The sequence below is a fragment of the Actinorhabdospora filicis genome (assembly GCF_030269765.1).
GTDB classification, from domain to species: Bacteria; Actinomycetota; Actinomycetes; order Mycobacteriales; family Micromonosporaceae; genus Actinorhabdospora; species Actinorhabdospora filicis.
Window position 1 is genome coordinate 1 of the sequence record NZ_BSTX01000003.1, and the last position, 54420, is coordinate 54420.

General features: G+C 72.1%; 55 protein-coding genes, 1 rRNA gene and 2 pseudogenes (1 of these 58 only partly in view). 39 read left to right on the plus strand and 19 right to left on the minus strand.

Annotation, left to right across the window (positions count from 1 at the left end):
• From rrf to QSK10_RS20375, 11 genes are all read left to right on the plus strand, one after another.
• Nucleotides 1–104 (plus strand): 5S ribosomal RNA (rrf, locus tag QSK10_RS20325); the annotation flags it as partial.
• Nucleotides 105–346: 242 nt separating this feature from the next.
• Nucleotides 347–2869, plus strand: a complete 2523-nt coding sequence (gene pepN / locus QSK10_RS20330) for an aminopeptidase N (protein ID WP_285664491.1) — start codon at nucleotides 347–349, stop codon at nucleotides 2867–2869.
• A 41-nt stretch (nucleotides 2870–2910) separates the two neighbouring features.
• Nucleotides 2911–3507: a nicotinate-nucleotide adenylyltransferase gene (gene nadD, locus QSK10_RS20335; RefSeq protein WP_285664492.1), complete on the plus strand. Its 597-nt coding sequence runs from the start codon at nucleotides 2911–2913 to the stop codon at nucleotides 3505–3507.
• A 67-nt stretch (nucleotides 3508–3574) separates the two neighbouring features.
• On the plus strand, nucleotides 3575–3967 hold the full coding sequence (rsfS, locus tag QSK10_RS20340) for a ribosome silencing factor (RefSeq protein ID WP_285664493.1): 393 nt from the start codon (nucleotides 3575–3577) through the stop codon (nucleotides 3965–3967).
• Nucleotides 3964–4557, plus strand: a complete 594-nt coding sequence (locus tag QSK10_RS20345) for a histidine phosphatase family protein (RefSeq protein ID WP_285664494.1) — start codon at nucleotides 3964–3966, stop codon at nucleotides 4555–4557. Before rsfS ends, QSK10_RS20345 begins: the two co-directional genes overlap by 4 nt.
• A 50-nt stretch (nucleotides 4558–4607) precedes the next feature.
• Nucleotides 4608–5024 carry a hypothetical protein gene (locus tag QSK10_RS20350; RefSeq protein ID WP_285664495.1) on the plus strand — a complete coding sequence of 139 codons (417 nt, stop codon included), beginning with the start codon at nucleotides 4608–4610 and terminating at the stop codon, nucleotides 5022–5024.
• A gap of 18 nt (nucleotides 5025–5042) precedes the next feature.
• A complete protein-coding gene (locus QSK10_RS20355) occupies nucleotides 5043–5894 on the plus strand; it encodes a DegV family protein (protein WP_285664496.1) in 852 nt (283 codons plus the stop codon).
• 98 nt (nucleotides 5895–5992) lie between these two features.
• The gene (locus QSK10_RS20360; protein ID WP_285664497.1) at nucleotides 5993–6628 is read left to right on the plus strand and encodes a ComEA family DNA-binding protein; all 636 of its coding nucleotides are present in this window, start codon (nucleotides 5993–5995) and stop codon (nucleotides 6626–6628) included.
• Nucleotides 6625–8970, plus strand: a complete 2346-nt coding sequence (locus QSK10_RS20365) for a ComEC/Rec2 family competence protein (protein WP_285664498.1) — start codon at nucleotides 6625–6627, stop codon at nucleotides 8968–8970. Before QSK10_RS20360 ends, QSK10_RS20365 begins: the two co-directional genes overlap by 4 nt.
• A gap of 483 nt (nucleotides 8971–9453) precedes the next feature.
• Nucleotides 9454–10437, plus strand: a complete 984-nt coding sequence (gene holA, locus QSK10_RS20370) for a DNA polymerase III subunit delta (protein WP_285664499.1) — start codon at nucleotides 9454–9456, stop codon at nucleotides 10435–10437.
• Nucleotides 10434–10670 carry a hypothetical protein gene (locus QSK10_RS20375; RefSeq protein WP_432705349.1) on the plus strand — a complete coding sequence of 79 codons (237 nt, stop codon included), beginning with the start codon at nucleotides 10434–10436 and terminating at the stop codon, nucleotides 10668–10670. The genes holA and QSK10_RS20375 overlap by 4 nt, the downstream gene beginning before the upstream one ends.
• A 993-nt stretch (nucleotides 10671–11663) precedes the next feature.
• Here QSK10_RS20375 and QSK10_RS20380 read toward each other — a convergent pair.
• Nucleotides 11664–12356 (minus strand): TetR/AcrR family transcriptional regulator, encoded by a 693-nt coding sequence (locus QSK10_RS20380; RefSeq protein WP_285664500.1) that lies wholly within the window; start codon nucleotides 12354–12356, stop codon nucleotides 11664–11666.
• A 132-nt stretch (nucleotides 12357–12488) separates the two neighbouring features.
• Between QSK10_RS20380 and QSK10_RS20385 the strand changes: the two genes are divergently transcribed.
• Nucleotides 12489–13427 carry an NAD-dependent epimerase/dehydratase family protein gene (locus QSK10_RS20385; RefSeq protein WP_285664501.1) on the plus strand — a complete coding sequence of 313 codons (939 nt, stop codon included), beginning with the start codon at nucleotides 12489–12491 and terminating at the stop codon, nucleotides 13425–13427.
• 109 nt (nucleotides 13428–13536) lie between these two features.
• On the opposite strand, the gene QSK10_RS20390 is transcribed toward QSK10_RS20385, so the two are convergent.
• On the minus strand, nucleotides 13537–14403 hold the full coding sequence (locus QSK10_RS20390; protein WP_285664502.1) for an alpha/beta fold hydrolase: 867 nt from the start codon (nucleotides 14401–14403) through the stop codon (nucleotides 13537–13539).
• 277 nt (nucleotides 14404–14680) lie between these two features.
• Nucleotides 14681–16543, minus strand: coding sequence for a translation elongation factor 4 (gene lepA, locus QSK10_RS20395; RefSeq protein ID WP_432705350.1), 1863 nt, complete (start codon nucleotides 16541–16543; stop codon nucleotides 14681–14683).
• Nucleotides 16544–16658: 115 nt separating this feature from the next.
• Between lepA and QSK10_RS20400 the strand changes: the two genes are divergently transcribed.
• Together QSK10_RS20400 and rpsT are read left to right on the plus strand one after the other, a co-directional pair.
• Nucleotides 16659–17630 (plus strand): phosphotransferase, encoded by a 972-nt coding sequence (locus QSK10_RS20400; RefSeq protein ID WP_285664504.1) that lies wholly within the window; start codon nucleotides 16659–16661, stop codon nucleotides 17628–17630.
• A gap of 125 nt (nucleotides 17631–17755) precedes the next feature.
• A complete protein-coding gene (gene rpsT / locus QSK10_RS20405; RefSeq protein WP_285664505.1) occupies nucleotides 17756–18025 on the plus strand; it encodes a 30S ribosomal protein S20 in 270 nt (89 codons plus the stop codon).
• Nucleotides 18026–18124: 99 nt separating this feature from the next.
• Here rpsT and QSK10_RS20410 read toward each other — a convergent pair whose 3' ends face one another.
• Complete coding sequence (locus QSK10_RS20410) at nucleotides 18125–18940, minus strand: MBL fold metallo-hydrolase (protein ID WP_285664506.1); 816 nt, start codon at nucleotides 18938–18940, stop codon at nucleotides 18125–18127.
• A gap of 37 nt (nucleotides 18941–18977) precedes the next feature.
• On the opposite strand from QSK10_RS20410, the gene QSK10_RS20415 reads away from it, so the two are divergent.
• Nucleotides 18978–19604: an MOSC domain-containing protein gene (locus QSK10_RS20415; protein WP_285664507.1), complete on the plus strand. Its 627-nt coding sequence runs from the start codon at nucleotides 18978–18980 to the stop codon at nucleotides 19602–19604.
• Here QSK10_RS20415 and QSK10_RS20420 read toward each other — a convergent pair.
• Entirely contained in the window at nucleotides 19552–20073 is a 522-nt protein-coding gene (locus tag QSK10_RS20420) for an Lrp/AsnC family transcriptional regulator (protein WP_285664508.1), read from the minus strand. The two genes, QSK10_RS20415 and QSK10_RS20420, sit on opposite strands and share 53 nt — an antisense overlap.
• Before the next feature lie 59 nt (nucleotides 20074–20132).
• Here QSK10_RS20420 and QSK10_RS20425 point away from each other — a divergent pair, with 59 nt between their 5' ends.
• Entirely contained in the window at nucleotides 20133–21284 is a 1152-nt protein-coding gene (locus QSK10_RS20425) for a trans-sulfuration enzyme family protein (protein WP_285664509.1), read from the plus strand.
• 49 nt (nucleotides 21285–21333) lie between these two features.
• Here QSK10_RS20425 and QSK10_RS20430 read toward each other — a convergent pair whose 3' ends face one another.
• Together QSK10_RS20430 and QSK10_RS20435 are read right to left on the minus strand one after the other, a co-directional pair.
• Nucleotides 21334–22176, minus strand: a complete 843-nt coding sequence (locus tag QSK10_RS20430; protein WP_285664510.1) for a VldE C-terminal domain-containing protein — start codon at nucleotides 22174–22176, stop codon at nucleotides 21334–21336.
• Between the two features lie 36 nt (nucleotides 22177–22212).
• Nucleotides 22213–23013 carry an enoyl-CoA hydratase-related protein gene (locus QSK10_RS20435; protein ID WP_285664511.1) on the minus strand — a complete coding sequence of 267 codons (801 nt, stop codon included), beginning with the start codon at nucleotides 23011–23013 and terminating at the stop codon, nucleotides 22213–22215.
• Here QSK10_RS20435 and hemW point away from each other — a divergent pair.
• The 4 genes from hemW to dnaJ all read left to right on the plus strand — a co-directional run bounded on the left by hemW (nucleotide 22978) and on the right by dnaJ (nucleotide 27749).
• Entirely contained in the window at nucleotides 22978–24252 is a 1275-nt protein-coding gene (gene hemW, locus QSK10_RS20440) for a radical SAM family heme chaperone HemW (protein WP_285664512.1), read from the plus strand. The two genes, QSK10_RS20435 and hemW, sit on opposite strands and share 36 nt — an antisense overlap.
• 32 nt (nucleotides 24253–24284) lie before the next feature.
• Nucleotides 24285–25436 (plus strand): CapA family protein, encoded by a 1152-nt coding sequence (locus tag QSK10_RS20445; protein ID WP_285664513.1) that lies wholly within the window; start codon nucleotides 24285–24287, stop codon nucleotides 25434–25436.
• An 89-nt stretch (nucleotides 25437–25525) separates the two neighbouring features.
• On the plus strand, nucleotides 25526–26548 hold the full coding sequence (gene hrcA, locus QSK10_RS20450) for a heat-inducible transcriptional repressor HrcA (RefSeq protein WP_285664515.1): 1023 nt from the start codon (nucleotides 25526–25528) through the stop codon (nucleotides 26546–26548).
• Between the two features lie 49 nt (nucleotides 26549–26597).
• Nucleotides 26598–27749: a molecular chaperone DnaJ gene (gene dnaJ / locus QSK10_RS20455; protein WP_285665388.1), complete on the plus strand. Its 1152-nt coding sequence runs from the start codon at nucleotides 26598–26600 to the stop codon at nucleotides 27747–27749.
• Nucleotides 27750–28008: 259 nt separating this feature from the next.
• On the opposite strand, the gene QSK10_RS20460 is transcribed toward dnaJ, so the two are convergent.
• From QSK10_RS20460 to QSK10_RS20470, 3 genes are read right to left on the minus strand one after another with little or no spacing between them, the layout of a single operon-like run.
• On the minus strand, nucleotides 28009–29130 hold the full coding sequence (locus QSK10_RS20460; RefSeq protein WP_285664516.1) for a hypothetical protein: 1122 nt from the start codon (nucleotides 29128–29130) through the stop codon (nucleotides 28009–28011).
• Nucleotides 29127–29468, minus strand: a complete 342-nt coding sequence (locus QSK10_RS20465) for a hypothetical protein (protein ID WP_285664517.1) — start codon at nucleotides 29466–29468, stop codon at nucleotides 29127–29129. Before QSK10_RS20465 ends, QSK10_RS20460 begins: the two co-directional genes overlap by 4 nt.
• Nucleotides 29465–29821 carry a YbaB/EbfC family nucleoid-associated protein gene (locus QSK10_RS20470; RefSeq protein ID WP_285664518.1) on the minus strand — a complete coding sequence of 119 codons (357 nt, stop codon included), beginning with the start codon at nucleotides 29819–29821 and terminating at the stop codon, nucleotides 29465–29467. Before QSK10_RS20470 ends, QSK10_RS20465 begins: the two co-directional genes overlap by 4 nt.
• A gap of 212 nt (nucleotides 29822–30033) precedes the next feature.
• Between QSK10_RS20470 and QSK10_RS20475 the strand changes: the two genes are divergently transcribed.
• On the plus strand, nucleotides 30034–30711 hold the full coding sequence (locus tag QSK10_RS20475; RefSeq protein WP_285664519.1) for a type 1 glutamine amidotransferase domain-containing protein: 678 nt from the start codon (nucleotides 30034–30036) through the stop codon (nucleotides 30709–30711).
• A 21-nt stretch (nucleotides 30712–30732) separates the two neighbouring features.
• Here QSK10_RS20475 and QSK10_RS20480 read toward each other — a convergent pair whose 3' ends face one another.
• A complete protein-coding gene (locus QSK10_RS20480; protein ID WP_285664521.1) occupies nucleotides 30733–31458 on the minus strand; it encodes a 16S rRNA (uracil(1498)-N(3))-methyltransferase in 726 nt (241 codons plus the stop codon).
• A 29-nt stretch (nucleotides 31459–31487) separates the two neighbouring features.
• Between QSK10_RS20480 and QSK10_RS20485 the strand changes: the two genes are divergently transcribed.
• Nucleotides 31488–31952, plus strand: a complete 465-nt coding sequence (locus tag QSK10_RS20485) for a group II truncated hemoglobin (protein ID WP_285664522.1) — start codon at nucleotides 31488–31490, stop codon at nucleotides 31950–31952.
• Nucleotides 31953–32274: 322 nt separating this feature from the next.
• Here QSK10_RS20485 and QSK10_RS20490 read toward each other — a convergent pair whose 3' ends face one another.
• Nucleotides 32275–33156 carry an alpha/beta fold hydrolase gene (locus tag QSK10_RS20490; RefSeq protein ID WP_285664523.1) on the minus strand — a complete coding sequence of 294 codons (882 nt, stop codon included), beginning with the start codon at nucleotides 33154–33156 and terminating at the stop codon, nucleotides 32275–32277.
• 98 nt (nucleotides 33157–33254) lie between these two features.
• Between QSK10_RS20490 and QSK10_RS20495 the strand changes: the two genes are divergently transcribed.
• The 8 genes and pseudogenes from QSK10_RS20495 (at nucleotide 33255) to era (ending at nucleotide 39267) form a co-directional block, all read left to right on the plus strand.
• Nucleotides 33255–33863: a TetR/AcrR family transcriptional regulator gene (locus QSK10_RS20495; RefSeq protein WP_285664524.1), complete on the plus strand. Its 609-nt coding sequence runs from the start codon at nucleotides 33255–33257 to the stop codon at nucleotides 33861–33863.
• Nucleotides 33864–33919: 56 nt separating this feature from the next.
• Nucleotides 33920–34264 carry an HIT domain-containing protein gene (locus tag QSK10_RS20500; protein WP_285664525.1) on the plus strand — a complete coding sequence of 115 codons (345 nt, stop codon included), beginning with the start codon at nucleotides 33920–33922 and terminating at the stop codon, nucleotides 34262–34264.
• A 177-nt stretch (nucleotides 34265–34441) separates the two neighbouring features.
• A pseudogene (locus tag QSK10_RS20505) lies at nucleotides 34442–35143 on the plus strand (PhoH family protein); the annotation flags it as partial.
• A 789-nt stretch (nucleotides 35144–35932) separates the two neighbouring features.
• Nucleotides 35933–36295, plus strand: a pseudogene (locus QSK10_RS20510) (PhoH family protein); the annotation flags it as partial.
• A 15-nt stretch (nucleotides 36296–36310) separates the two neighbouring features.
• The gene (ybeY, locus tag QSK10_RS20515; protein ID WP_285664526.1) at nucleotides 36311–36772 is read left to right on the plus strand and encodes an rRNA maturation RNase YbeY; all 462 of its coding nucleotides are present in this window, start codon (nucleotides 36311–36313) and stop codon (nucleotides 36770–36772) included.
• On the plus strand, nucleotides 36772–38052 hold the full coding sequence (locus tag QSK10_RS20520) for a hemolysin family protein (RefSeq protein WP_349497700.1): 1281 nt from the start codon (nucleotides 36772–36774) through the stop codon (nucleotides 38050–38052). The genes ybeY and QSK10_RS20520 overlap by 1 nt, the downstream gene beginning before the upstream one ends.
• Nucleotides 38045–38368: a cytidine deaminase gene (locus QSK10_RS20525; protein WP_285664527.1), complete on the plus strand. Its 324-nt coding sequence runs from the start codon at nucleotides 38045–38047 to the stop codon at nucleotides 38366–38368. Before QSK10_RS20520 ends, QSK10_RS20525 begins: the two co-directional genes overlap by 8 nt.
• Nucleotides 38365–39267 (plus strand): GTPase Era, encoded by a 903-nt coding sequence (gene era / locus QSK10_RS20530; RefSeq protein WP_285664528.1) that lies wholly within the window; start codon nucleotides 38365–38367, stop codon nucleotides 39265–39267. The genes QSK10_RS20525 and era overlap by 4 nt, the downstream gene beginning before the upstream one ends.
• 36 nt (nucleotides 39268–39303) lie before the next feature.
• On the opposite strand, the gene QSK10_RS20535 is transcribed toward era, so the two are convergent.
• A complete protein-coding gene (locus QSK10_RS20535) occupies nucleotides 39304–40500 on the minus strand; it encodes a DUF418 domain-containing protein (protein ID WP_285664529.1) in 1197 nt (398 codons plus the stop codon).
• 95 nt (nucleotides 40501–40595) lie between these two features.
• Between QSK10_RS20535 and QSK10_RS20540 the strand changes: the two genes are divergently transcribed.
• A complete protein-coding gene (locus tag QSK10_RS20540; protein ID WP_285664530.1) occupies nucleotides 40596–41333 on the plus strand; it encodes a TetR/AcrR family transcriptional regulator in 738 nt (245 codons plus the stop codon).
• Here QSK10_RS20540 and QSK10_RS20545 read toward each other — a convergent pair.
• Nucleotides 41320–41868 carry a cysteine hydrolase family protein gene (locus QSK10_RS20545; protein WP_285664531.1) on the minus strand — a complete coding sequence of 183 codons (549 nt, stop codon included), beginning with the start codon at nucleotides 41866–41868 and terminating at the stop codon, nucleotides 41320–41322. The two genes, QSK10_RS20540 and QSK10_RS20545, sit on opposite strands and share 14 nt — an antisense overlap.
• A gap of 25 nt (nucleotides 41869–41893) precedes the next feature.
• Between QSK10_RS20545 and QSK10_RS20550 the strand changes: the two genes are divergently transcribed.
• The 4 genes from QSK10_RS20550 to QSK10_RS20565 are packed head-to-tail and all read left to right on the plus strand — an operon-like array spanning nucleotide 41894 to nucleotide 45370.
• Complete coding sequence (locus QSK10_RS20550; RefSeq protein WP_285664532.1) at nucleotides 41894–43453, plus strand: cobyric acid synthase; 1560 nt, start codon at nucleotides 41894–41896, stop codon at nucleotides 43451–43453.
• On the plus strand, nucleotides 43450–44196 hold the full coding sequence (gene recO / locus QSK10_RS20555; RefSeq protein WP_285664533.1) for a DNA repair protein RecO: 747 nt from the start codon (nucleotides 43450–43452) through the stop codon (nucleotides 44194–44196). The genes QSK10_RS20550 and recO overlap by 4 nt, the downstream gene beginning before the upstream one ends.
• A complete protein-coding gene (locus QSK10_RS20560; protein WP_285664534.1) occupies nucleotides 44193–44987 on the plus strand; it encodes an isoprenyl transferase in 795 nt (264 codons plus the stop codon). Before recO ends, QSK10_RS20560 begins: the two co-directional genes overlap by 4 nt.
• Nucleotides 44984–45370 (plus strand): RidA family protein, encoded by a 387-nt coding sequence (locus QSK10_RS20565; protein ID WP_285664535.1) that lies wholly within the window; start codon nucleotides 44984–44986, stop codon nucleotides 45368–45370. The genes QSK10_RS20560 and QSK10_RS20565 overlap by 4 nt, the downstream gene beginning before the upstream one ends.
• 30 nt (nucleotides 45371–45400) lie before the next feature.
• Here the strand turns inward: QSK10_RS20565 and QSK10_RS20570 are convergent, their stop codons facing one another.
• The 3 genes from QSK10_RS20570 to QSK10_RS20580 are packed head-to-tail and all read right to left on the minus strand — an operon-like array spanning nucleotide 45401 to nucleotide 47539.
• Nucleotides 45401–45805, minus strand: coding sequence for a VOC family protein (locus tag QSK10_RS20570; protein WP_285664536.1), 405 nt, complete (start codon nucleotides 45803–45805; stop codon nucleotides 45401–45403).
• 10 nt (nucleotides 45806–45815) lie between these two features.
• On the minus strand, nucleotides 45816–46262 hold the full coding sequence (locus QSK10_RS20575; RefSeq protein WP_285664537.1) for a helix-turn-helix domain-containing protein: 447 nt from the start codon (nucleotides 46260–46262) through the stop codon (nucleotides 45816–45818).
• A 5-nt stretch (nucleotides 46263–46267) separates the two neighbouring features.
• Complete coding sequence (locus QSK10_RS20580; protein ID WP_285664538.1) at nucleotides 46268–47539, minus strand: M48 family metallopeptidase; 1272 nt, start codon at nucleotides 47537–47539, stop codon at nucleotides 46268–46270.
• Nucleotides 47540–47710: 171 nt separating this feature from the next.
• On the opposite strand from QSK10_RS20580, the gene QSK10_RS20585 reads away from it, so the two are divergent.
• The 4 genes from QSK10_RS20585 (at nucleotide 47711) to QSK10_RS20600 (ending at nucleotide 53380) form a co-directional block, all read left to right on the plus strand.
• Nucleotides 47711–48604 carry an EamA family transporter gene (locus QSK10_RS20585; RefSeq protein WP_285664539.1) on the plus strand — a complete coding sequence of 298 codons (894 nt, stop codon included), beginning with the start codon at nucleotides 47711–47713 and terminating at the stop codon, nucleotides 48602–48604.
• Entirely contained in the window at nucleotides 48601–49464 is an 864-nt protein-coding gene (locus QSK10_RS20590) for an SDR family oxidoreductase (RefSeq protein ID WP_285664540.1), read from the plus strand. The genes QSK10_RS20585 and QSK10_RS20590 overlap by 4 nt, the downstream gene beginning before the upstream one ends.
• 120 nt (nucleotides 49465–49584) lie before the next feature.
• Nucleotides 49585–50049 carry a MarR family winged helix-turn-helix transcriptional regulator gene (locus QSK10_RS20595; protein ID WP_285664541.1) on the plus strand — a complete coding sequence of 155 codons (465 nt, stop codon included), beginning with the start codon at nucleotides 49585–49587 and terminating at the stop codon, nucleotides 50047–50049.
• A gap of 868 nt (nucleotides 50050–50917) precedes the next feature.
• Nucleotides 50918–53380: an Hsp70 family protein gene (locus QSK10_RS20600; protein ID WP_285664542.1), complete on the plus strand. Its 2463-nt coding sequence runs from the start codon at nucleotides 50918–50920 to the stop codon at nucleotides 53378–53380.
• Here the strand turns inward: QSK10_RS20600 and QSK10_RS20605 are convergent.
• Together QSK10_RS20605 and QSK10_RS20610 are read right to left on the minus strand one after the other, a co-directional pair.
• Nucleotides 53377–54180, minus strand: coding sequence for an energy-coupling factor transporter transmembrane component T family protein (locus tag QSK10_RS20605; protein ID WP_285664543.1), 804 nt, complete (start codon nucleotides 54178–54180; stop codon nucleotides 53377–53379). The genes QSK10_RS20600 and QSK10_RS20605 overlap by 4 nt on opposite strands.
• A protein-coding gene (locus QSK10_RS20610; protein ID WP_285664544.1) for an ABC transporter ATP-binding protein crosses the window boundary here: on the minus strand, nucleotides 54174–54420 show its 3' end. It continues 1202 nt past the right edge of the window; only the last 247 of its 1449 coding nucleotides appear in the window; its start codon lies beyond the right edge, outside the window; the stop codon is at nucleotides 54174–54176. The genes QSK10_RS20605 and QSK10_RS20610 overlap by 7 nt, the downstream gene beginning before the upstream one ends.

Consider the following 54420-nt stretch of genomic DNA (forward strand, 5'->3'; position numbering starts at 1 on the left):
GCGAAGGGGAAACGCCCGGTCCCATTCCGAACCCGGAAGCTAAGCCCTTCAGCGCCGATGGTACTGCCCTGGGAACGGGGTGGGAGAGTAGGACACCGCCGAACACTAACGTCAAAGCCCCCCAGGCTCGGCCTGGGGGGCTTTCCCATACCCGGAAACAGAAGGCCGCGGAAGAGGACGGCGTCGCCGGCGTACACGGCATCGCAGGGCACCGCTCCCCCGTTGACCTGGCGAATGACTCGGTGACCGGCTTCCGGAGTGTGTCCCATCCTGTGTTCAACCGTGTCCGTATCGGTGCCGTCATCATGCTGGAACCTGAGGGTCACGATCCGGCAGTATGGTCGGCATGCCTAGCCTGCGACGAGATGAGGCGCGAGCGCGCGCCGAGCTGCTGACGGTCGAGTCCTACGACATCGACCTGGACCTCACCCGCGGGGAGGAGGTGTTCGGCTCGGTCGTGAAGATCCGCTTCTTCAGTTCGGAGGAGGGCGCCGCCACGTTCGTGGAGCTGGTCCCGGAGACGCTGCACCGGATCGCGCTGAACGGCGTCGACCTGCCGGTCGGCGATCTCGTCGACAACCGTTTCCCGCTGTCGGGGCTGGCCGCCTCCAACGAGCTGGTCGTCGAGGCCGACATGCGTTACTCGCACTCCGGTGAGGGCCTGCATCGGTTCACCGACCCGGAGGACAAGCTCGCCTACACGTACATGATGGGCTTCCATGACATGGCGAGTCGTGTGTACGCCTGCTTCGAGCAGCCCGACCTGAAGGCGCCGGTGCGGTTGTCGGTGACGGCTCCCGAGGACTGGACGGTCGTGGCCAACGAGTCGGGGACGCGGGTGTCGCCCGGGCGGTGGGAGTTCACCGAGACCAAGCCGCTGGCGACGTACTTCACCACGCTGGTCGCCGGTCCGTACCACTCGGTGTACCGCGAGCACGACGGCATGACCTTCGGTCTGCACTGCCGGCGGTCCATGGCGGCCTACATGGACGCCGACGCCGATGAGATGTTCGAGGTGTCCTTCGGGTGCTTCGACAAGTTCCACGAGCTGTACGGGGTCCGCTTCCCGTTCGGTACGAGCTACGACCAGGCCTTCGTGCCCGAGTTCAACGCGGGCGCGATGGAGAACCCGGGCTGTGTGACGTTCCGGGACGAGGCGTTCATCTACCGCTCGGCGGTCACCGACACCCGGCGTGAGGGCCGGGCGACGACGATCGCGCATGAGATGGCGCACATGTGGTTCGGCGACCTGGTGACGCTGCGGTGGTGGGACGACCTGTGGCTCAATGAGTCCTTCGCCAACTACATGGGCTTCCGGGGCGCGGCCGAGGCCACGCGCTTCGAGGGCGGCTGGTCCAACGTCGTGTTCAACAAGATGGGCGGCCTGGCGGCCGACCAGCGTCCCTCGACGCACCCGGTGTCGGTGGAGCTGGAGGTCAGCTCCGACGCGCTGGCCAACTTCGACGGCATCGCCTACGCCAAGGGCGGGGCGATCCTGAAGCAGCTGGCGGCCTGGCTGGGCGACGAGGTCTTCTTCGGCGGCCTGCGCGAGTACTTCTCCCGCTACGGCATGGGCAACGCGTCCCTGGCCGACCTGCTGGACTGCCTGTCCAAGGTCAGCGGGCACGACCTGGCCGAGTGGGGCCAGAAGTGGCTGCGCACGACCGGCCCGAACACGCTGCGCGCCGAGGTCGAGGTGGACGGCGAGGGCAACTACACCTCGGTCCGGGTGCGGCAGAGCGCTCCGGCCGATCACCCGACGCTGCGGTCGCATCACATCAAGATCGGCCTGTACGACCTGGACGGCGACGTCGTGGTGCGCCGCGAGCAGGTCACCGTGAGCGTCGCCGGTGAGCTCACCGACGTCCCCGAGCTGGCCGGGCGCCCGAAGGCGACGCTGCTGCTGGTCAACGACGACGACCTCACCTACGCGAAGGTGCGCCTGGACGCCGACAGCCTCGGCGCGCTGCGCACGGCCCTGCCGCGCCTCCAGGACCCGGTCGGCCGCGCGTTGCTGTGGAGCATCGCGTGGGACAGCTGCCGCGATGGTGAGCTGCCCGCCGGGGAGTTCCTGGGGCTGCTGCGCGAGTGCCTGCCCGCCGAGCCGCTGCAGAGCGTCGTCGACATGCTGATGATGATGGCGCGCGGCACGGTCATCGACCAGTACCTGACGCCGGAGGAGCGTCCCGAGGGCCTGCGCGGCTACGCCGAGCTGGGCCGCGCGCTGGTGGCCGGTGCCGAGCCGGGCTCCGGGCGTCAGCTCACCGGTTTCCGGGCGCAGGTCTCGGCGGCCTCCGCCGAGGACGCCGGCACCCTCAAGGGCTGGCTGAACGGCGAGGGCGCGCCGGAGGGCCTGACCGTCGACACCGAGCTGCGCTGGTCGATCCTGGCGCGCCTGTGCACGCTGGGCGCGGCCGGTGAGGCCGACATCGCCGCCGAGCTGGAGCGCGACCCGAGCTCCGAGGGCCTGAAGCACGCCGCGACGTGCCGGGCCGCGCGTCCCGACGCCGCGGCGAAGGAGGAGGCGTGGAACATCGTCCTGCACGACCGGGAGCTGTCCAACCACGTGCTGCGGGCCGTCGCCGAGGGCTTCTGGCGCAATGAGCAGGCCGAGCTGCTGGCGCCGTACGTGGACCGGTTCTTCGCCGAGTTCCCGGCGGCGGTGGACGCGCGCATGCCGTGGGAGAAGATGCACCTGACCGCCGCGATGTTCCCCTCGCAGGTCGTGGACGCGCGCACCGCCGAACTGGCCGACGCGATGCTGTCCGCCGAGGGTCTCGCGCAGGAGTTCCGCCGTACCGCCGCGGACCGTCTGGATGATCTGCGCCGGGCCGTTCGCGTACGTGAGGTGGCCGACACGGTTAAGTAGTTCCGCCCCGGCCCGGTACCCACCTCGCCTAGCCTGACGGCATGGTGGGTTCCGGGCCGCGTGTCGGGATCATGGGTGGGACCTTCGATCCGATTCACCACGGCCATCTGCTCGCCGCCAGTGAGGCGGCCTACGCGCTGGGCCTGGACGAGGTCGTCTTCGTCCCGGCCGGTCAGCCGTGGCAGAAGGACGGCCGTGACATCGCCGACGCCGAGGACCGCTACCTGATGACGGTCCTGGCCACCGCCGCGCACCCGGTGTTCAGCGTGAGCCGCGTCGACATCGACCGGGCGGGGGCGACCTACACCGTCGACACGCTGCGGGATCTGCGCGGGGTCTACGGGCCCGAGGCCGAGCTGCACTTCATCACCGGCGCCGACGCCCTGGGCGGCATCCACACGTGGAAGGGCGCCGAGGAGCTGCTGGAACTCGCCCGGTTCGTCGGGGTGTCGCGTCCCGGGTACGACCTGGGGGAGATCGAGCTGCCCGCCGGGAAGGTGGACCTGGTGGAGATCCCGATGATGGACATCTCCTCCACCGAGTGCCGCGAGCGCGCGGCCGAGGGGCGTCCGCTCTGGTATCTGGTGCCCGACGATGTGGCGCGTTACATCGCTCTCAGGGGCCTCTACCGTGGGTAATGCGTGCGCCGCCGCCGCGCGGGGCGTGACAGACTGGGGGTAAGGAGACCCCGACATAAGGAGCCATGTGGCCGCCACGGAAATCGCCCGGACTCTGGCCCTCGCGGCCGCGGAGGCAGCGGCGGACAAGAAGGCCCAGGACATCGTCCTCATCGACGTCAGCGACCAGCTCGTCATCACCGACGTGTTCATGCTCGCCTCGGCGCCCAATGAGCGCCAGGTGCAGGCCATCGTCGACGCCGTCGAGGAGCGGCTCCGCGAGCAGTACGACACCAAGCCGCTGCGCCGTGAGGGGCAGCGGGCCGGCCGGTGGGTGCTGCTCGACTACGCCGATGTCGTGGTGCACGTCCAGCACAGCGAGGAGCGCGAGTTCTACGCCCTCGACCGGCTGTGGAAGGACTGCCCGACGGTGCCCTTCGAGAACACTCCCGTCGACTCGCTGGACGCGGCGGAGGCATGACCCGTCTCGTCGTCGTCCGTCACGGGCGGACCGAGTGGAACGGCCTGCGCCGGTTCCAGGGCTGGACCGACATCGACCTGGACGCCACGGGCGTGACGCAGGCCGAGGACGCGGCGAAGGTCCTGGCGGGCTTCAAGCCCGACGTCCTCGTCTCCAGTGACCTCTCGCGCGCGTACAACACCGCGCTGCCCGTGGCGCAGGCCACCGGTCTGGAGATCAGCACCGACGCGCGGCTGCGCGAGCGCGGCTACGGCCCCTGGGAGGGCCTGACGATGCCGGAGATCGCGGTGCGCTGGCCGGAGGAGCACGACGGCTGGAAGGCCGGGCGTCCCGTCGTCCTCGACGGCATCGAGACGTGGGACGAGCTTCGCGCGCGCACCGGGGCCGCGGTCGCCGACGCGATCGCCAAGGCCGAGGGCGGCACGGTGATGGTGTTCACGCACGGTGGGACGGCGCGGCAGGCGGTCGCGTCGGTGCTGTCGTGGACGGCCGAGATGACCAACACCGTCGGCGGGCTCGACAACTGCCGGTGGGCCGACATGTCCGACCGTCGCGGCTGGCGCCTGAACGGGTACAACGTCGGCGCGTAGCCGGGAACGCGCCCGAGGCCGGGCGCGTCTGATCTTGCATGAGGAAGACGATGCCGCACGTACGTCTGGCGACGGTCCTGGCCACCGGTGTCCTGCTGGTGGCCGGGCTCGCCGCCTGTGGCGCGTCGGGGGACGGCGCGGGTGCCGAGCCCGGTTCGTCCGTCACGCCCGGGAAGACCGAGCAGGCGCCGGCGCCGGAGAACTCGGTGACGCTGCCGGTGCCCGGTGACAAGACCGACCCCGTCAAGGGCGTGTCGGTGACGCTTCAGGGCACCATCGAGGCGGGCGTGGAGACCGGTTGCCTGGTGCTGGTGAGCGGGGACAACGTGTACGGGCTCTTCGGTGGCGACCCAGCGGTGCTGAAGGCGGGCGCGCGCGTGGAGGTCACCGGTTATGAGGCGCCGGACGTGATCTCGTTCTGCCAGCAGGGCACTCCGTTCCAGGTGGAGTCGGCTCGCGCGCTCTGAATCCGCTACCTTTCGTCTATGCCTGTAGCGGTGGTCACGGACTCGACGGCTTATCTGCCACCCGAACCGGTTTCACGGTACGGCGTCACGGTGCTCCCGCTGCCGGTGATCCTGTCGGGCACCGAGGGGCGCGAGGGCGTCGACGTGACCCCCGCCGATGTGGCGAACGCGCTGACCAGGCGGCGTGTGCAGGTGACCACCTCGCGGCTGTCGCCGGCCGAGCTCGTCGAGTGCTACCGGCGGCTCCTGGACGGCGGGGCGTCGGGTGTGGTGTCGGTGCACATCTCCTCGAAGCTGTCGGGGACGTATGAGGCGGCGACGCTCGCGGCGGGCGAGTTCGGGGGGAAGGTCCGCGTGGTGGACTCCCTGTCGGCCGGGATGGGCCTGGGGTTCCCGGTGCTGCGGGCGGCGCGGGACGCCGCGCGGGGGCGCGGGCTCGATCACGTGGAGCGGGAGGCGTCGCGGGCGGTCGTGCGCACGACCACGTACTTCTACGTCGACACTCTGGAGTTTTTGCGGCGGGGTGGGCGCATCGGCGCGGCGAGCGCGCTGGTGGGGACCGCTTTGGCGGTGAAGCCGATCCTGCACGTGGACGAGGGCGGGCTGGTGCTGCGGGAGAAGGTGCGCACGTCGTCGCGGGCGCTGGTGCGGCTGGCGGAGCTGGCCGAGGCCGCCGGGCACGAGGATGAGGTGGACGTGGCGGTGCATCACCTGGCGGCGCCGGAGCACGCGGCGGAGCTGGGGGAGCGGCTGCGGGAGCGGTTCGGGAGGCGGTTGCGCGAGCTGTACACGTCCGAGATCGGGGCGGCGGTGGGCGCGCACGTGGGGCCGGGGCTGGTCGGGGCGGTTGTATATAGGCGCCTGGATTGATTTCCGTCTTGTTACGAACTGTCCACAACTGGTGAGTTATCCACAGGGTGTGGGTTGCCCTGTTTGACGGGTTCGTCCGGGCTGGTTTTCCTGGACGGGTGACCGAGAGACTTCTGGAGGTACCGCCTTCGCCGGATGCGGCGGAGGTGTCGGTCCTCGAATGCGATGCGCGCCGCCGGGCGCGGTGGGACGTCCCGCCGCGCACCCGGCTGGTGCTGGCCGTGCTGGGTGGGGTGGCGTTGCTCGCCGGTGGCGGGCTGGCCTGGTGGTCGTGGCCGCGGGCGGAGCCGGTGGCGCCGGTGGTGGAGGTGGCCGAGTCGGTGCCGTCGGCGGTGCCGCTGGTGGTGTCGGTGGCGGGGAAGGTCCGGCGGCCGGGGCTGGTGCGGTTGCCGCCGGGCTCGCGGGTCGCCGACGCGGTGGCGGCGGCCGGTGGGGTGGCCGATGAGGCGGACCTGGGGTTGCTGAACCTGGCGCGGAAGGTCGCCGACGGCGAGCTGATCGTGGTGGGTGGCCCGCCGGTGGCGCAGGAGGGTGGCGCGGCCGGTCCGCTGAACCTGAACGCGGCCACCGCGGAGCAGCTGGACGCGCTGCCCGGGGTCGGTCCGGTGCTGGCGCGGCGGATCGTGGACTACCGGGACGCGCACGGCGGGTTCGGTTCGGTCGAGGAGCTGCGGCAGGTCGACGGGATCGGGGCCTCGCGTTTTGCGGACCTGCGTGAGCTGGTGACGGTATGAGGGGGACGGATCTGCGCCCGGCGGCGGTGGCGGCCGGGGTGTGGCTGGCGGCCCTGTGGGCGCTGCGGCTGCCCGCGGTGGCCGGGCTGGCGCTGGCGGTGGGCCTGCTCGCCGGGGCGGGGTGTGTGGAGTTCGTGGCCCGGCGGGGGCGGGGTGAGGTCCTGGGGCTGCTGGTGGTGGCGATGCTGGGCGCGGGGTGCGGGGCGGGGGTGACGGCGTGGAAGGTCGCCGTCCGCGATGACCCCGCGCTGACCCGGCTGATCGCGCAGAAGGCCGACGGGGAGGCGGTCCTGGTGGTCGCCGACGACCCGCGCCGGGTGCGCGGCGGTGTGGCCTACGCCGGGGAGAGCTGGGCGGTGCCGGTGCGGCTGGAGTCGCTGCGGCCGAACGGCGGGCCGGTGCTGGACCTCGGCGTCCGCGCGGTCGTCTTCGCCGCCGACCCGGTGTGGCGGAGCCTCCTGCCGGGGCAGCGGGTGGTCTCGCCCGGCCGGGTGGGCGAGTCGCGCGTGGACGGGCTGGAGGCGGCGGTGTGGTTCGCGCGCGACGGCCCGCGAGAGGTGTCGCCGCCACCGTGGTGGCAGACGGCCGCCGGTGGCCTGCGCGACGGGCTCCGCCGGGTCTGCGCGCGGCTGCCGGAGCCGGTCGGCGGGCTGCTGCCCGGTCTCGTCGTCGGCGATGTCGGCGGCCTCGATCCCGGGCTCGCCGCCGACTTCCGCACCACCGGGCTCGTCCACCTCACCGCCGTCTCGGGCTCCAACGTCGCGCTCGTGGTGGGGGCGATTCTGGCCTGCGCGCGGGCCTTCGGGGCGCCGCGCAAGTGGGCGGTCCCGCTGGCCGCGCTGGCGCTCGTGGCGTTCGTGGTCGTCGTCCGGCCCTCGCCGAGCGTGCTGAGAGCGGCGGTGATGGGCGGGCTGGGACTGCTGGCGCTGGTGCTGTCCCGGCGCGGCGTGGGCGTCGCGATGCTGTCGGGGGCGGTGGGCCTGCTCGTCCTCCTCGACCCCGGGCTGGCCGGGGAGGCCGGATTCGCGCTCTCGGTGCTGGCCACCGGTGGGATCCTGCTGCTCGCCCCACCCTGGCGGCGGTGGCTGCGCTCGCGCGGGTGGCCGTCCTGGCTCGCCGAGGCCCTGATCGTGCCCGCCGCCGCGCAACTGGCGGTCGCGCCGGTGGTCGCCGGGCTGTCCGGCGTCATCGGGATCGTGGCCGTGCCCGTCAACGCGCTCGCCGTGCCGGCGGTGGCGCCCGCGACCGTGCTGGGCGTCCTGGTGACGCTGCTCGCGCCCTGGTGGGCCGGTGGCGCCTACGCGGTGGCCTGGCTGGCGTCGGTGCCCGCCTGGTGGCTGGTGTGGCTCGCGCGGCAGGGCGCGCGGCTGCCCCTCGCGGTCGTGCCGTGGCCCGCCGGAGCATGGGGCGGGCTGGGCCTGGCGGTCCTGCTCATCGGCGGCGGCCTCGCCCTGCGCTGGCGCCGCACCCGCCGGTGGGCCGTGGGCGTGCTGGCGCTGCTGGTGGTGGCGTGCGCCGGAGCCGTTCCCGTGCGGCTGCTGTGGCCGGGCTGGCCGCCGCGCGGCGCGGTCCTGGTGGCCTGCGACGTGGGGCAGGGCGACGCCCTCGTCCTGCCCGTCGGCGGCGGATCGGCGATCGTCGTGGACGCCGGGCCCGAGCCGGTCGCCGTCGACGGCTGCCTGCGCCGCCTCGGCGTGGGTGAGGTGCCGCTGCTGGTGGTGAGCCACTTCCACCTCGACCACATCGGCGGGCTCGCCGGAGTGGTCGCCGGGCGGCGCGTCGGGCGCGTGCTCCTGCCGGGCTACGGCGAACCGGCCGAGGGGCGCGCGGCCGTCCTCGCCGCGCTCGACGGTGTCCCTGCCGTGGTCGCCGCCGCCGGGCAGCGCATGAGCGTCGGACCGGTCGCGCTGGAGGTCCTGGGGCCGCGCTCCGAACACGACGGGACCCGCTCGGACCCCAACAACAACTCGATCGTCCTGCGCGCGACCGTTGGGACGGTCCGCGTCCTGCTCGCCGGGGACGTGGAGGAGGAGAGCCAGCGCGAACAACTCGCCGACGGCGCGGCCCTGACGGCCGACGTGCTCAAGGTCGCCCACCACGGCTCGCCCTACCAGGACGACGGGTTCCTGGCGGCGGTGTCACCCCGGATCGCGCTGATCTCGGTCGGCGAGGGCAACGCGTACGGCCACCCGAGCGGCCGGATCGTGCGCGAGCTGGAGGGGATGGGAGCGAGGGTGTGGCGCACGGACCGCGACGGGGACGTGGCGGTGCTGGTGGGAGAGCGCGGGCTGGGGGTGGTGACGGGCGGGAAGGGGCGGAGGAGGCGGTTGCGGAGGGGGTAGTGGGGTGGGGGTTGCCCCACGGGGGTGGGGAACAGGCAACGGAGATCGCTGCGACACAGGGCGGGCGCGGCTCATCCCCACACACGTGGGGAGCACGCCCTTGCGCCCGGCGACACGATCGTTGCGGGCGGCTCACCCCCACGTGCGTGGGGAGCACATCCCGGCGGCGGTGCCTCCGTAGTCGAGCGTCGGCTCACCCCCACACACGTGGGGAGCACGTCTGGGACAGCGCCTGCGCCTGGACGGTCAGCGGCTCACCCCCACACGCGTGGGGAGCACACTTCGCGACCTGCCGATTCTCCGCCGCTTCGCGCGTTTTCGCCAGCGGCGTACCCGGCCACGACGTGGGCCCATCGCCCTCCTTCATCCCCGCCCCTGCGCGCTCGCCGACCGGCGTGGTGGCCGCGCTGGCCGGTGTCAGCCGGTGGGCCGGGCATCCCGCACAGCCTCCACCCCCGTCGGTCCGCATGGCAGGATGGCGGGGTGACCGCCATTCCCGCTCTCCGTCTTGTCGTCGGCGAGGAGGATCTCCTCATCACCCGGGCCGTGGCCGAGGTGGCCGCGGCGGTTCGGGCCGTCGATCCCGACATCGAGGTCAAGGAGTGGGACGCGGGCAGCGTCTCGGTCGGGGAGTTCGTCTCGGCGGTGAGCCCGGCGTTGTTCGGTGGGGGCACGGTCGTCGTCCTTCGTAACGCGCACAACGCGAAGAAGGAACTGGCCGCCGCGATCACCAAGTACGCCGCGACGCCGGTGAGCGACGTCTTCCTCGTGGTCGCGCATCCGGGCGGTGTGAAGGGCAAGGCCCTGGTCGACGCCTTGAAGAAGGCGGGCGCCGACGAGGTCGCCGCCGCGAAGCTGAAGCGCCCGCAGGACCGGGTGGCGTTCGTGCGCGAGGAGTTCCGGCGGCTCGGCGCCAAGTGCGGCGCCGACGCGGCCGAGGCGCTGCTGACCGCGCTCGGGTCCGACCTGCGCGAGATCGCCGCCGCCTGCCACCAGCTCGTCGCCGACACCGGCGGCAGCATCACCGTCGACATCGTCAACCGCTACTACCGGGGACGCGCCGAGGTCACCGGCTTCGCCGTCGCCGACGCGGTCGTGGTGGGCGACGTCCCGGGCGCGCTGGAGTCGCTGCGGTGGGCGCTGTCGGTGGGCATGGACGCCGTTCCGATCGCCGATGCGCTCGCCCAGGGCGTCCGCAACGTCGCGCGGGTCGCCGGCGCGGGCCGGGGGAACTCCTATCAACTCGCCTCGGCGTTGGGGATGCCCGCCTGGCGTGTGGAGCGTGTGATGGGGCAGACACGCGGCTGGACACCGGAGGGGCTGGCGCTCGCCATGGACGCCGCCGCCGAGGTGAACGCCGCGGTGAAGGGGGGCTCCGATGACCGGGGATACGCGCTCGAACGCGCCGTGTTCGCCATCGCCGCCGCGCGCAAGGGGGAGCGCCTGCCCGGCGGCGGTGGGCGGTGAGTGACCGTCCGGCGCGCCGCCCGCTGTACGCGAAGATCCTCCGGCTGCGGCACATCAACCCCAGCCCGGTGGCCTGCTTCGCGTTCTTCGAGGGCAGCCTCGCGGTGGCGATCCTGCTGGCGCTCACCGAGACGGTGTCGTGGTGGGTGGTGCTGATCCTGCCGGTGACGGTCGCGTTGATGGTGAAACTGAACGACGTGGTCGCCGGGGCGGGCAAGCGCAGCAGGTCATAGCCCCAGCCCCGGGGACGAGACGGGGTCGAGCCCGCTGTGGTGCGCGGCCCCGGGCGAGCCCGGGTGATCTGCGGCCGGACGACGGTGGTGCCGCACGGGTGGGGATTCGCGGCGCGGGCAGGTGAGGCCGACGAGCGTGAGCCGCGCCGGGCGGTCGTGATGGCGCGGAGCCGACCGGTCTGTGGAGGCTCACCCGGCCATGCCCCGGTCGCCGCACGGGACACGCTCATCGGCAGACCGCGACACCCGCACCCGGACGCAGGCCGAGGACGCGTGCGAGGCCGAGGACACCGGTGAACCGGCAGGCTGCTCGATACACACCACTCGGCTGCGGCCAGAGCCTTCCGCGAGGTGCGGAAGGGTGGGCCGTTCGATGCGCATCGCCGGATGTTTCGCAGGCCGCTCGATGGAACCGGCCGATGCGTGCTCCCGGGGATGAGGCGGCCGAGCCTCCAGACGCCGCACGTCGGCTCCGCCGGAGGCGTGCTCGCCGGTGCGCGGGGTGTGGATGGCCGACGGTGCGTCCTTGATGAGCTCGGTGGTGCGGGAAGCGACACGAAGACACTCCGCCGCCCCGCCCACTCATCACCCACCTCGCCGAGTGGTGCGGTGAATGACGTGGTGTGTGGTGCCACAGCACCCGCGGCCCGGCCTCTCCGAACCCGCCGGGGCGGTGGTCCGGTGCCGCACGCCCCGGCGGGACCGCCTCGGGGCAGGTGAGTGGGCCGGTTGCCGTGGCGAGCCGATCCGGCCGGGATCCGCGCGCCCATGGACCCGGCCTCGCGTGGATCCATCGCATCCGCAGCCCTGTCCGGTGAGACGTCCATCCCGCCGCGCGGCCTTCAGCCGACCGGCCCGCACGTGGGCGCGGGCGGTCTTGACGCGCGGGCCGAGCCGATAGATCCCGGCGCGCCACCGGCGCGGGCGGCCTCCGCTCCGCCCACCGACCATGCCACCATGCCCGCCCAGGCCCCGCTCAGCCCCGGACCCCGCTCAGCCCAGTCCCAGCTCCGCCGCCGTCGCGCGGGCGGTGTAGTCGAAGTACTTCGCGTAGTCGGTCACCACGCCGTTGAACTGGCCGAAGAGTTCGAAGGAGAGCACGCCGATCAGGCCGCTCCAGGCCAGGATCAGGCGGCCTCGGCCTTCGGGGACGGTGATCAGCTCGGCGATGGTCTCGGTGATCAGGCCGGGTTCGGGTTGGGGGCGGTCGGCGGGGAACTCGGGGTGGGCCTCGTTGTAGATGCCGACGAGGGTGAGGGGCATGCGGGCGGCGGCGACGGTGGTGTCCTGGGGGGCGGCGTAGCCGGGGACGGGGGTGCCGTAGACGAGCTCGAACTGGTGCTTGTTGGCCAGGGCCCAGGCGCGGACGGCGCGGTTGACGGCGAGCCAGCGGCCGGTGGGCGGGTGGCCCTCGGCCTTGGCTTGGGCGTCGGCTTGCTCGGCGGCCTCGCCGACGGAGTTGTAGGCGTCGATGATCAGCGCGGTGAGGAGCTCGTCGCGGCTGGCGAAGTAGCGGTAGACCGCCGAGGAGGCCATGCCGAGAGCGCGGGCGACCGCGCGCAGGGACAGGGCGCTGGGACCGACCTCGGCGAGCTGCTCGCTCGCCGACTGCTTGATGGCCCTGGTGAGTTCGGCGCGGGCGAGCTCGCGGGCGGTGCGCGGGGCGGAGTGGGTCTCGGCTGACATGGGATCGACCATAGCAAGGTTTCGGAGCGGTGCCCAAAAAAGAGAGCGCTGCTCTTGACGGTGTGTCGAGGCGCGTGGCAGGCTGGTGCTCGTAAACGAGAGCACTGCTCTCTAATTGACGGGAGTCAAGTCATGGCCGTTCACGTGATCCTCGGCAAGGGCCCCATCGGCGGCCAGACGGCGGACGAGCTCGTCGCGCTCGGGCACCGGGTGCGGGTGCTCAGCCGGTCCGGTGGGACCAGCACCGGCACCGTCGAGCACCGGGCGGTGGACGCGGGGGACGCCGTCGCGCTGCGGGCCGCGACCGCCGACGCCGACGTCATCTACAACTGCGCCAATCCGGCCGGGTACCACCTGTGGAACCAGGAGTGGCCGCGCATGGCCTCGGCGCTGCTGGACGCCGCCGAGTCGGCCGGGGCGGTGCTGGTGACGATGAGCTGCCTGTACGGGTACGGCCCGGCGCACCGGTACATGACCGAGGAGACGCCGCTGGAGGCCGTCGGGCACAAGGGCCGGATCCGCGCGGGCATGTGGCAGGAGGCGCTGCGGCGCCACGAGGCCGGGCGGGTGCGGGTGACCGAGGCGCGGGCCTCGGACTTCTTCGGGCCGCACGCCACCGCCAACGCCGTCTTCGGCGAGCGGGTCGTGCCGCGCATCATGGCGGGCAAGGGCGTGCAGGCCCTCGGCGACCCCGACGCCCCGCACACCTGGACCTACACGCCGGACGTCGCGCGCGCCCTGGCCGTCCTGGGCACCGACGAGCGGGCGTGGGGGCGCGCGTGGCACGTGCCCAGTGGCCCGGCGCTGTCGCAGCGGGAGTTCGCCCGCGAGTTCGCGCGGGTCGCCGGTGTCGCCGAGGTCAAGGTCGGGCGGCTGCCGTGGTGGCTGATGATCAACCTGCTGGGGACGTTCCAGCCCGCGCTGCGCGGGTTCGCCGAGACCCGCCACCAGTGGGATCTGCCCTTCGAGATGGACTCCACCGCCTTCACCGCCGAGTTCGGGGTCAAGGCCACCGGGCTGGACGAGGCGATCGCGGGCACGCTCGGCTGGTGGCGCGGGCGGGCGGCCTGAGCGCGCCGCGCGAGGGGTCACGCGGTGCCGGACGGGCCCGCTCGCCCGCGCGGGGAGCGTCCGCGGGTCAGCGAAGACGTCCCCTCGGGGAGAGGCGCGGGACCGGGCGTCAGCCGGCCCGGGTGTGCTCCAGCAGTGCCGGGACCAGCACGTCCCAGACCGGCGCGGGCGGGAACTCGTGACCGCCGCCGGCCAGGACCAGCAGCCGCGCGCCGGGGATCTCCCGGGCCAGGGCCTCGCCGTGGCCCAGCGGGAACAGCGGGTCGTCGGAGCCGTGCGCGACCAGCGTCGGGACGGTGATCTCGCTCAGCCGCTCGCGGGCGACGCCGTTGCCTTCGAGGATCCAGTGGTTGGTCTGGGAGGCGGCGAAGTCGGTGGTCCGGTCGTACATGCGGCCGATGGTCGCCCGGGAGCGCGCCTCGTCGACGCCGAGACCGCCGGCGAAGTCGTGCAGGCTCGCCAGGACGTACTCCACGACGGCCTCGCGGTCGGACCAGTCGGGCTCGGGGGCGGGCTCGGAGAAGCTCTTCTGGATGCGCTCGGTGGGCGCGGGGAGGTCGGGCTGCTCGGGCCCGCCGGGACCGCCGGGGCTGGTGGACATGAGCGTCAGGCTCAGCAGCCGCCCGGGGTGGTCGACGGCGACGCGCTGGGCCATGCCGCCGCCCATCGAGAGGCCGACGAGGTGGACGCGGGCGATGCCGAGGGCGTCCAGGACGCCGGTGATGTCGCCGACGAGGTCCTCGCCGGTGTAGCCGGGCTCGCCGGCCGGGTGGGACACCGAGCGGCCGGTGTCGCGCAGGTCGTAACGGATGACGAAGCGGCCGCCGTCGCCCTGGGCGAGGAGCTGGCAGAAGTCGGCCTCCCACCAGTCCATGGAGGAGGCGGCGCCGCCGACGAGCAGGATCGCGGGGTCGGCGGGGGAGCCGAAGGTCTCGACGCAGATGTCCACGCCGTTGGCGCTGATGACTGTCTCCATGGACGTGACAGTAGAGGCCGGGTGGGACCGAAGCGATGGAAGTGAGTGGTGATTGAGTGGTGGGTGAGTGGAGAAGAGGCGGCACGGCCTGCCGCCCTGCGGCGTGGGATGAGCCGCGCCACATGCCCGGTCGGGCCGGGCGATGGTCCCCGCGGGTGTGGGGGTGAGCCGACCGTGTGGTTGACGCGGTTCTGGAGGGCGATGTGTCCCCGCCTGAGCGGGGCAGCGAAAACGCGGCCGCGAGGTTCCCCTCACGGCCGCGTCTGGCACAACCCGCCTACTTCTTCTTCTGCTCCACCGACTCGTCCGTCGACAGCGCCGCCACGAAGGCCTCCTGCGGCACCTCCACGCGGCCGACCATCTTCATCCGCTTCTTGCCTTCCTTCTGCTTCTCCAGCAGCTTGCGCTTACGCGTGATGTCGCCGCCGTAGCACTTGGCGAGGACGTCCTTGCGGATGGCGCGGATGGTTTCGCGGGCGATGACGCGGGAGCCGATGGCGGCCTGGATGGGCACCTCGAACTGCTGGCGGGGGATGAGCTTGCGCAGGCGCTCGGCGAGGCGGACGCCGTAGGCGTAGGCGGCGTCCTTGTGCACGATCGCCGAGAACGCGTCGACGGGCTCGCCGTGGAGGAGGATGTCCACCTTGACGAGGTCGGAGATCTGGGTGCCGGTGGCCTCGTAGTCCAGGGAGGCGTAGCCGCGGGTCTTGGACTTCAGCTGGTCGAAGAAGTCGTAGATGATCTCGGCCAGCGGCAGGGTGTAGCGCAGTTCCACCCGCTCCTGCGACAGGTACTCCATGCCCATCAGCGAGCCCCGGCGCGACTGGCACAGCTCCATGACCGAGCCGACGAAGTCGTTGGGGGTGAGGATCGTGGCGCGCACGATCGGCTCGTGGATGGCGGCGATCTTGCCGGTGGGGAACTCGCTGGGGTTGGTCACCACCACCGAGGTGCCGTCCTCCAGGTCCACGTTGTAGACCACGTTGGGGGCGGTGGAGATCAGGTCGAGGCCGAACTCGCGCTCCAGGCGCTCGCGGATGATCTCCAGGTGCAGCAGGCCGAGGAAGCCGACGCGGAAACCGAAGCCGAGGGCAGCCGAGGACTCCGGCTCGTAGGTGAGGGCTGCGTCATTGAGCTTGAGCTTGTCGAGGGCCTCGCGCAGGTCCGGGTACTCCGAGCCGTCGATCGGGTAGAGACCCGAGTAGACCATCGGCTTGGGGTCCTGGTAGCCGCCGAGGGACTCGGTGGCCGGGCGGTTCGACAGGGTGACGGTGTCACCGACCTTGGACTGGCGCACGTCCTTCACGCCGGTGATCAGGTAGCCGACCTCGCCGACGCCCAGGGCGGCCGACTTGATCGGCTCGGGCGAGATGACGCCGATCTCCAGCAGCTCGTGGACGGCGTTGGTCGACATCATCTTGATGCGGTCGCGGGCCTCCATCTTGCCGTCGACCACCCGGACGTAGGTGACCACGCCGCGGTAGGTGTCGTAGACGGAGTCGAAGATCATCGCGCGGGCGGGCGCGTCGGGGTCGCCGACGGGCGCGGGGATCTGCCGGACGATCTCGTCCAGCAGCTCGCCGACGCCCACGCCGGTCTTGCCGGACACGCGCAGGCAGTCCTCGGGCTCGCAGCCGATCAGGTGCGCCAGCTCCTCGGCGTACTTCTCCGGCTGGGCCGCGGGCAGGTCGATCTTGTTCAGCACCGGGATGATCGTGAGGTCGTTCTCCATGGCCAGGTACAGGTTGGCCAGGGTCTGCGCCTCGATGCCCTGCGCGGCGTCCACGAGCAGGACGGCGCCCTCGCACGCGGCCAGCGAACGCGACACCTCGTAGGTGAAGTCGACGTGGCCGGGCGTGTCGATCATGTTCAGGACGAAGTCGTCGCCGGCGCGCTCGCCGGACCTGGCCGTCCACGGCATGCGCACGGCCTGCGACTTGATCGTGATGCCGCGCTCGCGTTCGATGTCCATGCGGTCGAGGTACTGGGCGCGCATGAGACGGGAGTCCACGACCTCGGTGATCTGGAGCATCCGGTCGGCGAGGGTGGACTTGCCGTGGTCGATGTGCGCGATGATGCAGAAGTTCCGGATCCGCTGCGGGTCGGTGCTTCCGGGCGCGTACGTCACTGCATCATCCATTCACGTGCTGGAGGGTCAACGGCTCCGGGTGTGGAGCGCTGTCAATGATCCCATGGCCTTGATCACCGGGAATGCGGTGGCGGTCAAAGCGCGGCGGGTGCCACCATCGTGACCCATGAGCACCGTCACCGGCGACTCGGTTCCCTATGACCGGACCGCGCAGCGTCCCGCCTTCGAGACCCTCCCGGAGTTCGTGCGGGACACGATCCGCGCCGCCCTCGGCGATGAGATCATCTCCGTCGCGCTCGCCGGATCGGGCTTCACCAGCGGATTCGCCGGTGTGGTCACCGCGGCCAACGGGCGCTCTCTGTTCGTGAAGGCCGCCGGGCCCGACAAACCGTCGGTCCTGGGATCCTACCGCCGGGAGCGCGAGATCAACGCGGCCCTGCCCGCCGGGCTGCCCGCGCCGGGCCTGGAGTTCGCCACCGAGCTCGGCGGCTGGATCGTGCTCGGGTTCGCCACCGTCGTCGGGCGCGCGCCCGCCCTGCCCATGTCGCCCGCCGACGTGACGTCGATGCTGGACGCCTGGGCGCGCGCGGCGGAGCTGCTCGCGCCCGTCTCCGACGCGTTCCGCTCGGTCGGCATCCGCACCCTCGAAGAGGACGCCGGTGACCAGTTCCACGGTTTCGCGGAGATGGCCTCGGGACTGTCCACGCCCGCGCCGGGCGTGCCCGTGGAGCGCCTGGCCGACCTGGCGGCGATGGAGGCGGGTGTCTTCGACGCCGTCCGCGCCGATGCCGTCACCCACGGCGACCTGCGCCCCGACAACATGATCGTCACCGGTTCCGGGTCCCTCATCTGCGACTGGAACTGGCCCACGATCGCCGCTCCCTGGTTCGACACCGTGTTCTTCCTGGTGACCGCGCGGGGTGACGGGCACGACGCCGACTCGCTGTTCTTCGCCCACCCCACGGCGGCGGGCGTCACCGGGGACCAGCTCGACGCGGTGCTGGCCGCGGCGGCCGGTTACTATCTGGACCGGGCGCGGCGAGACCCCTTCCCGGGGTCCTCTCCCCACCTTCAGCCCCATCGGCGCTGGAGCGGTGAGGCGGCCCTGGCCTGGCTGGCCTCTCGGCACGGCTGGTAAGCTTGCCGCTTGTGCGTGAGACGGCTGTGTCCTCTCCATGCGCCCAAGGACAGTGTCGACGGAAAGTTCCGCAGGCACTTTGACATTTGTTGAATGCGGAACGAATCGAGACCGAGGCTTCCAACGTGGCGAACATCAAGTCCCAGATCAAGCGCAACCGGCAGAACGAGAAGGCCCGGCTGCGCAACAAGGCCGTGAAGTCGTCGCTGAAGACCGCCATCCGGAAGTTCCGCGAGGCTGTCGACGCCGGTGACCACACCACCGCCCAGGCGCACGCCAAGGCCGCCAGCCGCGCGCTGGACAAGGCCGCCAGCAAGGGCATCATCCACAAGAACCAGGCCGCCAACCGCAAGTCGTCGATCGACAAGGTCGCCAACGGGCTCGGCGCCGAGTAGTTCTCGGGATACGGCTCTACTGAGCTTTGAAAAAGGCCCCGCCATCGGCGGGGCCTTTTTCGTGTCCTCGTGCCTGGGCCGGCCCGGGTGTGATCGCGCCTACGCCGCGCCCAGCGCCGAGACGGCCACGAACGGCTCGCCCAGGTGCGGGGTCGCCAGGGTCGCGTCCATGTCGCGCAGCTCGTTCAGCAGGCGGACGCGGGAGTCGCGGGCCACGTCCTCGTTGATCTCGTGGGAGTAGCCCATGCCCGGGTACAGCAGCTGGATCGCGTGGACCAGCAGGTCGCCGGTGACCGCGACCAGGTCCTCGCCGTCGCGGACGAGGACCGACTGGTGCCCGGGAGTGTGCCCGGGGGTGGCCACGACCCGGACGGGCCCGGCGAGGCGCTTGTCACCGTCGATGGCCCACAGCTGCCCGTTCTCGCGCAGCGGCCGCAGCAGGAGGTCGTCCAGGCGCGGGTTGAGGGAGGCCACGGCGTCCACGTCGCCCTTGCCGATGACGTAGCGGGCCGAGGGGAAGAATGGCTTGCCCTCCACCACGGCCCACCCGACGTGGTCGGTGTGCAGGTGGGTCAGGACGACGGTGTCGATGTCGGCCGGGGCGATCCCGGCCTTCTCCAGCTCGCCCGGCAGCACGCCGGGGACGGGCGCCCAGGTGGCGGCGGGTGAGCCGGCCGGGCCGATGCCGGCGTCGATGAGGATGACGCGGCCGTCGGGCAGGCGCACCGCGAAGGCGCGGAAGTTCAGCCACCAGCGGCCGTCCTCCGTCACGGCCGCGGGATCGAAGGCGTCGGCGGCGGCCCACTGTTCGGGGGTCGCCGAGGGGAAGGCGGTGGCGCGGGGCGCGAAGAAGGGACCGGCCCCGTCTTCGAGGGCGATGATCTCGGTCGCGCCCAGGCGTCTGATCACAGGCATGGCGTGACATTAATCGGCGGCCGGTTAGCGTGTGCGCATGAGGCTTGAGACGGTGAACCTGGGTGTGGAGCGGACCGGCGAGTGGGCGGGGAGCCTGAAGCGGACCGGGATCGACAAGCGTCCCGCCGGGGGACGGGTGATGCTGCGGCGCCTGGGCGTCGACGGCGACGTGATCATCGACATGAAGAACCACGGCGGCGAGGACCAGGCCGTCTACGCCTACGCGCGCGAGGACGCCGCGTGGTGGGCGAAGGAGCTGGACCGCGAGATCGCCCCCGGCGGTTTCGGCGAGAACCTCTCCACCAGCGGGCTCGACATCACCGGCGCGCTCATCGGCGAGCGGTGGGCGATCGGGGACGCGGTGGTCGAGGTGGCCAGTGTGCGGATTCCGTGCCGGACCTTCGCGGGGTTCTGGGACGTCAAGGACCTCATCAAGCGCTTCACCAACCGCGCGGTGCCGGGCGCGTACCTGCGGGTGATCGAGGAGGGCGCGGTGGGCGCCGGTGACGCCATCGAGGTGGTGCACCGTCCCGTGGAGCACGATCTGACCGTGGGTGAGCTGTTCCGGGCGCTGACCACCGAGCCGGAGCTGCTGCCGAAGGTGCTGACGGCTAGCGCGGTCGCGGCGAACGTGCGGGAGAAGGCGGAGAAGCGCGTGGGCTGACCGGTGGCAGGAGGGGCGGGCCGTCCCACTGCTCGAAGATCAGGTTGGTGTGGACGTGGGAGACCTCCGGCCGCGCGGTGAACTCGTCGAGGACGAGGCGCTGGAGGTCGCCGACGCCGGGTACGGCCACGTGCACGAGGAAGTCGTCGGGTCCGGCGAGGTGGAAGACGGCGCGGACCTCGGGCAGCGCGCGGGCGTGGGCGACGAACTCGGCGACGAGGGGCCGCCGGTGGGGCTGGACGCGCACGGCGATGAAGGCCTGGAGGGGGCGGCCGAGGGCGCCGGCGTCGAGGCGGACGGTGTAGCCGGTGATGACCCCGGCGTCGCGCAGGCGGCGGACGCGGTCCAGGCACGTCGAGGGCGCCAGGTGGACCGCGGCGGCCAGGTCGCGGTTGGTGATCCGCGCGTCGTTCTGCAGAACGCGGAGAATACGCAGGTCGACCGTGTCCAGGGGCACGTTTTCGGGCATGGGCCGAACGATATCCGGCGTGGGCCCGGTGTGGCCGGTGGAGTGGCCAGACTGCCGCCATGACGCAGACCCATGGTTTCGCCACCCGTGCCGTGCACGCCGGGCGGGACGATCTCGCCGAGCTCGGTGTGCACGCGGTGCCCATCGACCTGTCCACCACCTATCCGGCCGTCGACTGCGCGCTGGAGGCGGCGCGCATCGAGGAGTTCGCCGCCGGGCGCCAGCCCGAGGGCTCGCCGATCTACCAGCGCCTGCACAACCCGACGGTGGCGCGTTTCGAGGCCGCGCTGGCCGAGCTGGAGGGCGCGGAGGCGGGTGTGGCCTTCGCCTCGGGCATGGCGGCGATGAGCGCGTGCCTGCTGGCGGTCGCGGCGGCGGGCAAGCCGCACGTGGTCGCCGTCCGGCCGCTGTACGGGGGTTCGGACCACCTGCTCGGCAGCGGGCTGCTGGGCACGTCGGTGACGTGGGTGGACGCCGATGGTGTGGCCGGTGCGATCCGTCCCGACACCGGGCTGGTGGTCGTGGAGACCCCGGCGAACCCGACGCTGACCGAGCTGGACCTGGCGGAGCTGTCGCGGGCGGCGGGTGCGGTCCCGCTGCTGGCGGACAACACCTTCGCCACGCCGGTGCTGCAGCGGCCCATCGAGCACGGGGCCTCGATCGTGCTGCACTCGGCGACGAAGTTCCTGGGCGGGCACGGCGACGTGCTCGGCGGGATCGTGGCCTGTGACGAGGCCTTCGCGCGGCGGGTCCGGCAGATCCGGGTCGCCACCGGCGGGATCATGCATCCCCTGGCGGCGTACCTGCTGGTGCGGGGGCTGTCGACGCTGCCGGTGCGGGTGAAGGCGGCGCAGGCGAGCGCGCACGAGCTGGCGCTGCGGCTGCGGGAGCACCCGGCGGTCGGCGAGGTCCACTATCCGGGGCTGGCCGAGGGCCGTCCGGGGCAGATGAGCGGTGGGGGCGCGCTGGTGGCCTTCGCCACGCCGAACGCGGCGAAGGTGGTGGCGGCGGTGGAGCTGATCACGCCCGCGGTGAGCCTGGGCAGTGTCGACACCCTCATTCAGCACCCGTCGTCGCTGACGCACCGGGTGGTGGGGGAGGCCGACCGGCACGCGGGCGGCATCGGTGAGGACCTGCTGCGGATCTCGGTGGGCCTGGAGGACGTCGAGGACCTGTGGGCGGACCTGGCGCAGGCCCTGGACCGCTCCTGAGACGCGCGACGGCCCCGGCTTGAGCCGGGGCCGTCGTCACGAGCGCGGGTCAGGCCGCTTCGCCTACCGCGGCGATGACGACCTTGTCGGTGGCGTCCTCGCCTTCGGCTTCGTTCCATTCGCCGGAGGAGGCGGTCCACTCGCGTCCGGCGTAGACCACGCGGGAGACGCCCAGGTCGCCGGCGTGGGCGACCAGCCAGTGGGCGGTCTGCCAGCCGTGCGCGCCGTCGACGCGGATGGTGGTGCCGTCGGTCTCCACGTCCAGCTCCGACCAGTCCAGGTCCAGCGCGCCGGTGACGGCGGCGACGGCGGCGGGGCCGGTGAGGTCGTTCTGCTTGACGCGGCAGGCCACGGCGGCGTCGACCTGGCCGCGCAGGGCGTCGGTGAGGGTCTGGGCCTCGTCGGCCCACTGCTCGTAGGCGTCGGGGTAGGCCGAGCGCTGGACGGCCTGGGCGGCGTCGGTGACGCGCATGTCCTCCCAGTCCTCGACCTTCTTGAGGGCCTGGAAGAACTTCTTCGTGGCGTAGCGCGGGTCCTGGATCTGCTCCGGTGTGCCCCAGCCCTGGCTGGGACGCTGCTGGAACAGCCCGAGTGAGTCGCGGTCGCCGTGCTCGATGTTCTCCAGCCGCGACTCCTGGAACGCCGTCGCCAGCGCGACGACGACGGCCCGGTCGGGCATGTCCATCGCGGTGGCCACGGCGGTGATGGTGGCCGCGTTGGACGCCTGCGTCAGGTCGACGCGCAGTGTGCTCTGGTCGGCGCCGGTCATCGTGCAGGACGCCGCCTGGAACGGGTTGGGGATCTCGGCGTCCATGATCCGGGCGACGACATAGCCGCCGCCGGCCACGGCGGCCACGGCGAGCAGCGCCGTCAGCACGTGCTTGGCGCGCATCGGCGGCACCTCCTCGTCAGTTGGGTCTCATCGAGGTTACGGCTCGGCAACAACCGGCGGCATCCACCGGGGGTCCCGACGTTCGCGGAAGGCCGCCACACCCTCGCGGCCCTCCTCCGACAGGAAGAACGCGGCGGACTCGGCGGCGAGTTCGCTCAGCTCGGCGCGGATATCGGTGTCGTGTCTGCGCCGCAGCAGTGCCTTGGCTCCGGACAGGGCCCCGGGGGCGCCCTTGACCAGCGCGGACACATAGTTCATGACCGTGGTGTCGAGTTCGGAGGGCGGGACGGCGCGGGTGACCAGACCCACACTCGCCGCGCGGTATCCGTCGAAGACCTCGCCGGTCAGATACAGCTCGGCGGCCGCGCGCGGCGACAGGCGGCGCAGCACGGTCGCCGAGATCACCGCCGGGATCACGCCGAGGCGGACCTCGCTGAAGGCGAAGGTGGAGTCGGTGCGGCAGACGGCGATGTCGGCGGCGGCGATCAGGCCCAGGCCGCCGGCGCGGGCGGGGCCGCCGACCTTGGCCACGATCGGCTTGGGGTGCTCCCACAGGGCCGCCAGCAGGTCCACCAGCTTGGCGGCCGGTACCTGCCCGGCCTCGCGCGCGGCGGCGGTCTCGGTGAGGTCGGCGCCGGAGCAGAAGACCGTCCCGGTGTGGTCGAGGACGACGACGCGCGCGTCATCGTCGGTGGCGGCGTCGTCGAGGGCGGACAGGAACTGCTCCATCAGCGGCGTCGACAGCGCGTTGCGGTTGTGGTCGCTGTCGAGGGTGATGGTCGCCACCCCATTTGTGGTGGTATGGCGGACGAGCTGGCTGGGTGTGTCAGTCGGCATGCCCGTACGCTAGCGCCCGTGCCTGGAGTACTGCCGGACGGTGAGCCGGTCCCCGCCACCGGTGAGCTTCCCGCCACCGCCCTCGCCCGCGCGGGTGAGCGCGGTTTCGGTGTGTACGTCCACATCCCCTTCTGCGCCTCGCGCTGCGGGTACTGCGACTTCAACACCTACACCGCCGCCGAGCTCGCCGGGGGTGTGACGCGCGAGTCGTACGCCGACCTGGTGCTCGCCGAGATCGCGCTGTCCAAACGCGTGCTGGACGGCGTCAAGGCGCCCGTCGAGACGGTGTTCTTCGGCGGCGGGACGCCCACGCTGCTCCCGGCCGCCGACCTGGGCCGCATCCTCCACGCCGTCGACGACGCCTTCGGGCTCGCGCCGGGCGCCGAGGTCACCACCGAGGCCAACCCCGAGTCGGTCGACCCGGCCTACCTGCGCGAACTGCGCGCCGCCGGGTTCACGCGCGTGTCGCTGGGCATGCAGTCGGCCGCGCGGCACGTCCTGGCGATCCTCGACCGCAAGCACACCCCCGGACGTGCCGTCGAGGCCGCCCGCGAGGCCCGCGAGGCCGGTTTCGAGCACGTCAACCTCGACCTGATCTACTCCACGCCCGGTGAGACCGCCGCCGACTGGGACGCCAGCCTGACCGCCGCCATCGGCGCCGGCGTCGACCACGTCTCGGCCTACTCCCTGATCGTGGAGGACGGCACCCGCCTGGCCGGGCGCGTCCGCCGCGGCGAGCTCGCCGTCCCCGACGACGACGTGGCCGCCGACCGCTACCTCGCCGCCGACGCCGCCCTGAGCGCCGCCGGGCTCGGCTGGTACGAGGTCTCCAACTGGGCCGCCTCGGAGGCCGCCCGCTGCCGCCACAACCTCCTGTACTGGCGCGGCGGCGACTGGTGGGGCTACGGGCCCGGCGCGCACAGCCACGTCGGGGGCGTCCGCTGGTGGAACGCCCGCCACCCCTCGGCCTACGCCGCCAGGCTCGCCGAGGGCGCCTCGCCCGGGCACGGCCGCGAGCTGCTGAGCGCCGAAGATGAATACATCGAGGACGTGCTGTTGCGAATCCGTCTCGCAGAGGGACTGCCGGTATCGTCATTGCGTGCGCCGGGTCGCCACGCGGCTACGCTCGCGGCGGCCGACGGACTTCTGGACTCCGCCGCGCTCGCCGACGGACGCGCGGTGCTGACCTTGCGCGGACGGCTGCTGGCCGACGCGGTGGTCCGAGACCTGCTGCCCTGATCCCCCGGGCGGCCCGCCCGAACAGGATCACGATGGCACGACGAAGACCCCGGCACGCCGCCCCTCCCCGCTTCGACCCCCGCCTGCTGGGAGTCACCCTGCTGGCGGCCGTCATCGCCGCCGCCGGTGCCGCCACCGTCATCCTGGTGCCCGCCCGGGACGCCTCGATCCGGCCGGGCGCGGCGATCGCGCCCACCGCGTCGGTCACCCCCGAGTCGGCCGCGCCGCCGACCATCACCATCACCGGTACCGGCGACATCATCATGGGCTCGGCCCCCGACCGGCTGCCGGCCGAGCCGGAGGGCTTCTTCGACGCCGTCGCCCCCGCCCTGGCCGGTGACCTGCTGTCGGGCAACTTCGAGGGCGCGCTCACCGAGATCGCCAAGTCCGGCAAGTGCGGTGACCCGCCGGTGGCCAACTGTGACGCGTTCCGGATGCCGCCGGAGTACGCGCGCGTCATCGCCGAGGCCGGTTTCGACGTGGTCAACCTGGCCAACAACCACACCCTCGACTACGGCACCGACGGCCTGGCCGACACCCGCGAGGCCTTCAGCGCGGCGGGTGTGGAGTACACCGGGATGCGCGGCCAGTACGCCGAGCTGACCTTCGAGGGCGTGCGCGTGGCGGTCCTGGGCGTCTCGCCCTACTCGTGGTCGCAGGACGTCCACGACATCGAGGGCACCGCCGCGCTGGTCGAGGCCGCCGGTGAGCGCAATGACCTCGTCGTGGTGAACATGCAGGCCGGGGGAGAGGGCCGCGACCGGGACCACGTGGTGCGCGGCGAGGAGACCTTCCTCGGGGAGAACCGCGGGGACGTGGTGCGCTTCGCGCACGCCGTCATCGACGCCGGGGCCGACCTCGTCCTGGGGCACGGGCCGCACGTGCTGCGCGGCATGGAGTTCTACAAGGGCCGCCTCATCGCCTACAGCCTGGGCAACTTCGCCGGGTACCGGGTGCTGGCCACCGAGGGCAACCGCGGGATCGGTGCCACGGTGAGTGTGACGTTGGCCATCGACGGCACGTGGGTCGACGGCGTCCTGCACGCGACGCGGATGACCGCCGACGGGCGCCCGGCGCTCGACCCGGACAACACCGCCCATGAGCTGTCCAACCGTCTCTCGCGCGACGACTTCGCCGGGACGGCGGCGCTGGTGACCGAAGGTGGCCGCATCACTCCGCCGTGATCGAGGGGGCGAACTGTCGCCGAACGCCAGTAGACTGGCACTCAATTGAGCCGAGTGCCAGGGCGAACGCGTGAGGAGGGCGGCTCCCGATGCCGATGGATGAGCGCAAGCTCGCGATTCTGCGCGCCATCGTCCAGGACTACGTCGAGACCCAGGAACCCGTCGGGAGCAAGTCGCTCGTGGAGCGGCACAACCTGCGGGTGTCGTCGGCCACCGTCCGCAACGACATGGCGGTCCTGGAGGAAGAGGGCTACATCCATCAGCCCCACACCTCCGCCGGGCGCGTGCCCACCGACAAGGGCTACCGGTTGTTCGTCGACCGGCTCAGCCAGGTCAAGCCGCTCTCGATCGCCGAGCGGCGCGCCGTCCACCGCTTCCTCGACGGCGCCCTCGACCTCGACGACGTCGTCCACCGGACCGTGCGGCTGCTGGCGCAGCTGACCCGGCAGGTCGCCGTCGTGCAGTACCCGAGCCTGTCGCGCAGCCGCGTCCGGCACCTGGAGCTGATCCCGCTGACCGGCAGCCGGCTCATGCTCGTCATGATCACCGACACCGGGCGCGTCGAGCAGCGCCTGGTGGAACTGCCCGGGCAGGTCGGCGAGGACGACGTGCTGGCCATGCGCCGCTTCATCAACGAGAAGCTCTCCGGCGCGCGCCTCACCGAGACCCCCGTGCTGATCCAGACGATGCTGGACGAGGTCGCGCTCACCCTGCGCCCGGCCATGACCAGCCTGTCCACGGTGCTCCTGGAGACCCTGGTCGAACACCGCGAGGAACGCATCGCGCTGGCCGGGACCGCCAACCTCACCCGGCACGCCCTCGACTTCGCCGGGTCGCTGCGGCCTATCCTCGAAGCGCTGGAGGAGGAGGTCATCCTCCTCAAGCTCCTCGGCGAGGTGGACACCTCCGCCGCCCTGCACATCCGCATCGGAGACGAGAACGAGATCGCCGGACTGCGCGCGACCTCCGTGGTCAGCAGCGGCTACGGCCCCGCCGGGGACGTGGTCGGCGGACTCGGCGTCCTCGGACCCACCCGGATGGACTACCCCGGCACCATCGCGGCGGTCCGCGCCGTCGCGCGGTACGTCGGCGAGGTCCTCGCCCAGAACTGACCCGTTCCATGTATTACCCGTTTGAGCTGTTGAGGCGATGAGAGCACACGTGGCCAAGGACTATTACGGCATTCTCGGCGTGGCCAAGGACGCGACCCCGGACCAGCTGAAGAAGGCTTACCGGAAGCTCGCGCGGGAGTTCCACCCCGACGTGAACCCCAGCCCGGAGGCGCAGGAGAAGTTCAAGGACATCAACGCCGCCTTCGAGGTGCTCTCCGATCCGCAGAAGCGGCAGATCGTGGACCTCGGCGGCGATCCTCTCGCGCCCGGTGGCGGCGGGATGGGCGGCGCGGGTGGCGCCGGTCCCTTCATGGACTTCCAGGACATCATGGACGCCTTCTTCGGGGCGGCCGGCGGCCCGATGGGCGGCGCCCGGCGGGGTCCGCGCTCGCGGACGCGCCCGGGCTCCGACGCGATCCTGCGCCTGGACCTGGACCTGGAGGAGGCCGCCTTCGGGCTGGAGTCCCCCATCACCGTCGACACCGCCGTGGTGTGCGGCACGTGTGAGGGCTCGGGCGCGGCGGCCGGGTCGTCCCCGGTCACCTGCGACACCTGCGACGGGTCCGGCGAGGTCCAGTCGGTGCAGCGCACGATCCTGGGCCAGATGGTCACCTCGCGGCCGTGCGCGACCTGCTCCGGCTACGGCACGATCATCCCCAACCCGTGCGCGAAGTGCGCCGGGGACGGCCGCGTGCGCACCCGCACGACGCTGACGGTGAAGATCCCCGCCGGTGTCGAGGACGGCATGCGCATCCGCCTGGCCGGCAAGGGCGAGGTCGGCCCCGGCGGCGGTCCCGCCGGTGACCTCTACGTGGAGATCCACGAGCGCCAGCACGACGTGTTCACCCGCAAGGGCGACGACCTGCACTGCAAGATCAAGGTCCCGATGGTCGCGGCGGCCCTGGGCACCCGCATCACCCTCAAGACCCTCGACGGCGAGGAGTCGGTCGACGTCACGCCCGGCACGCAGCCCGGCTCGACCCTGCGCGTGCGCGGCAAGGGCGTCCCCCGCCTGCGCGGCGGCGGCGCGCGCGGCGACCTGTTCGTCCACCTCGACGTGCGCACGCCCACCAAGCTCGACCCCGAGCAGGAGGACCTGCTCAAGCGCCTGGCGCAGATGCGCGACGAGGAGGTCGTGGAGGTCCACCGCGGTGGCGGCGGGTTCTTCTCGCGCATGCGGGACGCGTTCAACGGCCACTGACATATCAACGGGCATAGCCCGCACGAGCGACGCGAGGACGGGGCGGCCGGGCCGCCCCGTTCGCGTATCCGGGCACGGGTCCCGGGGGGGTTTGGGGGAGGGGCGGGGGAGGGGCGGGGCATGGACGCGAACGGGCCGCGCGCTCTCGCGGGGGGCCTTCCCACCCGCCCCTCCTGACCGTGTGTCCCATGGGCTTCGCGGCGCCGCGGGATCTGAGCGGTCCATCTCTCGCGCGGAGCCTACGAAGAGGGTGTGACACCTACGGGTAGAAGTCCTCCACGGGCCCTGTGCCCCGCCACACCTTGATCTCCCGCAGTCCCCGGATCGGTGGGTGGAAGACCGCCTTGCGCAGGGCGTCGTCGCTGGTGCCGGGCGGGACGACGACCAGGATCCGGTCGGCCTGGATGTCGTGCGGGCCGGTGCCGACCTTGTCGAGGATCTCGCGGCGGAGGGTGTTGTGGTTGGTCCCGGCGACCGTGGCGTCCCAGTACTCGCCGTCGACGTCGGCGTCGGGTTTGCGGCCGTTGGCGCGCGGCGGCGGGCGCTGCGTGACGTCGTAGCCGTCCTCGGCCAGTTGCTTCAGCGCCTTGTTCTCCCAGGCCTTGTTCGGGTCGCCGAACTCCGGCTCGGGCGTGCCCTTCGGCTTGCGGTCGGGGTCGGGCGGCAGCGTCGGGCCGGTCTTGTCGGCCTCGGGCAGGCGCAGGACGTCGCGGGCGGCGTCGACGAGCCTGCGCAGGTTGCCCAGCAGCTTGATGAACTTGTCCAGCTGCTCGCGCAGGAGCTTGATGCGCGAGGCGACGGTGACCAGGAAACCGGCGATCAGCGCGGCGGCCGCGGCCAGCAGCGCCACCTTCACCGTCGGGCTCATGCCGCCGCGCTCGGCGATCCACTGCGGGATCTTGTGGATGAGCTCTCTGGCGGCCTTGGCGGCCAGCTCGAAGATCTGCTCGCGGATGTCGGCGGCGACCTCGCCGGTGGCCACCGCGATGTCGGCCATGGCCGCCGCGCCCGTGGTCAGGCCGTACAGGCCCTCGGCGTTGCGGGTCATGTACGTCTCGTAGGCGCTCGCGCCCTTGGACCCCCACAGGCCCGAGAGGTCCTGGAGGGACCGGGTCACCGAGCCGCCGATCTCCCCGGCCTGCCCGCCCACCGCGCGCCAGCGGTCGGCGTAGGCCTGGATGACCGCCGGGACGCCCTCCAGCTGCTCCAGCGGCCTGGTGAGCTTCTCGAACTTCACCATCACCCACGGGTACTTCGCGCGCAGCGCCGCGCCCGGGTCGGCGCGGTCGCCGAGGACGCCCAGGTTGGCGCCGTCCGGCTTGCCCAGGCCCATCCCGTTCAGCAGCGCGGCGATGTCGCCGCCCAGGTCGGCGGCGGTCACCGGCGCCTCCCCTTGCTCCTGCGCCCGAAGAAGGAACCGAGCGCGTCGAAGGCGCCGGCGTTGCCGCGCTCGGCGGCGGTGTAGGCCTCGACCACGCGCATCAGCGCCTCCGCCGCGGCCTCCAGGACCTCGGCGTAGGTCTCCAGGCCCGAGGCGAGGTCGGCGTCGATCGGGTCGAGCGCCTGCGCGAAGGGTTCGGGCATGCGCCCGTAGGCGCCGAGCGGCGTTCCCGCCGAGCGGCCCAGGTCCGCCTGCTCGCGGATCTGCCGGGCGCGCGTCCGGATCTGCCGGGCCTGCTCCTCGACGGCGTCGATGTCGACCCTGATGGCCCCCGTCATCGCCGCTCCTCCGGGTACCTCGCGCGGAACTCGCCCAGGATCTCGGCGCGGGTGGCGTCGTCCAGGCCCGGGACGCCTCTGGCCGCCGCCTCGACCTGCGCGGCGAGCTTCGCCTGGGCGGCGCGCATGGTGGCGAGGATGACGGCGGCCAGCTCGCCGGGCGTCCGGCGGGTGGCGTTGCGGCCGAGGACGAGGTCGGTCGGGACGCCGCCGGCGTCCACGGTCACCGTCGCCAGCCCGGCGGCGTCGGTGGCCGTCGCCCGCAGCGCGGTGACGCGTTCGGCGAGGTCTTCGAGGGCGGCGGCGTCGGCGCGCGCCGCGGTGAGGAGGTCGTCCTCCCAGTAGTCGGTCACGGCACGCTCCACCGGTCACTGTGGACGGTCGGCTCCGCCCGTGGCCGACGCTAGCCGAGCCGGGGGAGTTCGTGGGGGCGGCCGATATCGATGACTGTCGATAATGAAGGTTTATGTAATCGCTCTTCGATCGGGCGCGCCGATTTCGCCGTTCCGCCCCGCCCGCCGCCCGATCGGCGTTGGCTGGATCGGGTAACCCGAAAGGAGAAGAGATGACCAAGCACGTCCTCCTCGCGCTCACCAGCCACGCCAAGCTGGGCGACACCGGCCGTCCCACCGGGTACTACGTCGGCGAGGCCGCACACCCGGCGGCGATGTTCGCCAAGTTCGGCTACGAGATCGACTTCGTCTCGGTGGCCGGTGGCGCGCCGCCCGCCGACGGCGCCGAGGCCGACGACCCCGTGGTCAAGGCGTTCCTCGACGAGCCCGCCCTCCGCGCCAAACTCGCCGACACCCCCACCGCCGACACCCTCGACGCCGCCGACTACGACGCGATCCTCTACGTCGGCGGGCACGGCGCCATGTGGGACTTCCCGCACGCCCGGCCGCTCCTGCGGCTCGGCGGCGAGATCCACCAGCGCGGCGGCGTCGTCGGCGCCGTCTGCCACGGCCCGGCCGCCCTGACCGGCCTGCGCCTGCCCAATGGGACGCTGCTCGCCAAGGGCCGCGAGGTCGCCGGGTTCAGCAACGAGGAAGAAGAGGCCGTCGGGCTCACCGGCGTCGTCCCGTTCCTGCTGGAGGACCGGCTCACCGAGAAGGGCGCCCGCTACACCAAGGGCGAACCGTGGACGGTCCACGCCGTCGCCGACGACCGCCTGGTCACCGGGCAGAACCCCCAGTCGGCGACCCGGGTCGCCGAGCTGATGATCACCGCGCTCGGCGGGCACTGACCCCCTGGCGGCCCTCGGCGGTTACCAGCGTCCCAGCCGCACCGACAGCGCCGAGATCGCCGCCACCCCGGCGGTGGAGGTGCGCAGGACCTCGCGTCCCAGCCGCACCGGCGTCGCGCCCGCCGCGACGAACGCGTCCAGCTCCTCCGGCGTGACGCCCCCCTCCGGGCCCACCACCAGCAGCAGCCCGCCGGACTCGGGCAGCTTCACCGACGACAGCGACTCCGTCGCCTCCTCGTGCAGCACCAGGCACGGCGTCTCGCCGACCCTAGCGGCCAGCGCCTTCGTGGTGACCTGCGCCGGAACGTCCGGCACCCACGCCCGGCGGGCCTGCTTCGCCGCCTCCCGCGCCGTCGACACCCACTTCGCGTGCGCCTTGACGCCCCGATCGCCACGCCACTGCACGATCGAGCGCGCCGCCGCCCACGGCAGGATCACGTCGACCCCGACCTCCGTCATCGCCTGAACCGCCAGCTCACCCCGCTCACCCTTCGCCAGCCCCTGCGCCACCGTGATCAGCGGATCCGGGCGCTCCTCGAAGAACACCTCGTCCACCTGCAGCACCAGAGCACCCTTACGGACGTCCCGAACCGTCGTAGAACACGACCCCCCACGTCCATCGGCGAGCAGCACGCGCTCGCCCGACCGCAGCCGCTGCACGTCGGCGGCATGGCGTCCTTCCGGACCGTCAAGAAGGAAGGAACCGGACGATGGGAGTGTTTCGACCAGGAACAGCGGTGCGCTCATGACCGCGATTTTCCCAGGGAAGGGAACAGATGACCGAGCAGACCATCTACGAGTTCATCGGCGGGCGCGACAAGCTCGCCGAACTCGCCGAGGCCCACTACCGGCGCTGCACCACCGACCCCGAGCTGTCCAAGGTCTTCGGGACGACCCCGCGCCCCCAGCACGCCGCGCACCTCGCCGACTGGCTCACCGAGGTCTTCGGCGGGCCGGAGGTGTACACGGAGAAGCACGGAGGCCACCAGGCCCTCCTGCGCCACCACGCCGGCAAGCACATCCCCGAGGAGGCCCGCGCGGCCTTCGTGACCGCGTTCATCGCCGCCGCCGACGAGGTCGGCGTCAGCGACGACCCGCACCTGCGCAAACGCCTCGTCGCCTACCTGGAGTGGGGGACGGCGATCGCGAAGGACGTGTCGAACGTGGACGACCCGGAAGTGCTGGTCTCGGACCAGCCGGTGCCGAAGTGGGGCTGGCGGGACGAGGAGTCACCGGCTTAGGAGGCATAGGAGGGTTCGGCGGGGTGCCGGGCCGGATCTGGGTTTCGGGACCTCGGGCCCGGATCTCGGCAGCCGGGCCTCGGGCACCGGTATCGGCTTCCGCCGGCCGGCGTGGCCCGGCGGGCATGACCCGCGGGTGACCCGATCTGACCTGACGGCACGGCCCGGCCGGCCCGCGCCGGCGGGGCATGATCCGGGCGACCCCGGGTGACCTGGAGATACCCCGAGATACCTCACGAGACCGGTGAGACCCGGTGCGAGTCAGCGTGATCCGGCCGGTTCTCCCGGCGCGCTTCCCCGGCGCGGCGGGAGAACCGGCCACTCAGGCCGCGACCGGCTCATTGGCGCGGATGAAGCCCAGGATCTCCGGCATCACCACACCCGGCCGGTGGAACAGCAGGTCGTGGGCGGCGTCCTCGACGATCTCCACCCGCGAGTCGCCGATGTGGGCGAGGATCCGGTCGCGGGCCTCGAACGCCTTGCCGATGGGGCTCCTTCCGCCGAGGACGGCGAGTACCGGGACGCGAATGGCCGCCAGTTCCTCGTCGGGGAGGACGCGCGGCCACGGCAGGGTGGGGCGATATCCGCGCGCGGCACGTGAGAGACGGACCTCCAGTTCGGTCGGCGGCCGGTCGGGCATCGCCAGATCGCCGAAGCGGCGCAGGTTCTTCTCCGTCGGCCGCAGGCCCGCGCGCAGGAGCATCAGCAGGATCCGCCACGGCAGGCGCGTGAACGGCGTCGAGCCGTCGACGAACGTCGCGCTCGCCAGCCGCCGCGCGCCGCCGGTGACCGCCAGCGCGGTGTGCCAGGCGCCTTCGGAGTAGCCCATCACGTGGGCGCGAGCGACCCCGAGTCCGGCGAGTGTCTCGTCCAGCCAGGCGGCGAACTCGGCGGCGGTGGTGACCGGCGCGGTCTGCTCGCTGCGGCCGGGCGTCCCGATCGTGTCGGGCGCGATCACGGTCCGGTCGGTGGGCAGGTGCCCGATCAGCGGGTACCAGCACAGCCCGTTTCCGCCGAGCGGGGGCAGCAGCACCAGCGGCGTCGCCTCGCCCCGGCCGTGGAGATGGACCCGCGTCGTGCCGAAGCGGGTGGCGACGTCGGTGGACTCGGGTCGCCCCGGCCACAGTCGCTCCAGCTCGTCGTAGCACCGGAGGAACCCGGCTCGCGCCGATGCGCTGGTGAACTCTCCGACCCGTCGTGCCATCTCGGGCTCCTTCGCGTTTGGTGGTATGACCATACCACTTAAATGATATGGCCGTACCATGACGGACATCGGCTCGACGACGACGGAGGAGGCGGTCCGTGCCACGCTTGGCCGACCACGAGGTGAGACGCGGCCAGGTCATCGCCGCGGCACGGCGGGTGATCGTGCGCGGCGGTCTGGGCGCGGCCACGTTCCAGGCCGTCGCCGCCGAGGCCGGCATGTCGGTGCGCCTGGTGCAGTACTACTTCGGCACGAAGAAGGAGTTCCTGCTCGGCACCCTCGACGACGTCATCCGCGTGATCGCCGTCCGGTTCACCGAACAGCTCGGTGCCCTCGACGCCGAGCCCGATCCGCGTACCGCGCTGCGCACGATCGGGCGCGCGCTCCTGCCCTTGGACGACGTCCGCCGCGACGAGGCCCTGATCCTCACCGCCTACCAGGCCGCCCGGCTGATCGGCGACCCACCGGTTCCCGCCGAGACCCTCGCACCCAACCGGCTGCTCGTGCGGACCCTGGCCGCGCACGTCCACCGCGCTCGCGGCGGTGACCCGGGTGCCGCCGCCGCGAGCGAACTCGACGCCGAACTGCTCGCCACGCTGATCGTCGGCATGTCCCAGTCGCTGCTCGCCGGGGCGCTGTCGGCCGATGGGACGGCGGCGCTGCTCGACCACGCCGTCGACCGCGTGCTGGCGGCGGGGGAGCGGTGAACCCGGCCCGCCGGGTCCATCCCCCTTCGTCCCCCGGCGGCGGTAGCATCCCCGGCATGGCCGACTGTCTGTTCTGCCGCATCGTCGCCGGTGAGATTCCCGCGACCATCGCCCACGAGACGCCCTCCGCGCTCGTCTTCCACGACATCGCCCCGAAGGCGCCGGTGCATCTCCTGGCGATCCCGAAGGAGCATCACGAGGTGGCGGCCTCGGTCGCCGGGGCCGATCCGAAGCTGGCGGGCGAGGTGCTGGCCGCGGCCACCGAGGCGGCGGCGAAGGCGGGCCTGACCGGCGGGTACCGGCTCATCGCGAACACGGGCCCGGACAGCGGCATGGAGGTCGCGCACTTCCACGTGCACGTCCTCGGCGGGCGGCCGCTCGGGCCGATGCTGGCCGACTAGCCGGGCCACCCGAAGGCCGAGGGTGAACCCGGGCCCCGGTGAACAGAGTGACGGTCGGTAATTCCGTTCGACGGCACACGACCCCCCGGCGATAAGATGTACCTCCCAGACGAGCGACGGTCCTGCGCCGTCCCCGGTAGTGAGAGCAGGTGGCGGTAGGCCCCCGTGGCCGAGGCTATGTCCGAGCATTCGTCCTCCGCGACTCCCCCACAATCGCAGCTGAAGATCACCGTCGCGGAACCGCGGACGATGATGAGCCTGCTCGGATCCAATGACGAGATCCTCCGCTACCTTGAGCGCGCGCTGCGCGCCGACGTCCACGTCCGTGGCGACGAGATCACCATCTCCGGAACGCCCAAGGACAACTCCGACGCCGAGAAGCTCTTCAAGGAGCTCATCGCGGTCGTCGAGAAGGGCGAGACCCTCACCGTCGACATCGCCCGCCGCACCCTCGGCATGCTCGAAAAGTCCGTGGGCGGCGAGCGGCCCGCCGAGGTCCTAACGCTGAACATCCTGTCCCGGCGTGGGCGCACCATCCGCCCCAAGACCGTGGGCCAGAAGAACTACGTCGACGCCATCGACGAGCACACCATCGTGTTCGGCATCGGCCCGGCCGGTACCGGCAAGACGTACCTGGCCATGGCCAAGGCCGTGCAGGCGCTCCAGGCCAAGCAGGTCAGCCGCATCATCCTGACCCGCCCGGCCGTCGAGGCCGGTGAGCGCCTCGGCTACCTGCCCGGCACGCTGAACGAGAAGATCGACCCGTACCTGCGGCCGCTCTACGACGCGCTGCACGACATGGTCGACCCCGAGTCGATCCCGCGCCTGATGGCCAGCGGGACGATCGAGGTCGCGCCGCTGGCGTACATGCGCGGGCGCGCGCAGCCCGTCGACACCAAGGTCCTCACGCCGGAGGGCTGGCGGCCCATCGGCGAGCTGACCGTCGGCGACCTCGTCGTCGGCTCCAACGGTGAGCCGACGCCGGTGCTGGGCGTGTACCCGCAGGGCGTGAAGGAGACCTTCCGGGTCACCGCGCGCGACGGGGCGTCGGTGCTGGCCACCGGCGACCACCTGTGGGCCGTGGCCTCCGACGCCGAGGGCGAGCAGGTCCTCACCACCGCCGAGCTGGCCGCCGAGCCGGGTGCCTACCGTCTGCCGCTGCTGTCGGGGGCCGTGCGCTTCCCGTCGAAGCAGGTCCCGACCGACGCCTACGCCTTCGCGCTGTCGCTGGCGGTGGAGGCGCCCGTCCCGCTGATGCCGGGCGCGCCGCCGCAGACGACCCTCGACTTCACCCCGCACGGCTACCTGTACAACACGCCCTCGGTGCGGCACGCGTTCCTGCAGGGCCTGCTGGACGCCGACGGCGAGGCCGACGGCCCCGGCCTGGTCCGCTACAAGGGCGCCTCGCCGCGCCTGCGCGAGGACGTGGTCTTCCTGGCCCGCTCGCTGGGCGCGGTCACCGAGACCGACGGGGACGACCTGCTGGTGCGGCTGCCGGAGGCGTTCGCGCCGTTCCGCTCGGCCCGCAAGTCGCGCGGCTACACCGCCGGTGACGCACCTGTGCGGCACCTGGCGTCCATCACGGCCGAGGGCAGCGCGGAGGCGGTGTGCATCCAGGTCGCCGCGGCCGACTCCCTGTACGTGACCGAGGACTTCATCCTCACCCACAACACGCTCAATGACGCCTTCATCATTCTCGACGAAGCGCAGAACACCACCCCTGAGCAGATGAAGATGTTCCTGACCCGGCTCGGGTTCGGTTCGAAGGTGGTCGTCACCGGTGACGTCACCCAGATCGACCTGCCGGGAGCGGCGGTCAGCGGCCTGAAGGTCGTGCGCGACATCCTCGCCGACGTCGAGGACGTGCACTTCGCGACCCTGGGCAGCGCCGACGTCGTCCGGCACCGTCTCGTCGGCGACATCGTCGACGCCTACGCCAAGTGGGACGCCACCCACCGGCAGGAGGACGACGGCGACCAGGGACAGCATCGCCAGCGCCGCAACGACCGCCGCCCGCAGCAGCGGCACTGACCAGGGGGAAGCACCATGTCCATCGAGATCGCCAACGAGTCCGGGTACGAGGTGGAGACCGACTCCATCCTCGACGTGGCGCGCTTCGCGCTCGGCGAGATGGGGGTCAACCCCCTCGCCGAGCTGTCCGTCCTGCTCGTGGACGTCGAGTACATGACCGAGCTGAACCACCGCTGGATGGGCGGCAAGGGACCCACCGACGTCCTGGCGTTCCCGATGGACGAGATGCAGGTCGACCGGGGACCGCAGTCCGACGAGCCGGCGTCCCCGGCGCTGCTCGGCGATGTCGTGCTGTGCCCGGAGGTCGCCGAGAAGCAGGCCGCCGCGGCCGGGCACGGCGTCGCCGACGAGATGCACATGCTGACCGTGCACGGCATCCTGCACATCCTGGGCTACGACCACGCCGAGCCCGACGAGGCGAAGGTGATGTTCGGGCTCCAGGGCAAACTGCTCGACGAGTGGCGACGAACGCGCTGATGTCCACCGCCTCACTGCTCGGCACGGCCGCCGCACTCGTGGTCGTGGCCGGGCTCTCGGCGATGACTGACGCGGCCCTGTCGCGCATCTCCCCGGCCCGCGCGGCCGAGCTCGCCCGGGAGGGCGTGCGGGGTGCGGCCGGCCTCCAGGTCATCGCCGCCGACCGTCCCCGCTACATCAACCTGCTGCTCCTGCTGCGCCTGGCCTGCGAGATCGGCGCGACGACGCTGGTGGCGCTGACCACGTTCGGCGCGTGGGGCACCGGCTGGGCGGCGGCGCTGACCACGGTCGGGTCGATGATCGTGGTCAGTTACGTGGTGGTCGGCGTCGGCCCGCGCACCATCGGCGTCCAGCACGCCTACCCGGTGGCGCTGTTCAGTTCGGGCCTGGTGAAGTTCCTGGGCAACGCGCTGGGGCCGCTGACGCGGCTGCTGATCCTGGTCGGCAACGCCGTCACACCCGGGAAGGGCTTCCGGGAGGGCCCGTTCGCCACCGAGACCGAGTTGCGCGAGCTGGTCGACATCGCCGAGCAGCGCGGTGAGGTCGAGCACGGCGAGCGGCAGATGATCCACTCGGTGTTCCAGCTGGGCGACACCATCGTCCGCGAGGTCATGGTGCCGCGTACGGAGATGGTGTGGATAGAGGCCGACAAGACCGCCGCGCAGGCACGTGCGCTGGCGCTGCGCTCGGGTTTCTCGCGGATCCCGGTGGTCGGTGAGGACGTCGACGACATCCTGGGCGTGGTGTACCTCAAGGACCTGATCCGGCTGCCGTCCGAGCGCGACGTGGTCTGCCGCGAGGTGATGCGCGCGGCGACGTTCGTGCCGGAGTCGAAGCCGGTGGACGACCTGCTGCGCGAGATGCAGGCCGCGCGCGTGCACATCGCGGTGGTCGTCGACGAGTACGGCGGCACCGCCGGGCTGGTCACCATCGAGGACATCCTGGAGGAGATCGTCGGGGAGATCACCGACGAGTACGACGTGGAGCGCGCCCCGGTCCAGCACCTGCCCGACGGTTCGGTGCGGGTCTCGGCGCGGCTGTCGGTGGAGGACCTGGAAGAGCTGTTCGGCGTGGAGATCGCCGAGGAGAACGTGGAGACCGTCTCCGGTCTCCTCGCGCAGGCCCTCGGGAAGGTCCCGATCCCGGGCGCGGAGGCCGTCGTGGCGGGCCTGTCGCTGACCGCGGAGGGCACCACGGGCCGGCGCAACCGGATCGACACGGTGCTGGTGCGCCGCGTGGAGGAGTCCGCCGAGGCGGAGGAGGAGGGTACGGATGCTTGAGCTGCACGCCGAGGACAACAAGCTGCTGATCCTGGCCCGGGGCGCCCGCGCGCGCATCGGGGCCGAGTCGGGCGCGGCGGTCCGTGACGGGGACGGGCGCACCTACGCGGCGGCGTCGGTGACGCTGCCTGGGCTGGCGCTGTCGGCGCTGCAACTGGCCGTGGCCAACGCGGTGGCGGCCGGTGCCGATGAGCTGGAGGCGGCGGTCGTGGTGACCGACGCCGAGGTCGACGAGGGCGGAATGGCCGCCGTGCGTCACCTTTCTGCCCACGCGCCGGTATATGTCGCCGGGTCGGACGGCAGAATCAAGGAATGAGTGATCACGAGCCCTACCGTGCCGGTTTCGCCTGCTTCGTCGGGCGCCCGAACGCGGGCAAGTCGACCCTGACCAACGCCATCATCGGCTCGAAGATCGCCATCACCAGCAACCGGCCGCAGACCACCCGGCACGTCGTGCGGGGCATCCTGCACCGCCCGGACTCGCAGCTGATCCTGGTCGACACCCCGGGTCTGCACCGGCCGCGCACGCTGCTCGGGCAGCGCCTCAACGACCTGGTGCGGGCCACCTGGAGCGAGACCGACGTGGTCGGGCTGTGCGTCCCGGCCGATGAGAAGGTCGGGCCCGGCGACCGGCTGATCACCAAGGAGATCGAGGAGCTCAAGGCGAAGGTCATCGCCGTGGTCACCAAGATCGACCTGGTGTCCAAGAGCGATCTGGCCCGCCGGCTGATGGAGGTCGCCGAGATGGCGCCCTTCGCCGACGTCGTCCCGTGCAGCGCGGTCAGCGGCGAGAACGTGGAGACCCTCGTCGGGGTGATCTCCAAGCTGCTGCCGGAGTCGCCGCAGCTCTACCCCGACCACATGATCACCGACGAGCCCGAGCGGGTCATGGTCGCCGAGCTGATCCGCGAGGCCGCCCTCGAAGGCGTCCGCGACGAGCTCCCGCACTCCATCGCCGTGGTCGTCGAGGAGTTCCTGGACGAGGAGAGCGAAGGCGCCGAGCGCAAGCGCATCTACGCCGACATCTACGTCGAGCGGCCCAGCCAGAAGGCCATCGTCATCGGCAAGGGCGGCTCGCGCATGAAGCAGGTGGGCACGCAGGCCCGCCGCGAGATCGCCAAGCTGCTGGGCACGCGCGTCTACCTCGACCTGCACGTGCGGGTCGCCAAGGACTGGCAGCGCAACCCGAAGCTGCTCCAGCGGCTGGGTTTCTAGCCTGGGACCGGGCCCCTCGCGGGGCCCGGTACGCGCTCAGCGGCGGCCGTAGGTGAGCCGCCGCAGCAGCTTCTCGGCCGGGCCGGTGCTGCCGCGCAGGTCCAGCCAGCGGGCCAGCAGGACGCTGGCCAGCCACACCGCCACCGCGATGACCACGCCCGCGAAGGCCGGGCTGGGCGTCCGGTCGGCCAGGTGCAGGCCGTAGGGCATGAGCAGGACCGTCCAGGCGATCGACTGGAAGAGGTAGCCCGACAGGGACCGCTGTCCCAGGGCCACCAGCGCGTTCGTGACGCGTCCGCGCCTCTGGCCGAGGCGCAGGGCGATGAGCCCGAACAGGGCGACGTAGCCGGGTCCGGCGAACATGCCCGTGCCGCCGTAGACCAGCGACGCCAGGGACGCCGCCGACTCGCTCGTGCGCAGCCATCCGGCGGCGATCAGCGCGTTGGGCAGGCCACCGGCGATGGCGAAGCCGAGGCCGATGACGGCGGTGCGGCGCAGCAGTTTCAGGTGCGCGCCGGGGTCCTCCAGGACGCGGCGGCGCGCGGCCCACATGCCCAGCCACGCGATCATCGCGAAGGGGACCACGGTCAGGGTGTGCCCGGGCCACTCGGCCAGGCGGTGGCCCATGGCGGCGAAGAAGTCGCCGGTGGACATGGAGCCGATCAGCTTGGTGGTGATGCCGGTGTCGCCGCTCGCGCCGGTGATCTGGATCCAGGTGATGACGGCCAGGACGGTCATCTCGATCATGGTCAGGGCCCACAGCCACAGCACGATCCGGTGGAACTTGTCGCCCCGGCGCAGCAGGAGCAGGGTCAGCGCGATCCCGACGATGCCGTAGGCGCCCAGGAAGTCGCCGTAGAAGAGCAGCGCGGCGTGCACGACGCCGAAGGCGACCAGCCACGCGTTGCGGCGCAGCAGCACCTTCCGCGTCTCGGCCCGGGTGGCGCCCGAGGTGTCCTGACGGCGGGCGAGCTGGACGAGGCCGTAGCCGAACATCACCGCGAAGACCGGGTAGCCCCGGGCGTGCACGAGCTCGAACATGAGGAAGTTCAGGACGCCCTCGGGGCCGTTGGGACTGGTATCGACGCCGGGCTCGCCGGCGAAGACGACCCCGGCGACGTTGGCCAGGGCGATGATCAGCAGCATCGCGCCCCTGGCGAGGTCGGGGGCGAGGGCGCGTTCGGCGCGGCGGACCGGGCCGCGCTGGACCCGGGGGAGCGCTTCGGTGGTCATGGGGTGGTGCCCTTCTCGGGGGTGGACGAGCGGCCGACTTAGTTTCGTCGATAAAGTATCAGAGTGAAACTAACATGGTCTGGCAAGATGTGGCGATGAGCGAAGAGGTGCCCGCCAAGCTGCGCAGGCTCTGGCGGCGGCCCGAGACGTCCCGCCTGGGACGCCCCGCCACCCTCGACGTGGAAACCGTCGTCGCCGCCGCGGTGGCCCTCGCCGACCGTGACGGCCTGGCCGGGGTGACGCTGCCCAAGGTCGCCGCCGGACTGGGCGTGACCGGCATGTCCCTCTACCGCCACGTCGGCTCCAAGGACGAGCTGCTGGAGCTCATGCACGACGCCGCCCTCGGCGACCCGCCGGTGATCGCCGACGCGGGCTGGCGCGCGGGCCTGCGCGCCTGGGCGGTGGCGCAGCGGGCGGTCCTGCTGGCCCGGCCGTGGCTGGTGGCCGTCCCGACCAGCGGCGCGCCCTCCGGCCCGAACGTGATCGCGTGGATGGAATGCGCGCTGGCGGTCATGGCCGGCACGCGCCTGGACTGGGCGCGCAAGATCGGCGTCCTGACCCTGGTCGGCGGCTACGTCCGCCAGTCGGCGCGGCAGACCCTGGAACTGGCCGCCGGGCGCGGCGAGGAGACCCAGGCCGAGGCGGAGGCCGCCTACGGGCGCGCGCTCATGGGCCTGGTCGAGCCGGAGCGGTTCCCGCAGGTGGCGGCGCTGTTCGGGTCGATGGTCTTTGAGACGCCCGATCCGGTGCTGCCGGAGGCGTCAGGGGTGGACTTCGACTTCGACCTGGGGCTGGAGATGATTTTGGACGGGGTCGCCGTCAGCGCCGGGTGAAGGCCACGTCCGGGCTGATCTCGCAGTACACGCTCAAGGCCCACTCCGCCGCCCGAGCCGCCGCCTCGGCGTCGATGCCGCGCGCGAACCACTCCGAGGGCGGGATCGGCTGGGTGGCGTGCCCCTGCGGCGGCACGACGACGCGCTTGCCCAACGCGACGGCGGCCCGCGCGGTGGCGCTGACGCACACGTCCGACATCACCCCGCACACCGCCACGTCCTCGATGCCCGCCAGGAGCGAGGCCAGCTCGGTGCCCTCGAAGGCGTCGGCCCTCGTCTTGCGCACGACCGGTTCGCCGGGCAGGACGTCCAGGTGCAGCGCCCAGCCCGCCTCCCCGGGCGCGTCGGAGTCGCCGGGTTTGCCGTCGTTCTGGACGTGGACGACCAGCGCGCCCGCGGCGCGGGCCGCGTCCAGCAGCCCGGCCACCCCGGTGAGCAGCGCGGGGCCACCGGGCACGCCTTCGGGACCGGTGACGTAGCCGGTCTGGACGTCGACGACGAGGAGGGCCTGCACGGGGCTGGAGGCATTGATCACCGTCCCATGATCGATGATCGGGGGCATGGAGAAAAGAGCCGGTGGCGCACTCCTCATCGCCGGGACGACCTCGGACGCGGGCAAGAGCGTGGTGACCGCCGGGATCTGCCGGTGGCTGCGGCGGCAGGGGGTGCGGGTGGCGCCCTTCAAGGCGCAGAACATGTCCAACAACTCCGCCGTCACCCCCGACGGCGGCGAGATCGGGCGCGCGCAGGCCATGCAGGCCGCCGCCAGCGGCCTGGCCCCCGACGTCCGCTTCAACCCGGTGCTGCTCAAGCCGGGCAGCGACCGCTCCAGCCAGATCGTGCTGCGCGGCAAGCCCTACGGGTTCCTCGACGCCGCCGACTTCGCGCGGCTGGGGCCTCTGGCGGCCGGGATCGTTCAGGACACCCTCGCCGAGCTGCGCGGGGAGTTCGACGCGGTGATCTGCGAGGGCGCCGGAAGCCCCACCGAGATCAACCTGCGCCACCACGACATCGTCAACATGGGCCTGGCGCGCGCGGCGGACATGCCCGTCCTCGTCGTCGGCGACATCGACAAGGGCGGCGTCTTCGCCTCGCTGTTCGGGACGGTGGCGCTGCTGTCGGCGGCCGATCAGGCGCTGGTCGCCGGGTTCGTGATCAACAAGTTCCGCGGGGACGTGGGGTTGCTCAAGCCGGGGCTCGACCGGCTGGCGGAGCTCACCGGGCGGCCCACCCTCGGCGTCCTCCCGTGGCACCTCGACCTGTGGCTGGACGCCGAGGACGACGTCGCCTACGGGCGCGTCCTGGGACGCCCGCAACCGCCGCGCGGCAGTGAGTGGCTCGACATCGCCGTGGTCCGGCTGCCGCGCATGTCCAACGCCACCGACGCCGAGGCCCTGGCCTGCGAGCCGGGCGTGCGGGTGCGGATGACCATCGAGCCGGGTGAGCTGTCACGGGCCGATGTGATCGTGCTGCCCGGCTCCAAGTCGACGGTGGCCGACCTGGAGTGGCTGCGCGCCAACGGCCTCGACGAGGCCGTGCGCGCCCACGCCGAGGCCGGGAAGCCCGTCCTGGGCCTGTGCGGCGGCTACCAGATGCTCGGCGAGCGCGTCCACGACGACGTGGAGAGCGGCCGGGGCACGGTGGCCGGTCTCGGGCTGCTGCCGGTGGAGACGGTGTTTCACGCCGAGAAGATCCTGCGCACGCCCGTCGGCCGCTACGGCGACATCCCCGTGGGCGGCTACGAGATCCACCACGGCCGCGACACCGTCACCGGCGAGCGCTTCTTCACCCTCCCCGACGGCTCGGGCGAGGGTGCGCGCGCCGGGAGCGTGGCCGGGACGCACTGGCACGGCGCGTTCGAGCACGACGCGTTCCGCCGCGCGTGGCTGGCCGAGGCGGCGGCCACCGCCGGGCGGCACGGGTTCGTCCCCGCGCCGGACGTGGTGTTCGCGGCGGTGCGCGAGCGCGTCCTGGACGTGCTGGGCGACCTCGTCGAGGAGCACCTGGACACGGCCGCGCTGCTGCGGCTCATCGAGGAGGGCGCTCCGGCGGGTCTGCCGTTCCTGCCCCCGGGCGCACCTGAAGGAGCGTCACACCCGCAGGGCACAATTGGCCGGTGACCGGGATGCGCAGGCGACTCTTCCGCGATGACGCGGTGGTGCTGCGCGTGCAGAAACTCGGCGAGGCCGACCACATCGTGACCATGCTCGCCCGGCGGGGCGGGCGGATCCGGGCGGTGGCCAAGGGCGTGCGGCGCACCACGTCGAAGTTCGGCGCGCGCCTGGAGCCCTTCGGGCACATCGACCTGCAGATGGTCGAGGGCCGCAACCTGCACATCGTCAGCCAGGTCGAGGGCATCGACCTGTACGGGCGGCGCATCGCCGAGGACTACGCGGCCTACACCGCCGCCTCGGCCATCGCCGAGACCGCCGAGCGGCTCACCCCCATCGAGGGGGAGGCGACGCTGCGGCTGTTCCAGCTGACGCTGGGCGCGATGCGGGTCCTGGCCGAGCGCGCCTACCCGTCCACGCTGATCCTGGACTCCTACATCCTGCGCGGCATGCGCGACGCCGGCTGGGCGCCGGTGCTGATCGCCTGCGCCATCTGCGGTCTCAAGGGCGATCACCGCGCCTTTTCGATCCCCGCCGGTGGCTGTGTGTGCCGCGACTGCCGTCCGGCGGGCTCGGCGCATCCCTCGCCCTCGGCGCTGGTCCTCATGCGCGCGCTGGCCGACGGCGACTGGAAGACCGCCACGGCCAGCGAGAACGGCGTCCGCAAGGAGGCCAGCGGCCTCATCGCCGCGCACCTGCAATGGCACCTGGAGCGCGACCTGCGCTCACTGTCCCTAGTGGAGAGAAATTGACCCGGTACCGTCCCCCGTCGCCGCACCCGTCCGGAGCGCGCCCGCCGCTGCTCCCGAAGGAGTTCGTGCCCGAGCACGTCGCGCTCGTCATGGACGGCAACGGCAGATGGGCCAAGGAGCGCGGCCTGGCCCGCACCGAGGGCCACAAGCGCGGTGAGGCGGTGCTCTTCGACGTCATCGAGGGCGCCATCGAGATGGGCATCAAGAAGCTGTCGGCCTACGCGTTCTCCACCGAGAACTGGAAGCGCTCGCCCGATGAGGTGCGCTGGCTGATGGGCTTCAACCGCGACGTCATCCACCGCCGCCGCGACGAGCTGCACGCGATGGGCGTCCAGGTGCGCTGGGCCGGGCGGCGTCCGCGGCTGTGGCGCAGCGTCATCAAGGAGCTGGAGGTGGCGCAGGAGATGTCGAAGGACAATGACAAGCTGATCTTGCAGTTCTGCGTCAACTATGGCGGGCGGGCCGAGCTGGCCGACGCGATGGAGCGGATGGCCGAGGACGTCGCGGCCGGGAAGCTCAAGCCCGGCAAGATCAGCGAGAAGACGGTCTCGAAGTACATGTACAACCCCGACATCGGGGACGTGGACCTGTTCCTGCGGCCCTCGGGCGAGCAGCGCAGCTCGAACTTCCTGATCTGGCAGAGCGCCTACGCCGAGTTCGTCTACCAGGACGTGCTGTGGCCCGACTTCGACCGGCGTCACCTGTGGGCGGCGTGTGTGGAGTACGCCAGCCGTGACCGCCGCTTCGGCGGGGCGATCCCGAACCCGGTCGGGGACATCAAGCCGTCATGAGGTCGCACGCTTCTTCGGGCTCGCCCCTGGAGCCCGAGATCGGTTTCTCGCGGGCGGTCCGGCAGGGCCCGTACGTGTCGGTGGCCGGTACCGCGCCCATCGGTGAGGACGGCACGACCGTCGGTGTGGGTGACGTGTACGCCCAGACCGTGCGCTGCTTCGACATCGCCGAGGCCGCCCTGGCGGCGGTGGGCGCGTCGCTGGCCGACGTGGTGCGCACGCGCGTCATGCTCACCGACGTGACGGCCTGGCGGGAGGCCGCGCGCGCCCACGGCGAGCGGTTCGCCGCGGTGCGCCCGGCCTGCACGTTCGTGGAGGTCTCGCGCTTCATCGACCCCGAGTGGCTGGTCGAGATCGAGATCGACGCCGTCGCCGGGGAGTGACGGGGAGGGCCCGCGCCCTCCCCGCGCCGCTCAGCTCAGCTGGGTGAAGCGGATGTGGTTGCCGAAGGGGTCCCGCAGCGCGCAGTCGATGCCGAAGGGCCGCTCGGTGGGCTCCTCGATGATCTCCACGCCCCGCTCCCGGAGGGTTTCGCAGGTCTTGCGGCAGTCGTCGGTGGTGAAGATGACGGTGCCCCCGGCGCCCTTGGTGACCAGGTCGCGGACCTGCTCGGCGGTCTGCGCCGACATCATCGGCCCGCCCGGTTTCGCCAGCACGATCTGGCGCTCGGGGTGGCCGGGGACGGCGACGGTCAGCCAGCGCATGTCGCCCATGTCGACGTCGGCGGCGACCTCCAGGCCGAGCTTGCCGGCGTAGAAGTCGAGGGCCTCGTCCTGGTCGAGGACGTAGATCTGCGAGTGCGTGATGGCGGTGAACATGCCGCTCACGCTACCGATCGGGGGCGGGCGGAAACTTCTCCGAAACTGCGGTGTTCGGGGGCTCGGTGTTGCCGGGGCGGACCCAGGCCATCGTGAAGCACGTGGGCACGTTGGCCGCCACCGCCGCGCGCCGGTACTGGCGCGGCGAGCGTCCCACGATGGCCGAGAAGGTCCGGCTGAAGGTGCCCGGGCTGCCGAAGCCGACCCGGAAGCAGATGTCGGTGACGCTGACGGTGGTCTCCCGCAGCAGCCGCATCGCGCGCTCGACCCGGCGGCGCTGGAGGTAGCGGTGCGGGGTCTCGCCGAAGGTGTCGCGGAAGGTCCGCGCGAAGTGCGCGGGGGAGACGTGTGCGATGCGGGCCAGGGCGGGGACGTCGAGGGGGAGCGCGTAGTCGCGGTCCATGGCGTCGCGGGCGCGCAGCATCCGGCGATTGACGTCCTCGGTGGCCTCGCTCACGGTGGTCAGTTGTACCAGTCGGATGCGACCTTGCCGCGCAGGCGCTTGATGTGGGGGGCGAGTTCGGCGTCGACGGCCTCCGACTCGGCCCGGGAGGAGACGACGGCCGCCCCGGCGGGGGCCAGGTCGCCGAGCAGCGCGATCCGGAACCCGAGGGCGGGCGCGCCGTCGGAGAGCGCGGTGTCGCGGCGGATGGTGGCCTGCCGCAGCGCGGGCAGGTCGCCGGCCCGCCGGTCCATGACCTCACCGGCGGCCGCGATCAGCCCGGGGGCGGCGAACTCGCCGCGGCGGGCCATCGCGGAGGCCACCGTGTGCAGTTCGGCGGTGAGCAGGTGCTTGTCGAGCAGGGTCCGCATCGCCTCGCCACCGGCCACGGCGGACGCCGCCCGGTCGTCGCGGTAGTGGTCGCGCTGGAAGCCGGGGACGGCCAGGCGCCACACGGCCAGTTCGGCGCCCCAGCACAGGGCCGAGACCGGCAGCATCAGCACCGCCACCAGCCGCTCGATGAGCGCCATGCGCGTGTTGCCCCGGCACCAGTGGTTCCAGCGGGGATTGGGCGGCGCGAGGAACATGTCCGAGACCCGCCCGAAGGTGCGCAGGGCGAGTTGGGAGGCCATCGCGTCGGCGGCGTGCCCGTCGCGCAGGGAGGCCAGGCACCAGGCGAGGATCGCCACGCGCTCCTGCGGGGTGTACATCAGCCAGCCCGTCGCGCCGATCCGCAGGACCCGGCGGCGGCCGATCCCGGCGACGTAGCCCGCCGAGACGGCGTCCTCGACGAACTCGACCCGGTGGGGCGCACGGGTGTCCAGGGCCGCGGCGACCCGGTCGATCAGCGCGAACAGCGCGGGGGAGACCGGGCGGGTCAGCACGGTGGCGTGGGGGTCGGTCTTGCCGAAGCGCGGGCGCAGCCAGAGCGCGAACAGGATGAGCGGCACGCCCGGCAGCAGCGTCGGCGCGGGGAAGTCCGCGGTGCTCAGCCGCACGCCAAGGGCGAGCATCGCCAGCAGCAGCGCGCCGATCACGAGCGAGACCAGGCCGAGGGCCACCGCCGTGGCGCCGCGCGCGGGGTCGTCCCCGGTCTGGAGGGCGCGGAAGGTCCCGAAGGCGGCGCGGAAGGCCAGGCGGCGGTAGAGGCGGCGGAGCGGGCCCTTCTTGTCGCCGGGCTCGAAGGCGTCGATGTTCCACAGGCACGCCGGGCACCAGGGCACCTCGGAGAGGTGGGTGACCAGGGCGGTCCGGCACCGCGGGCAGGCGGAATCGGGCATGGGGGTGGGCATGGGCGGGCTCCGGGCGAGGTGGGCGTGATCGGGCTGGGCGGATCGGGAGTCTAGCCGACCTCACGCCGCCCACAGACATCTCAGTATTGAAATGTTTGACATGAAGACGTCCCCGGGCTAGGCTCGTCCACGTCATCTGAACATTGAACAATTCAATGCAGAGAGATCGGCATGACGCAGACCCTCGCACCCGCGCCCACCACCCGCCTCCTCCGCACCACCGCCCTCACCGCCATCGCCCCCGCCACCTGGGGCACCACCTACCTCGTCACCACCCAGTTCCTCCCGCCCGGCATCCCCCTGCTCTCCGGCGTCATCCGCACGCTGCCCGCCGGGCTCCTGCTCCTGCTCTTCACCCGGACGCTCCCGCGCGGCACGTGGTGGTGGCGCTCGGCCGTCCTCGGCGCGCTCAACATCGCCGCCGTCAACGCGCTGCTGTTCGTCGCCGCCTACCGCCTCCCCGGCGGAGTCGCCGCCACCCTCAGCGCCGTCCAGCCGCTCCTCGTCGCCCTCATCGCCTTCGCCGTCCTGCGCGAGAAACCCACCACGTGGCGACTCGGCTGGGGCGTCGCCGGCGTCATCGGCGTCGGGCTCATCGTCCTGCGCGGCGAGATCGTCTTCGACACCGTCGGCGTCCTCGCCGGACTCGGCGCCGCCGCCGCCATGGCCACCGGCATCGTCCTCACCAAGCGATGGGGACGGCCACCCGGGACCGGGCTCCTGGCCTTCACCGGCTGGCAGCTCACCGCCGGTGGACTGCTCCTGGCGCCCATCGCGCTCGCCTCCGAAGGGCTCCCGCCCGTCCCCGACCTCAAGGCACTGGCCGGATTCGCCTGGCTCGCCCTCATCGGCACCGCCCTCGCCTACGCCCTGTGGTTCCAGGGCCTGGGCACACTGCCCGTCACCGCCGTCTCGTTCCTGCCGCTGCTGTCCCCGGTCGTGGCCACCCTGCTGGGCTGGCTCGTCCTCGGGCAGTCCCTCACCGCCGTCCAGGGCCTCGGATTCGTCCTCGCCCTCGTCTCCATCGCCGCCGCGCAACTGCCCCCGAAGGGAAAGAAGTCATGACCCGCACGCTGCTCCTCACCGGTGCCACCGGAACCGTCTCCACCGCCCTCATCGACGCCCTCGGCGACACCTTCCACCTGCGCGCGCTCACCCTCGACGAGGACGGCGCCGCCGGACTCCGCGAGCGCGGCATCGAGACCGTCACCGGCGACCTCGGCGACCCCCGCACCCTGCCCGCGGCGTTCGAGGGCGTCCACGACGTCTGGCTGCTGACCCCCAACGGGCCCCGCGCGGCCGAGCAGAGCATGAACGCGGTGTGGGCAGCGCGCCGGGCCGGTGTCGAACGCGTGGTGCGGCTGTCGGCCGTCCGCGCGTCTCACGACGCGCCCACTCGCAGTGAGCGCCTGCACGCGATGGCCGACGAGCAGCTCGGCGCGTCCGGGCTGCGGTGGACGATCATCCGGCCCCTGTGGTTCATGCAGAACCTGTTCAACGAGGCCGGTGACATCGCTGCCGGGACCGTCCGGCTGAACATGGGGGACGGGCGGGTCGGGATGGTCGACGCCCGGGACATCGCCGAGGTGGCGGCGAAGGTGCTCGTTTCAGAGCCCTCCGAGCATCACGAGAAGGTGTACACGCTCACCGGGCCCGAGGCCCTGAGCTTTCATGAGGCCGCGGAGAGGCTCGGGGAGGCGCTCGGGCGTCCCGTGCGCTACGAGCCGGTCGCCGACGAGGTCGTGGAGGAGCGGATGCTCGGGTACGGGGTGCCGGCCTGGATCACCGACATGGTCAACGAGTACGCGCAGGCGTTCGTGGACGGGCACGGGGACTTCGTGACCGGGGACGTGGAGAAGGTGACGGGGCGGGCGCCGCGGGGGCTCGGGGAGTTCGTCCGGGACCACTCGCACGTGTTCGGCTGATAGTTTGACCGGCACTCGACTCAGGGGGTTCTCGTGGCTTCTCCTTCCTCTTCGTCCTCCGCTTTTGACGGTGCTTTTGACAGTGCTTCTGACAGGGCTTTTGACAATGTCGATCGGTTGATGGCGCAGTGGAATGTGGAGCGGCCCGACCTGGATCCGTCGCCCATGGGGGTCATCGGGCGGATCCAGCGGGCCAGCCGGTTGCTGGAGAAGGGGCTCTCGGAGTACTTCGCGGGGTTCGACCTGCAGTTGTGGGAGTTCGACATCCTCGGGACGCTGCGGCGGGCCGGGCCGCAGACGGCGGGGACCTTGACCGGGGCGGCGATGGTGACTTCGGGGGCGATCACCAACCGGATCGACCGGTTGGTGGCGCGGGGGTATGTGACGCGGGAGGTGGATCCGGAGAACCGGCGGAGTGTGGTGATCGATTTGACGCCGGAGGGGCGGGAGCTGGTGGATGAGGTGGTGACCGGGCATGTGGCGAATGAGGAGAGGTTGCTGGGGATGCTCGGGGATGGGGAGAGGGAGATGTTGGCGGGGGGGTTGAGGAAGTTGCTGGTGGGGTTGGGGGATGTGCCGGGGTAGGTTGCTCGCCTCGCCTCACCCCGCCTCACTACCACGCGCGGGGGCCGTCCCCGGTGCGGCCGTCCCTCATCACCCGAGGCCGTTTCACCCGGTCTTCGTGGCCGTCTCCAGTCCGGGGGTCGTGTGTTTCCGACGCCTGTTGCCGCCCTCGGTGCTTCTTGTCTGGCGCCCCGCGGATCGTTCGTGTTCGATGTATCCACGGCGTTGCGGCTAAGTGACGGTCGCCGTCTGGCCTGGGCTTTCAGCCCTCGTCCCCGACCAGGACGCTGTCCTGGACCTGGGCCTCTCTCGGGAGGCGTCTCCTCCTCTGGCCGGCTGGTACGACGCTGAACGAGGAACCCCGGGGTGTCAAGCCAAAGAACGCGGCTTGACACCCCGAGAACCCTCGTTCCAAGAACACGTCTGGCCGACCGACGGAGGATCCACCTCTCCTATCCCGGGTCAGTCTTTGCGCGTCGGCTCGTCTTCTGGCCGGCTCGGTTTTGCGGCCTGCGTCCGGTCTTCGGCCCGGCTCTAAAACAACAAGCCGACTCCCCACCCGGGTCTTGACCCCGTTGCCCGCCAGTCACCCACCCGGCTCAGTTCCCCCGCCCCCGCCCCCGCCCTCACCTTGCCCCCGCCCGCGCGCTCGCCCATCGCGCCCGGCCCCTGCACCCGCCTCTGCCTGTGTCCCGTCGTCGCCCTGTCCTTGCTCACATCGCCCGCGCTCCGCCACCCGTCCAATGTGGGCCGCTCTGCCCGCTTACCAGCCGTTTCCCCATCCGGAATCTCTTCCTCCGGTCTTCCGCTTCGGCGTCGGTCGCGTCTTCGGGGTCACCGCCCGCCGAGCCGATGTCGCGGTGTGCGCGGGTGGCCTATTCTTCCCGTCATGGCGGTGTCGGCGAGCGGTGTGCGACTGGGGATTGATTTCGGCACGTCCAGTACGGTCGCGGTGCTGTCTCGTCCCGGTCGGCCGGTGGAGACTTTGCTCTTCGACGGGTCGCCGGTGTTGCCGTCTTCTGTGTTCGCCTCGGATGGGCGGATTCTGGTCGGGCGGGATGCGGAGCGGTCGGCGGCTGCCGATCCGGCTTCTTTCGAGCCGAATCCGAAGCGGTGCATCGGGGATGGGCTGATCCTGCTCGGGGGGAAGGATGTGCCGGTCACCGAGGTGATCGCGTCTGTTCTTCGGCGGGTTGTGGCCGAGGCGGTGCGGGTTGCGGGGGTGGTGCCGGAGGCGGCGGTTTTGACGCATCCGGCGGACTGGCGGGGGGAGCGGCTCGGGGTTCTGCGGTTGTCGGCGAAGCTGGCGGGGTTGTCGTCTCCTCGGTTCACTCCTGAGCCGGTGGCGGCGGCTACGCATTTCACGGTGCATTTGGGGCATGCCGCGCCTGAAGGGTCGTGCATTGTCGTGTACGACCTGGGTGGTGGGACGTGTGATGTCACCGTGGTGCGGAACGAGGGCGGGCGGATGCTCGTTGTCGCCTCGGGTGGACTGTCCGATGTGGGTGGTCTCGACATCGATCATGCCATTGTGCGGCATTTGGAGCGTGTCTATCCGTCCGCGGACGGTGCCTGGGGGAAGTTGCGGGATCCGCAGACGCCCAATGACCGGCGGCAGCGGCGGCAGTTGTGGCGGGATGTCAAGGACGCCAAGGAGCTGCTGAGCCGGGAGTCGACGGCGGCGCTGTTCATTCCGTTGCTGGACAAGGACGTGCATCTGACGCGTGAGGAGCTTGAGGGCTTCGCGAAGCCGTTGCTGGAGCAGACGGTGGCGCTGACGACGAACGTTTTGCGGCGGGCGAACATCGACGCGCGGGAGATCAAGGGGCTGTTCCTGGTCGGTGGGGCCAGCCGGATGCCGTTGGTGTCGACGATGTTGTTGCGCGAGATGGGGATCGCGCCGACGGTGCTGGAGCAGCCGGAACTCGTGGTGGCCTCGGGGGCGGTGGACGCGCCGACCACGGCGCCGCCGTCGCCTGCTCCGGCGCCGCTGGACGCGACGTCCTCGATGAGCGCGATGCCGGTGTCGGCGCCGCCGGTCGCGCCCGTTTCGGCTCCGCCGGTGGCACCGGTTTCGGCTCCGCCGCGGCAGGTGACGCCGAACCATGCGGCACCCAATCCGGCTCCGCCGGATCATGCCGCGCCGGTCAGCCCGAAGCGGGAGCATGTGACCGTCATGCCGGTCTCGGCTCCGCCGGCCGATGCCACGAGCGCGGTGCCGCTTCCGGTGCCGCCCAGGCAGGTGATCCGGGGTGTGGCGAAGGTGCCGGTGAAGCCGACGCCGCCGCCGCAGGAGCGGGTCGTGCACGACCCGGTTCCCTATGTGCCGACGCGGATCGAGACGAATCCGGCGTTCCTGGAGCAGGACGACGAGCCGCCCACGCCGCCGCCACCGCCGGCGCCCGAGGGCGATGTGCCGGTGCGGGCCCCGGAGGGGGCGATCGGTGGGGTGACGGCGCTGGCGCTGTTCGACGACCGGTACCTGGCGGTGGCCACCACGCAGGGGATCGTGATCTCCGAGGCGGCCAGTGGGCGGCGGGTGGCCGTCCTCGATGGACACTCCGCGACGCCCAGGGCGCTGGCGTGGTCGGAGGACGGCTCGGTGCTGGCGTCCAGTGCCGACGGGGACGCGGTGCAGCTGTGGTCGCAGGCGAGCTGGGGCTGGAAGGTCAGCCGCGAGATGTGGCGTCCCAACGTGCTGCAGCGGCGGATGGGCTCGCATTCCGACCAGGTGCGGTCGCTGTCGTGGTCGGGCGGGAGCCTGGCCGGGGCCAACATCAACTCGATCCGGGTGTGGCGCAGCTACGACGGCAAGCTCAAGCGGGAGCTGACTTTCGCCGATCCGAACTCCACCGTGACGCCGAAGGGTGTGCGGGTGGTGGCGTGGTCGCCGGACGGGCAGTTGCTCGCCGCGGCCGGATGCCAGGGCCTGGTGAAGGTGTGGCAGGTGGTCGGTGAGGATCCGACGATGATGCTGCGCGTGGATCCGCTGACCGTGCGGGCCTTGTGCTGGTCGCCGGACGGGCGGCGGCTCGCCTTCGGTGACGCCGGTGGCGATGTGCGGCTGTGGACGCTCGGCGGCACCGCGGCCGTGACGCTCCCCAGTGGACATTCGGCGGCCGTGGAGGCTGTGGCGTGGTCGCCGGACGGGATGTGGGTGGCCAGCGGTGGCGTGGACCGGGTGATCCGGCTCTGGTACGGCGAATCGGGCGAACCGGCCGGTGAGCTGAGCGGCCACAACGGCGACATCACCACGCTGGCCTGGACGAAGGACTCCAAGCACCTGGTCAGCGGCTCGGGTGACCGGACCGTGCGGGTCTGGGACGTGGTCGAGCGGCGCGAGGCGCGCTAGCCCGAGACGAGGGTGGTGAACGTCCCGGTCGCCACGCTCACCGTGATCGCTCCGGCCGTGACCAGTGCGGTGCCCAGGATCAGTGCCCAGTCGGCGGTCCGCATGTGCTGCGGGCGGGCGATCGTGCGCGGGATGCCGGAGTCGAAGCCGCGGGCGTCCATGGCGGTGGCCAGCCGGGTTCCGCGCCGGATGGCGCCCACCAGCAGCGCGAACATGGTGGACAGGAACAGGCTCAGGCGTTTGAGCGGGTTCTTTCCCGCGTCCACGCCGCGTGCCCGGCGGGCCATGGTGATGAGCTGCCACTCGGTGATCAGCAGGGGCATCATCCGGAACGCGGCCAGGGAGCCGATGGCGAAGCGGGCCGGGAACCGCAGTTGCTGGACGAGGGAGTCGGCCAGGTCGGTGGGGTCGGTGGTGGCGAAGACCAGGATGCCGGTCATGCCGAAGGTCAGCGCGCGCAGTCCCAGGGCCAGGGCGGTGAACAGCGCCGAGTGCCGGATCTCCAGGGGCCCGAAGTCGACGATGACCGGGCCGGTCTGGTTGGCGGCGAAGACCATGTTGACCGCCGCCAGTCCCAGCGCGGAGACGATGAGGACCCAGGAGCGGCGTAGCAGTGCTCCGGGGCGGATCCCGCAGAAGGGCAGCGCGGCCAGCTCGGCGGCCAGCAGGAGCGCCGGGGTGAGGGCGTCGGTGGCGATCAGGGCCGCGGCGGAGATGAGGGTGGCGGCGGCGAGTTTGGCCACCGGGTTGCGGCGGGACAGCGGCGCGGTCGGCCGAGCCAGTGGAGTCAGGCTCAGCACGACAGCCGTCCCTTGTGGATGGTCAGAGTCCGGTCGGCGACGGCGGCGGCGAAGTCGGCGTCGTGGGTGACGGCGACGATGCCCCGTCCCTCGTCGCGCAGGTCGGCGATGAGCGCGGCCAGCTCGCTCCAGGTGCGCCGGTCCTGGCCGAAGGTCGGCTCGTCCAGGATCAGCAGCTTCGGGGCGGCGGCCAGGGCGGTGGCCACCGACAGGCGGCGGGCCTGGCCGCCGGACAGCGTG

What these genes read in the sequence shown, in the direction of transcription:
- pepN (WP_285664491.1), top strand. Translation starts at nt 347, where the DNA reads ATGCCTAGCCTGCGACGAGATGAGGCGCGAGCGCGCGCCGAGCTGCTG.
- nadD (WP_285664492.1), top strand. Translation starts at nt 2,911, where the DNA reads ATGGTGGGTTCCGGGCCGCGTGTCGGGATCATGGGTGGGACCTTCGAT.
- QSK10_RS20345 (WP_285664494.1), top strand. Translation starts at nt 3,964, where the DNA reads ATGACCCGTCTCGTCGTCGTCCGTCACGGGCGGACCGAGTGGAACGGC.
- QSK10_RS20350 (WP_285664495.1), top strand. Translation starts at nt 4,608, where the DNA reads ATGCCGCACGTACGTCTGGCGACGGTCCTGGCCACCGGTGTCCTGCTG.
- QSK10_RS20355 (WP_285664496.1), top strand. Translation starts at nt 5,043, where the DNA reads ATGCCTGTAGCGGTGGTCACGGACTCGACGGCTTATCTGCCACCCGAA.
- QSK10_RS20365 (WP_285664498.1), top strand. Translation starts at nt 6,625, where the DNA reads ATGAGGGGGACGGATCTGCGCCCGGCGGCGGTGGCGGCCGGGGTGTGG.
- QSK10_RS20380 (WP_285664500.1), bottom strand. Translation starts at nt 12,356, where the DNA reads ATGTCAGCCGAGACCCACTCCGCCCCGCGCACCGCCCGCGAGCTCGCC.
- QSK10_RS20385 (WP_285664501.1), top strand. Translation starts at nt 12,489, where the DNA reads ATGGCCGTTCACGTGATCCTCGGCAAGGGCCCCATCGGCGGCCAGACG.
- QSK10_RS20390 (WP_285664502.1), bottom strand. Translation starts at nt 14,403, where the DNA reads ATGGAGACAGTCATCAGCGCCAACGGCGTGGACATCTGCGTCGAGACC.
- lepA (WP_432705350.1), bottom strand. Translation starts at nt 16,543, where the DNA reads ATGGATGATGCAGTGACGTACGCGCCCGGAAGCACCGACCCGCAGCGG.
- QSK10_RS20400 (WP_285664504.1), top strand. Translation starts at nt 16,659, where the DNA reads ATGAGCACCGTCACCGGCGACTCGGTTCCCTATGACCGGACCGCGCAG.
- QSK10_RS20410 (WP_285664506.1), bottom strand. Translation starts at nt 18,940, where the DNA reads ATGCCTGTGATCAGACGCCTGGGCGCGACCGAGATCATCGCCCTCGAA.
- QSK10_RS20415 (WP_285664507.1), top strand. Translation starts at nt 18,978, where the DNA reads ATGAGGCTTGAGACGGTGAACCTGGGTGTGGAGCGGACCGGCGAGTGG.
- QSK10_RS20420 (WP_285664508.1), bottom strand. Translation starts at nt 20,073, where the DNA reads ATGCCCGAAAACGTGCCCCTGGACACGGTCGACCTGCGTATTCTCCGC.
- QSK10_RS20425 (WP_285664509.1), top strand. Translation starts at nt 20,133, where the DNA reads ATGACGCAGACCCATGGTTTCGCCACCCGTGCCGTGCACGCCGGGCGG.
- QSK10_RS20430 (WP_285664510.1), bottom strand. Translation starts at nt 22,176, where the DNA reads ATGCGCGCCAAGCACGTGCTGACGGCGCTGCTCGCCGTGGCCGCCGTG.
- hemW (WP_285664512.1), top strand. Translation starts at nt 22,978, where the DNA reads ATGGCGGACGAGCTGGCTGGGTGTGTCAGTCGGCATGCCCGTACGCTA.
- QSK10_RS20435 (WP_285664511.1), bottom strand. Translation starts at nt 23,013, where the DNA reads ATGCCGACTGACACACCCAGCCAGCTCGTCCGCCATACCACCACAAAT.
- QSK10_RS20445 (WP_285664513.1), top strand. Translation starts at nt 24,285, where the DNA reads ATGGCACGACGAAGACCCCGGCACGCCGCCCCTCCCCGCTTCGACCCC.
- hrcA (WP_285664515.1), top strand. Translation starts at nt 25,526, where the DNA reads ATGCCGATGGATGAGCGCAAGCTCGCGATTCTGCGCGCCATCGTCCAG.
- QSK10_RS20465 (WP_285664517.1), bottom strand. Translation starts at nt 29,468, where the DNA reads ATGACGGGGGCCATCAGGGTCGACATCGACGCCGTCGAGGAGCAGGCC.
- QSK10_RS20475 (WP_285664519.1), top strand. Translation starts at nt 30,034, where the DNA reads ATGACCAAGCACGTCCTCCTCGCGCTCACCAGCCACGCCAAGCTGGGC.
- QSK10_RS20480 (WP_285664521.1), bottom strand. Translation starts at nt 31,458, where the DNA reads ATGAGCGCACCGCTGTTCCTGGTCGAAACACTCCCATCGTCCGGTTCC.
- QSK10_RS20485 (WP_285664522.1), top strand. Translation starts at nt 31,488, where the DNA reads ATGACCGAGCAGACCATCTACGAGTTCATCGGCGGGCGCGACAAGCTC.
- QSK10_RS20490 (WP_285664523.1), bottom strand. Translation starts at nt 33,156, where the DNA reads ATGGCACGACGGGTCGGAGAGTTCACCAGCGCATCGGCGCGAGCCGGG.
- QSK10_RS20500 (WP_285664525.1), top strand. Translation starts at nt 33,920, where the DNA reads ATGGCCGACTGTCTGTTCTGCCGCATCGTCGCCGGTGAGATTCCCGCG.
- ybeY (WP_285664526.1), top strand. Translation starts at nt 36,311, where the DNA reads ATGTCCATCGAGATCGCCAACGAGTCCGGGTACGAGGTGGAGACCGAC.
- QSK10_RS20520 (WP_349497700.1), top strand. Translation starts at nt 36,772, where the DNA reads ATGTCCACCGCCTCACTGCTCGGCACGGCCGCCGCACTCGTGGTCGTG.
- QSK10_RS20525 (WP_285664527.1), top strand. Translation starts at nt 38,045, where the DNA reads ATGCTTGAGCTGCACGCCGAGGACAACAAGCTGCTGATCCTGGCCCGG.
- era (WP_285664528.1), top strand. Translation starts at nt 38,365, where the DNA reads ATGAGTGATCACGAGCCCTACCGTGCCGGTTTCGCCTGCTTCGTCGGG.
- QSK10_RS20535 (WP_285664529.1), bottom strand. Translation starts at nt 40,500, where the DNA reads ATGACCACCGAAGCGCTCCCCCGGGTCCAGCGCGGCCCGGTCCGCCGC.
- QSK10_RS20540 (WP_285664530.1), top strand. Translation starts at nt 40,596, where the DNA reads ATGAGCGAAGAGGTGCCCGCCAAGCTGCGCAGGCTCTGGCGGCGGCCC.
- QSK10_RS20550 (WP_285664532.1), top strand. Translation starts at nt 41,894, where the DNA reads ATGGAGAAAAGAGCCGGTGGCGCACTCCTCATCGCCGGGACGACCTCG.
- QSK10_RS20565 (WP_285664535.1), top strand. Translation starts at nt 44,984, where the DNA reads ATGAGGTCGCACGCTTCTTCGGGCTCGCCCCTGGAGCCCGAGATCGGT.
- QSK10_RS20570 (WP_285664536.1), bottom strand. Translation starts at nt 45,805, where the DNA reads ATGTTCACCGCCATCACGCACTCGCAGATCTACGTCCTCGACCAGGAC.
- QSK10_RS20580 (WP_285664538.1), bottom strand. Translation starts at nt 47,539, where the DNA reads ATGCCCACCCCCATGCCCGATTCCGCCTGCCCGCGGTGCCGGACCGCC.
- QSK10_RS20585 (WP_285664539.1), top strand. Translation starts at nt 47,711, where the DNA reads ATGACGCAGACCCTCGCACCCGCGCCCACCACCCGCCTCCTCCGCACC.
- QSK10_RS20590 (WP_285664540.1), top strand. Translation starts at nt 48,601, where the DNA reads ATGACCCGCACGCTGCTCCTCACCGGTGCCACCGGAACCGTCTCCACC.
- QSK10_RS20595 (WP_285664541.1), top strand. Translation starts at nt 49,585, where the DNA reads ATGGCGCAGTGGAATGTGGAGCGGCCCGACCTGGATCCGTCGCCCATG.
- QSK10_RS20600 (WP_285664542.1), top strand. Translation starts at nt 50,918, where the DNA reads ATGGCGGTGTCGGCGAGCGGTGTGCGACTGGGGATTGATTTCGGCACG.